Source organism: Clostridium hydrogeniformans DSM 21757 (genome assembly GCF_000686705.1).
Classification (GTDB): domain Bacteria; phylum Bacillota; class Clostridia; order Clostridiales; family Clostridiaceae; genus Clostridium_Z; species Clostridium_Z hydrogeniformans.
On sequence record NZ_JMLJ01000020.1, the window covers coordinates 1 to 51077 of the forward strand.

Sequence of the window (51077 nt, forward strand, 5' to 3'; positions counted from 1 at the left end):
CACTCTCTTTTTATCTTTATATTAGTCTTTTTTATAATTCCATTTATGAATATTCTCTCTATAAAAATAATTAATGAAGTTATAAATTGTAATACTGCTATAAAACAAACTATGTAATAAGATATATTAGAATGAATTATATCCTTCAAAATCATTCCATATATTCCTTTAGATCCTCTAAATGAGAAATACATATATATAATGTAAATATCAATCGTCCAAAACGATACTAAAAGTGCTCTAGTATCATAATCTGAATTAGAACTATTTTTTTTCTCTTCAAATTCCATCAGTTCTGAAAACTTTTCCTCTATCATATATTATCTTTACCTTTCTTCTTTTATATCTTATAAAAACTGTCTTCCCAATTCTAAATAACTGTATCTATAACAACTATATTCTCTATATACTCTATTTTATTTCACCTAATCCTTCTCTAAACTAATCCTAATTCTATAAAAAATTTAGCCATAAAATATATGGCTAAATTTTTTATTAAAAATTATTTTTATTTATCCCCCCTAGGCATGACTTACATATAAGCTTTGTTTTAAAATTGACTATGTCCCTAACTTCACCACAAAATATACAAGATGGCTCATATTTACGTAGCATTATGGTGTTTCCCTCTACATATATTTCTAATCCATCCTTCTCATTTATATCCATTACTCTTCGTAATTCTATTGGAATTACTACCCTTCCTAGTTCATCTACTTTTCTAACCATTCCTGTTGACTTCATAAATATTCCTCGCTTTCTCATCTTAAATTTTATTTTTAATTTATGTATAAACTTAAAAGCCTTCTATTAAAGATAACTCTATATTTTCTTCTGAGATATTATCAAGATTTAACTCTCTCTTAGTGAGTTTCAAAATCTCTTTAATATTATTCTCTTCTATAACTTTGTTATTTAACTCTATAGGAACCTTAATAAGAACAAGGCCCTTTATAGAAGTTTCATTTGAACTTTCTTTCATAACTATCCTCCACTATAATTTTACTTTATTTTCAATTTTTTACCTCGAGTACATGTTATCACATATTTTACTTTCGTGCAACTATTTTTTACTTTTGTAAAATCATCTCCATATATTTCTCCTAAAAACATCTATTAATGCATCTTTATCTTTCTTTCTTGTGCATATTATATCTATAAATTCAGCTATTTTTTTATCACTTCTACTACTAGTTGAATCATATTCATTAATAAGCTTTCCCCTTCTCTTAAAATTATTGCTAACATTTAAACTCATACTTTCAACATCTTTAGTTCGCGCCTTCTCAGCAGCCATAATTACTCCATTAGATAACTTTACATTAGCTTGGATCTGACTAGCATTTAATGATCCATTGAAATATCTAAACTCTACAGTATTAGGTCTATTTTCACTTGTTATATTAGTAAGATTAATTCCATAGTATCTATCATTTCTACTAACACTAGCTGCTAAATTCCTTACATCATCTTCTGTGTCCATTCTAATTGGAGTTGTTGCTCCAAACGCTGCTCTCCCCTCGAATGTACGAGCATAATTACTATGCCCACTTCTTATACGACCTTCTCCTCCTCCTGATGCTCTATAAATACATTCTTCATATCCAGATAATACCTTAAAAAATCTTCTCCATCTCTGTCTAGCAGTATCCAATGGCTCCATACCTATGTGAACATGAGCTCCACACCTGGAGTCAATTGTAGCTCCATGTCTTTTAGCAACTTCACATATCTTTTCTATATTCCTCCAAGTTTCAGGTGTATCCCTGAGAATAGGAGATACTATTTCCCCCCCTCCATATCCACTAGATACAGTTCCATCTCTTTCTAACTTCCACTTTCCTTCTACACTTGGAGCATGATATCTTACTCTTTCATCATAAGCACATATTCCTAATTCATATAATTCCTTAGCTATAGCATTTGCATTTCCTCCTACAAACTCAAGTTCAATCCCAAATGTTATGTTACTTCCATTTAAGACATTATTATATTCATACTCTATATTTTCTCTTTCATTTAATCTCCTTTGAAACTCGTCATAGTTATCAAGATAAAAAAAGTTATCATCCTCCTGTTCTGCGAACATATTTTGTCTATTTAATTCCTCAATTTCATCCATTCTACTTCTTTCAGCTATAGATCCATCAATACTAAAATTACTATTTATATTTTCATCAACTGCTTGTCCAAGCGCTATATTTGTTGCTTCTATATGTCTACACCTTTGCTGTCGCATCCTATAATGTAGACAATCGCAGGTCCCATTTTCATAATTTACTGTATAGTTTATTCCACTCGCTGAACTGACTTCTGCTTCTCCTGGAGAATCCAAAAATCTTACTCCTAAGTTCTCCATTTGACCTCTTGTTCTAGACTCTACTTGAACCTGGACAGTTCCAAAACTTCTTAGCCTATCATTTATTCTTTCGGCGGTTTCTTGTATATCTTCTCTTGCTCCATTATTAGATCTTGTTGCTAAAGTTTGTGTACGTGTTTTTGGCATATACCCGCCCCCTAATCATTGATATTTTCATATATCTCATTAAAATACTTTATATTTTTCTCCAGTAATATATCTTTAGGAGTAATTATGTCTCTAACTCTCATATTGGAATACATTCCTCTTTGACTTTGTATATATGCAGATTGATTAAGAACGTGAATACTTATATTATCATTTATGAAATATTTTATATCTAAAACACGACTTAAAGATGATGCTCCAATTATAATTATTTGCTTTATATTTTTTAAGTTTTTACAAAGATAACTGAATCCTGATAAATAGTTCTTCCAGTTATTAGATGCTTTTAATCTTACATCAACAACTTGAAAAGAAAACGCTATAGTATTGCAACTGCTATTATTTATGAGATTTATCCAAAAATCTAAATCATTAATGTTATACCATGATATATCTGGAATAGCATCAAATCCTTCTTCAATAAGCTCATTATAAATAGTTAAGCTTCTCTGTATGTTATATAGATGATCAAACCTTGGACAATCTTCATAAACACTAAAATTAGGAGCTATTATAGCCTTAAATTTTTGTTCCTTCAGCTCCTTGTATATATTGTTTCTATTGTCCCAGATACCTTCCAATGTTCTGTCTTTAACATAAAACTGTAATATACCATCCCCTTCTATATTTAATGCCTCTTTAAATCCTTTCTCTCTATACAGTCTCCTTATTTTTTCCCCATTACTTGAAAAAATATTTCCTCCATGAATTCCAACTAAAGGTGATATTTTTTTATCTAATATCCTGGATAATTTATCTGGTATAATAGGTATATGATATGGTAACTTAAGGATTTTATTATCTTTTAATTTATCATTATACTTATAAATTTTATTTAAATATATTATAGATGCTCCCCTTCGTGGACATAATATACCACATTTAAAACATACATTATTACAAATAGCTGCCTCACATAAAGAACATCCTCCACATCTTTTTATATGTGTACATTTATTACAATCTCTTTTGCATAAACTATTCATTTTCTCCCTTTCTTCTACTCAAACAAAAATACTTGATTTTAAAAAAATAAATATTAAACTAAAATAAGGAGGTATTATATGATAACTGAAAAATATTTCATTGACGACATAAAAAACCTATCTATTGATAGTAATACTTATAAAAAGTTATTAGAAGTTTATACCTTATATGAATGTATTCAACTCGGCGGTGAAGTAGATCCTGGGTGTTTAATAGATGATCTCCTTAAAACTTTGTTTGCTGGAGCATTTAATGACTTTAATATACCTGTAAGCTTTCTGAATACCCCTGTTGGTTATGTTCTATTTACTGTTAAATATGGTTGTAAAACTAATAACTCATTCACAGCAATTGAAGTAGCTCACTTAGTAAATAAAACAAAATCCCTTATATCTTATGATGTAAAAAATGATAAAATAATATATTCACGTCATGGAAAAGGTAAAAGTATTTTGATAAATGAAACTAATCTAATTAAATACATGGAAGATAAAGGCTTTTCTCAAGATGAAGCTATTGAAAGAATAAATTTATTTTTAAAACTTAGAAATCAAGAAAAATTAAGCCTAGATGAAATTTCTAAAATTATTAACCAGGAAACCTAGTAACCTAGAGTTTCTTGGTTTCTTATTCATAATATTCAGCTATCTCTCCATAAACAAGATCAATTGAATTACTTATTATATCTTTATATTCTTCTGGGATATCATTATTCTTTAAAAGTCCTAACTGTCTTATGAAAGTCCTAGATAGCTTTAAAAATTCCTGTATATCTGGTAAATCGATATCTTTGTTTTTTTTACTCACTTTTACATTCCACCTTTCTTAAGTAAAAATAATATTTCTATAACTAATATAATATAACAAACTATTTTCTCTCCCATTCCGCCTGTCTCAACAGTTAATGGAAACTTTATCCTTTTCCTATATGGCCATAGTAGTTCAACCCCTTGTGGATTAAACATATCTAATAATATATGTGAGATATATCCGACAAAAAAAGGGTCTCGTAAATCTAAATTATATTTTAATTTGATAAAATTTATTAATACCATAGATGCTAAAATTCCTAAAATACTGTGAGTTATACTTCTATGCCTTGAAAAAGCTATCCCTATTAGAAATGGAATCGTATAATATATTGTTTTTATGTCTAAAGCTTTACTACCATAAATATATAAAATAGCTGCCAACATTAAGTAAGTTAAGACCTTACATATCCAGTTATTCACTAAAAGTATTCTCTGATTTATAGATCCCCTAGGATGATCTACATCAGGAAATAATGATCCTATGAATGATGCTATTATATATATTAGAGTTATATTTTTATTTAGAATGGTAGCAACTATAGTACTTAATGTTATTCCAACAACCACATGTGTTTTCTTCATCATGACTAAAATCCCCCTAACACTTTTTAAATTTAGTTACATTTCCATCCCAAATTATTTTTGCTCTAAATGTACCTTTACTGCCGTTAAATATTAATGAATCCGTTTCTCCATTATTCACAAGTTTAATGACTTGATCCCTATCTATGTTTGCTCCTAAAATCAAATTTGAAATGTAAAATCTACACCCTATTAATTTTAAATTAGTACAGCCAAACCCCTTATCTGCAGCTTTTACTATATTTCCTGTTTTACATAAAGGACATTTACAAACTATTTTTTTCTCTTCTTTTATATCAAATTCTTTTTTAACACCTTGTACATGTTCATATATAAAACTAATTGTTTTTTTAATAAGTTCATCCTTGCCTAGTTTTCCATCTTCTATAAGCTGCAGCTGCTCTTCAATTTCGGCGGTAAAAAAAGGCTCTGTGAGCTTCTCTGTTTTTAAACATCTAATTAGCTCCTGCCCATCAACACTTGGTAATATATATTTACCTTCTCTAATTATATATTCATTTTTTATTAGGTCTCTTAGTATAAGAGCTCTAGTTGCATTTGTGCCTATACCATTATCTTTCAATATATTTTTCAACTTCTTATCTTCTACAAATCTTCCTGGATTCTCAAGTAACTCAAAAAGCGTATTATCTGTATATCTCTGTGGAGCCTTAGATATCTTCTTATCAATAATTACCTTCCTGCATATAACATTATCCCCTTCACTTATTTCTATATAATCGTTAGTTGCATTATAATTCCAGCCATTTTCTATTACTCTACGCCCTTTAGTTATAAACTTATATCCTTTTACCTCCGTTTCTACTAATATGCTTTCATACTTATAATCTTCTATAAAATTATCTATAAAATTATTCACTATAAGATTATATATATTTCTCTCTGATTCATTTAAACTATTATAAATAGCTGTAATATTATCATTAGGTAATGGTATTATTGCAGTATGTTCTACCACTTTACTATCATCTACACATCTGCTAATAAATATCTCTAATCCCTTTATATCACAAATCTTATCTCTAAAATTCCCAAATTTGATGCAATTTAGTGTCATTTTTATATCATCAATATTACTATTCTTTACTTTTCTACAATCTGTTCTTGCATAGCTTATTATTTTATGCTTTTCATAAAGGTCCTGAGAAACATAATAAGTATAGTCTGATGCATACCCAAATCGGCGGTTTGCTTCTCTTATTAAATCATTTAAATTAAATAAGTTATCTGGCTCCAAAATCTTAAGATCCTTAGTTACTTTTTTTACTATACCTGGATGCCCTTCTATAGAGTTCAATATTTTATCTGCTTCATTTTTATTGTATATAGTGCTACTTAATACCCCTGAATAGTTACAGTTAAGTGATGTAAACATGCCATGAATACTATAATAAACCTTCTGCTCATGTGCATTTATTTCTTCTTCTTTTTTACAAATTATACTTAGTATAACTGTCTTACATCTTCCTATATAATATTTTTTTCTATTAACAAGGGAATATAATCTGCTTAAGTTACATCCAATTAACCAATCTATTTCATCTCGAGCTTGTGCTGCTAAGGATAACCCTTCAAAATCATTAGCTAATTTGATATTTTTAAAGCCTTCTAAAATATCTTTTCTATTTAATGCATTAATCATAACTCTATATACAGGCTTCTTATTTTCTATTGCCATTAATATATAGTCTCCAATAAGATTTCCTTCCCTAGCTGAGTCTGTTGCTATACATACTCTATCTACATCTTCCCTATAAACTAACTTTTTAATTAAGTCTAATTTATTCTTTTTACCATGCCTGGTCTTAATCCAAAATCCATTAGGTATTATAGGTAAGTCTTCTAATTCCCACTTTTTAAATTTTTTATTATAGTCTTCTGGATCATATAATGTACATAAGTGCCCATCAGACCATACTATAAAATACTTTTGTCCTTCAAAAAATCCATCTCTTTTCTCACATTTAAGTACGGATGCATACTCTTCAGCTGCACTATATTTTTCAGCTATCACTACCATCTTACTGTTTAATTTGTTTTTAATTTTATTAAATATACCCATATTTCCCCTCCACTATATTTATAAATAATACCTACCTAACACTTCATCCTATAATATCAAATTATTAAAAATTAAAAGAGTATTAGTATAAACTAATACTCTTTTAATTAAATATGCTTGTTGTCCCTCCAATGGACTTTAGATATCCATAACTTTCTCCTAACGGATCCTTTTCAAAAACTTCAAATGTACTAAACAAAATTTCTAAATTAGTTTTTTGTATATTCTTTACTGCTTCTGCCATATATAAAGCTCTACTCTTTGTTGTAGTAAGAAATATTATCCTGGGATACACATCAAAATATTTCTCCCATTCCCTACTTGACATAAAACTCTCATATTTAGGTATTTTGCTAATAACAACAGAAGTTCTATTTCTAGGTCCTGTAATAGTCATTGTACCCATGTCTATTTCAAAAAAATACTGATATATCTTATTCCCATCATTATAAGTTAAAAATAAATCTGGCCTTAAAATATACTTATCTTCACCATTTATAAATTCATAATACAGGTGTCTATCACAAAGACATGTATTAATTTTATGGCCACTTTTATGAGCTGCTTTTTCTAAAGCAGTTCTTACATCTGATATCTTCATCGAATGTGCCAATTTCTCGAACTTAATTAAATTATCTCTTATATCCCAATTTAACTTTTTAACACTAATTCCATAAGCCCCAGCTATAAATAAAGCTCCACCCCTATCTAGCATCCAATAAGCTTCTTTACTTCCCTGTCCTACCCCCTCAGTATTAAATGATCTATATAGAAATCCATTCTTATATAAATCTAAAAGTTGATTTCTTACATATTTTATACTTCTATCTAATATATCTGATATTTGAGAAGTACTTAGTATCCTCATCTCATATATAAGCTTTATTGCTTCTTCTTGAACTGTTGTAAACTTAAAATCTAATATAAATCTATCTGTTATTTCCTTTGAATCTACCCTTTTTTGATTCCTTTTTCCTTTTATCTTCTCTTCCATTCTATCAACTCCAATATCCTTTATCTAGGGTATTATTATCTTCATTTATATTATTAGACTCTATAGCATTATTATCCTCCTTTATGTTATCAGGCTCTATATTATTGCCTTCATTCTCATCAAGACTGAATGAAAATATTTGTGGATGTTCATCATATACTTCATCTTCATCCTTGAATCGTTCTGCAATCATTGCATCTATTTCATCAATATGCATTTTTCCTTCTTTATTATACTCTAAAATCTCTTCTAATGATCTGGAAGCTTCCTCGGCGGTAACAGTCGGCCTATCTAAAGATCTAATATTAAATGTATCTGAAGTTTTACCATTAACTAATAATTTGCAATACCCATATCTTGAGGGAAGGTTTTTCAAGTCATCTTCGTCAACCTTAGGACCATATTTTTTCGCAAAAAAAGGAGCATCCATATCACCTGTAGTAAATGTAATGCTTGTTCCAACATTATTATATATTGCATTTATAAGTCCATCAACTTCCTTCATCTGTTCTATTTCTTGATGGAAAAGGAATAATCCTATACCATATTTTCTAAGTTCATATAACACATCCTTTATACTCTCATTGATGAAGTTTTGAGCTTCATCTATAAAAACTAAAAATGGATCTTCCCACATTTTTTTATCTCTAGCAAAAGCAGCTACTATTAATAACTTCATTGCTATACCACCCAAAAATGATATTTTATCCTTAGCTATCTTGTCCTTAGAAAATTTAAAAATAATAATTTTATTTTCATCTAGTATTTCCTTAAAATCTATACAATCATTCTGCCCTAACGCTCTTCTAAGCTCAGTTGATCTTATAAATTTATCTAGTTTATACTCAACTGACTGTGCTGTACTAAGTACTGCAGCATCAATCTGACCTTTATTGTTCTCAGCGAATTTTGTTTCCCAAAATCTCTTAACTTTTGGATCTTTTATAAAAGGAATTATCGATTTTCTAAATTTTTTATCAGAAAAAAGCCTAGGTAATTCTACCATTGAGTACTCAGCATCTATTATTGTTCTTATAGCATTTTCAATATAATACTCATTTTTTTCTGACCAAACATCAGAGAATGTTCTCTTAAATATTTCTATTGACTCATCAATAGTCTTTTGCTTTAATTGATCTTTTGTAAAATCTTCTGCTTCCCTCTCTGGTACCTTACAAAAGTTAAACGGCCAGGGATGCTCACTAAATATATCAAATACAATAGTATCTTTTCTTCTATATTCAGGAACTAACTCCAATAATTCATCTCCTAGCTTTCCATGTGGTTCAAGGACCATAGCTCCTCTTCCTTTTCTTATAAGTTTTCCATTTTCATCATATTTATTAGATATTTGATCTAAGAAAGGTGTTTTTGCAAATTCTGATTTACCAGTACCAGTCTTACCCTGCACAACCACATGCCTAACAATATCTTTATCTTTAAATTCTAATATTCTCCTTACTGCCCTATAACTATTTTCTGCAAAAATTATTCCTTTTCCTGAACCTTCAGATCCACTAGGAATATTAAACTCTTTTATTGCCAGCTTTTCTACTTCATCATATTTTTCTATTAATTCTTTTCCTGGTAATCTTAAAAAAATACTAGCTAATTCAGGTGGTGTTAATATATTATTTTTACCAATAAGATCTGGCTTTCTATTCTTAAATAGTTCTAATGTATACTTATTACTAAGTACCACATCTCTCTTAAACTTATTCTCTGCAGATAGCTCTGCAAATGCTGCAACTAATGATTTAACTCTAGTTGTATTTCCCTTTCTATATTTACCTAAAGCAATTATTCTTATAATTGTCTCAAATCCTGAATCCGATACTTTTTCTGAAGCTACAACTATTTCTTTCCTATCTAACTTAGTCTTTCTCTGTATATTACCGCCGTTTATCCCTCCAATATCCAAATTAATTCCCTGGCTTCTTAGACCATCACTTAAATCAGATAAAATCGAACCTTTGGCAGCATCAACTTTATCTTTAAAATTACCTTTTTGACCTGGTCGTATTCCACTTCTCTCAAATTTCTCTAAATCTCTTCTTCCTTGAATTTGCCACCTATTATCTATTGGCCTTACTAAAACCTGAACTGCAACAAAATCCTTTTTATCTAAATCTCTCATTGCTGCTAAAATTGACCCTAAATTATCATGTTTAGTTTTAATCTTAAGAGTATGATGAAATGCTAACTTTAAGTCTGCACTGTTACATGGAAGTTTTTTATTGTTAGGAATGTACTCATCTACATCTTCAATGGCCACATTAGAATATGTATCATAAATCCTATCAACAATCCTATCTTTCATATCTCCTGGAACCCATATATAAAAATTTATTCTCCCCTGTTCTGCGGCTATTTCATAACTCATATATGGCCTACCATATTTTATAGATCTAAACTTAGTATTCAATAACATTGCATGTAAATTCCTAATAAGGCTCTCAACTTCTTTTATATCCGCATTTTGTTTTGGCAATACCTTTAAACACACTGCTCCTTTTCTTAATCTTAAATCATGGTAATAATAAAAAGATAATTTTATCACTTGAAATAATAAAACTATTAATATAATAGATACAGCAATAATAAGTAATCTTCTTAGTAACTGTTCATTAGTAAGTCCCATAAAAATTTCTCTCAATTTGTTTATCAAATTAAATACACTCCTTTATTAAAATCTTAAAGTAACGTAATAAAAAAAGAAGTATTACACAAGTTATACTTCTTCTTAAATCCTAAATTAGACACACCATCATAATATTCTTATTATACTAGGTTAATTTGTTCACGCAACTCCTGTTTTTAAGTACTCTAATATATCATCCAAGTTATCAAATTCATTTAATTTAGTTATATGTTGTTCCCTTTCAATTAAATACTCAATACAACATCCTATAAGAAACCCCCTATTTTTAAAACAATCCTCAATACTTAAAGTTTATATATATTCTTTACTTCTATACCAGTCCCAAAAATAACTTGGCATTATAACACCTCCTTTAATTGTTCAAATGACATCTTTATGCCTATTAAATACCCATATACCCTATTAGGAATAACATCACCAGCTTTGAATATCCATTCAGAACAATCAGGATCATAATCAGTTAATTCATCATAAACTTGGCTTATTTCATATTCCCACCCACTTTTATTAATACACGATTTACTTTCCTTAATTAACATATTAATAACACTTATATATGAATTTATATGATTATTTTTTTCTGTTTCTTCTTGTACACCATCTTCATCAATATCTCTATTTTCATTAGCCTCCTCTATTTCTTCTTTAAGCCTTTCAATAGCCTCATCACTATCGAAAGAATACTTTCCTCCACAAAATGCCGTCATTTTACTATGGAAATAATGAATATTATAATCTTTTATTGTATTAATATCAGTCTTTTCAGTTAGACAGAATACAGCTTCTCCCATATCTCCACTCACATACAACTTAGATCCATCAAATATATATCTTACATAGTAGAATGATGAATTAGGAGCTCTCCATGTTAGTGTGCTAACTCTATCATTTAGCCTTTCAAATTGTGCAACATGATTTTTAAACCACCTCTCTTTAATTTCCTGCTCAATTTTACATCTGTTCAATTCTTATTCCCCCTTAAAAGTTGATTCAAAATATTACATAAAGACTAAAAAATACTTATTGTTTTAAATAACTTATCATCTCAATTTTTAACCTTCTTAATGTTGCTTTGAAATAAAGTTTGAGCAAAAGGACCTGGTTCTCCTGCTAGATATGACTATTTTTTATTCTATTTAGATATGAAACCTTTCTAAATAGATAATTTTTATTTTAATTTTGAATAAAGTTTGATAAAAATTTAGATAAGTATATTGTGGTTCTCCTAGGTAGTGCCCCGTGAGCCTTCACCTAGGATATTTTAGTTTTTGATCAAACTTTATTCAAAACATACACACACCTCACTTCTGTATTCTCCTAATTAACCTTCCCCTTAATTAGAATCCTAGAGACAACTCAATAGATAATTAAAACGATCTAGACCAATCATTATCATCATCTATACTCAAGATAATAGTAATTACTATACAGGAATAATATATAATTAAAAATAATAATTATAAAGTTACAAGTTTAAAACTCATCATCTCTAATAATCATGACACATATCCCCACCGAACCAACATGACAACATATAATAAAAATCTAAGACCATTAAAACTTGTTTTTAGGTATTTAAAAGTTTAGACTTGTTTTTACGTATATAAAAAGTAAAATGCCCTTGTATCCTAATAAAAATAAACAACCTAAGAATATCAATGCCTACGCCTAAAGATACTATAGGTATTCCGTATATAAAATAACAATATAAAATACTACGGAATAATAGATAGAACACTAAAGGAAACACATACTATATGAAAGCTATAAACTCTCCCCTTGCAATAGAGAATATAAAGATAATTATTATTTATAATAAATTTTTTGCATCCCAAGAACCCCCTAAAGTACAAGGTTTTAAGCTGTATTTTAAAATTATATGAGTGGAAAAACCATGTAATATTAGATTTTAAAAATTATCCTGGTGGACCAGGATCACTTACAAACACTTTATTTTTTTGTTTAGTATAACTTATGTTTTTATTATTTGAATAAATATTATTATTTATTTTTAATTGCTGTCCAACAACAACTTTATCAACTATATTTTCTGCTACGTCCTTATCATCCTTTTCAGGAGCAATATTAATAACTTTATATGTTTCATAATAAAGAGTATACATACTCTTAGAATGGTCTTTTAATAATCCTATATCCTTTAACTTCTTAATCATTTTATATAATGAAGATACATCTTTGTATCCTAGTTCATCCATAAGTGTTTTTTTAGACAATCTTAATACAATATACTTACTTGTAGCTTTATAGCCCTTTATAAGCATTCTTAAGTAGTGTTTAATATAATCCCCTAATTCTTCTACTGATTGATCCATAAAGCTTTTCGGCAGCTTATAAAGTTTATTAGATGCTTTATACTTAACTATAATTTCTTTATCATCTTTACATCTTTCTAATGAACAAAGCTTGCAAAGCTCTCTTAATGTTCTATCATTTATTCCTTCAGCTGAAGGAATAAATGATCTATTTAAAAGTCCTCTATCAACTAAATCTAAATATAATAAATAATGCCTTGTACTTGCCTTATTAGTCCAAAGCTGATTTATTATTCTACTATCGATGTTCATTGCATCTTTTATACCATTATTTTTATTCTTATATGGACATTTATCACACATATTTTCTATACCGAGATCTTCAAATACACTTTGCGCATACTTACAGCTAAAATTATAATTATTTCTAAATATAGTATTAACCTTAGATGATATAGATCTTTTACCTTCATCGTGATTCCAAGATTCTGCTAATTGTATTAAGTTATCTTTTACTTCTATTTTTGAGTATCCTAACTTCTTTAAATGTATTCCCACACTAACTAGACCATAGTTTCTATGGCCTTTTTCAATCATATTCTGAAGTAAATAAGTAACACATTTACATCCAAAATCAGTATTTTCATAGTTTCTCTCTTTACTCTTAAATTCATTTTTAGATTTTTTTATTGCATTACTATAAAGCCTAGATGCCTTAAGTGAAATTTCTCCTGGTATTTTTTTATCTAGACTTCTTTTAGACGCTGTTAACTCTTCCTTAGTAACTACTCCAGTTAACAACTTCATTAATTCTTCTATTGTAATCCAAGTGAAATATCCACCCTTATAATATGTATTAGGGGTCTTCATTAGCTTATAACTAGAAGCAACTATTGATTCATCAACATACTTTAACTTAAGTTCATCCTTAATAGACTTGTACATTTCAAAGTATATTTTATGCAAATCTTTGTTTGGCTTCGCACAATAAACCTTTGGATTAACATACACATATAAAGACTTAGAATTATTAATCATTATTAAAATGTCTTCTCTATTTATATGTAACTCATTTATTAAGTAATTTACATATACAGCCACTTCATAAACTACATCAAAATATTTATCCTTTTTATTTGACTCGAATTCAAGAATAAATGGGTAATATTTCTGTTCATTCTCCTCCCTTGAGCTTCTATCCTTTAACCATGTACAATATGTCTGTATACTCATATGGCTAAGAACATCATTTTTATATGTGTAGTTAATTGCCTTTTCAATATGTGTTTCATATTTTTTTTCATTTCTATTCTGGCTAAGATCTTCTCCTTTTATTACCTCTAAAACACCAAAATAATTTTTATCTTTATATGTATAAGTCCAAAAATCTCTAATTAAATTACCCATTTCTCTAAATTCACCTCCATATCATCTTTTTTTTGTTTAAATTGGTGTAAAATGTATTTAAATTATTTTCTTTATCCTCTTTATTTTTTTGGGTTAATTGGTTATAATATAAATATGCCTATTCCCTAATTTTAGGGAATAGCAAAGCTAGCCTTAAAATCATATTTTTTTGAATTTAAAGGCTCTAGAATTTTATAAAGTTTTCATGATAACTCTTTTTAAAATTCGAGTTATACAAACTAAGTTACCAGCTAAGTTTGTATAAAAAATTTTTTTATGAATTAAATACCATTTGCGATACAGTTACCAGCTGTATCTTTTAGTTCGACTTCAATTTTATTACAAGATGCAGTTACCAGCTGCATCTTTTTTATTATGTTGTAATTTGATTTTACTAAAGTTTGAAACATTATTCAATATCTCTGTTTTCTTTATCATTTGTCGTTTTATGGACTCTTACAAAATGTAATACACTTTAAACCTTTTTAACTTAAGCTCTTGTAATAATATCATTTCAAAAGTGTATTACATTTTATGAAGATAAATTATAAAAATCTAAAAATGTAATACACTTTTTTCTAATATAACCTATAAACCCATTATCTAAAGTGCATTTCAACTGTAATACACTTTAAATATTTTTATATCAATTTTGTATTACACTTTTTAGCTATTTCTTATTAACTCACTCTATTTATCTGACCTTTAATTGTATTACACTTTTATACCACTAATATTTTCCAAACGTAATACATTATATATGTTTTTTTCTGAAAACCCTCATTTTCTCTAAGTAAAAACTGTATTACACTTTTTATTTATAATATTTTGTCGAATCTTTTTTATTTTCTTCTAACTGTTTTAAAAGCTCTAGCTAGCCCATTAGACTTTTCTTCCTCCGCTTTCGATCCTGAAGAAAATATCTCATCCTCTACTGATTCTATTTCATAAAAAACCTCAGAATCAGCAGAAACAATATTAAGACTATCCTCTGAAGAAAATATTTTCTCTTCCTCAGATTCTAATATATCTTTTGAAAAAACTTCGTCATTGTATAACTCTTCAGACTCTGGCTCATTAATCTTTGGTTCACTATATTTTTTCATTTGTTTTATTGGTTTACTTATTGGCTCCTCAGTATTATTAAAGAAATTTCGTATTATATCATCATCTCTTTGTTCAAGAATCTTAGACTTGTACTCTTTATATTTACAGTACAACTCCAATGCTACTATTATTTCTTTATTTAATTCGTTTGAAGTATTAATTAAATCTAATACATTATCATCAAACTTCATTCTTTTAAGCAGTCTGAAGGTTACTATATCTCCTCGTGTATATACTTTTTTTTTCTTTTCACCTTCATTCATTTCCATACTCCTTATCCTAGTACCTCATCTGCTGCCACTTCCTGCTCATTCCCTTTTGCTATTATGCTTAGGAGAGCTCCTAAAGCATTTGCAAACCTCGCATCCTCTACTAAATTTACATTCGCTAGTCCAATTTCTTTTTTGAAGCTATCAAATGTTGTAATAGCTCCTCCTCCTCCCAAATTTACCTTAGTAATTAAAGAAGGATTTATTCCCTGTTCTGATAGTTTTTTGTTTATATTATTTACTAATTGTCTTGTAAAATAATTAAATCTACTATCTTTTACTCTAGTTAGCTTATCTGTCAAGTCATGGGCTTGTCCATTAACATTAACTTTAAGCTCTTTTCCAGTTCTAATTATATGATCTAGTTGATGTCTATTCATATTTATGCCTAGATCAGTTATTATCTTATCTAATGGATCTGATGTACCTAGATCTATTCCAAAAAATCCTCTTGAATTAAATTCTCCATCTTCATAAACGGATACTTCTGTTGTTATACTGCCTATGAAGATTCCTAAATGAACTTCATTTTTAACTTTCATTCCTTTTTTTAGAGAACCATCTGAATTATAAATTGAAGCAAGATGACCTGCTACTGATTCAGGTTGTATTTCTTGTTCAACTACGTTGAGCGTAATTTCTGCATTATTAAATCTAGGTGAATTAAATTTAACTGTATAGCTTCTCTTAAGCTTACTTCCATAGACTTCTACTAAATCTTCATCATCGTACCAGTACTCTTCAGTTGGAAGCAATGTGCCCAGAGCAATCTGCTCTGTCTTTATTGGATTAGAAGGATCATATAAACTATATGCTAATCCTGTTACTAATAAAATTATAGTATCTATGTTCTTTGCTTTTATATCTCTTTTAGTTTTCTCTAATAAATCATTTCTATTTTCCTTGAAAGCAAGTCCGCCTACAAAGAATCTTCCAAGCTTTTCTCCATCCGCCTCTATATTTACATCTAGGAGATTTGACAAGTGACCTGTTTCACTTCCTATAATTCGTCTCTTATATCCTGGTGCAACTAGATTCATTACCTCAAGTTTATTTCGTCCTTCAAAGTTTGCCTTATCCATATATATTTTTAATGCATCATTTCCTACATCCGCACCGATTTTTACTATTTGTTTCATTATCTATTCCCCCTTTCTATTTCTAGTTTTAAAAAATTCCGTCCATTTTGGGTTAATACATAGGATAAGTTTTGTCCATCTATATCCTTTTCTATAAATCCACATACTAAAAACGCTGTAATTATCTTGTCTGTTACAAATTTACTTAAATTAGCTTCTGTAAAAATTTGACCATGCTTTATACCCTTGTTTTCTTCTAAAACAGTCAAAATTGAGGCAGCTCTGCTATTTACCAGAGCCAAGTTTTTTGCTATATTTTGTAATTGCTCTGTAGTATACTCTGTCATATTTTCACTACCTTTACTATAATATTGTCGAATTCAATTAAATTAAATCCGATTTAATTTAATTGTATCTTTGTTTACTGGTCATGTCAATATATTTTCCAAATTATATTCCAACTTTTACTTTAATATCTTATAAAAATATTAAAGTAAAATAATATCCTATAACCAATAATGGACAATATGGAATAACTATATAAACCGTTCTTTTTTTAATTGCTACAAATATTCCTAGTATACCTGTAACTGACATAGTAATCATTCCACCTACAACTCCTAATGTTAAAAAAATTATAAAAATTACCTCTACATCACCATACCACTCCCCAGTTACTTTAGCAGCTACTAAAAGTATAACTACTAAAATAATAATGAACTTTATCTCTCTTAAATCTCTAGACCCAATAGCTATCACAAATGCATATATAATCCCTATAATAGCTGTATAGAAGTAAACATACATCGTATGATAATCTACTATGGCTATTAACACTAACAACGTTCCTATAGCACTATAAACTAAAATTCCTGATATATTGAATTTTATAAAAATAGCTATGGTTGTAATAACCATAGCTATTTCTATATATAATTTATTTACTTTAAACTCTCTTATTTTTTCATTATCCCTATTTATTATATATTTGCTTACCCTATATACTATATTCCCTTGAATTACTCCCAATATACAAAGAATTAATAACATTCCCATAGCTTACTCCTGATCATATCCTGTCCCTCTAATTCTAATTTTTACTCCTGTAGTTATACTATCTTGGACATCCAACTTAAGCCAAGCATTAACTTTATCTCCATACTCATTCTGAGCTTCTATATATACTTTATATTCTTCCTTTACTCTTTTTCCTTCATCTAATGTAACTTTTGAATCATATGGTAGTCTCATCCTAAATAGCTCAGTATGAGTTGCCTCTACTTCTACATTCTTTTCTAAGATTAACGGATCTTCTTGTGTAGCTAGACTTACTAACTCTTCTGGAAACTTAACCTTTAGCTTAGTAGCATAACCAGTAGTCTTAATATTTACAGATAACAATTTCCCTCTTGGTGCTGGGTTAGGTACTATTACTCCTTCTATAGTTAACTCTTCTCTTTTTATTATTTTATCAAATATAATACCTACATTGCCGACATTATCTTTTGAAAAAACTTTTATCATATAATCACCATATACATCTTTATTATTGCTGTTATAGAAGTCAATTTTTAATCTATAATTATTTCGTGATAAAGATATATATGCTTTCGATGTTTCTTTTACTCCTGAAGGTTTACCATTAACTAACGGCTGATACTCAACATATAGGTTATTTAGGTCCAACCCACTTCCTACTTTATTTTGGCCACTATAATCTCTTAAATTAAAAATATCCAGGTATAATTCTCTGCTAGTTTGTTTAGAAATCTCTACTTTATCTGCAACAGGAGCTGTACCATCTATCTTTAACCATCTTAAACTATTTACATAGCCACCTAAATATTTATCATATGATCCATTAGAAAATAATTTATATTCTGCTCCATCTATCTTAGCCTTAAGAGTATGTATACCGACTAATATATTACTAGAATTCTCTTGTATCCTTTTTGCATAGATTCCTTTATTAACTTGGGTAAAATTTGATTCATAACTCTCTCCTGATTTATACCTTCCTTCAGTATCACATGAATCTATTGAAGTTTCATCATTATTTACAAATGAAACATAATTTCTAGTTGGGAAAACATTGAACTCACGTGGAAAAAAGCTCTTAGATGTTATTTCAAATTCTTCATTTGGTCTAACCCAATATATATTATTGTCCTTATAAGAATATTTAGTAACATCTAATTGTGAATTAGGATTGGTATTAAGCATATAAGTTTCTTCTCTTAAAATTCTTTCATTACCACAATTATCTATTGCTTTAACTTTCACTTTAGCACTTATACTATTTCCCAATATCTTTGTAATATTTCTCCCCCCTGTGAAAGTATAGCTTTTCCCAATATCTTTGTTTACTATAGCTATATCTTTTAAGTCTATCTTTCCATCATAATTTAAATCATATTTACTATCATAAGACTTATCTCCAAACAAAGAGTTGTTATATATTGATATTAATCTTACATCCTTATCATCTACTATTCCATCTTCATTAAGATCAGAATTAGTTAATACCTGATCTTTAATTCCATTCTCTAATACCTCTATATATGATTTACTTGGATTGTTACTATTACTATATTCAGCTGTTATCTTATTAATTCCAGATTCCCTTTCTACTATATCTTTAACACTTACTCCTAAATCAAAATTGTTTTTATCAAAAGAAAAAGAAACAGTTCCTTTCGGAGCTGTTCTATCTATTTTTACATCTATTAATTTTTCTGAAACATTACCTGCTTTATCTCTTGCAATAATCCTAAAAATATTAACGCCTTCAGATCTAACAATATAATTTATAATATTAGATCCTGTAGCAACTATTTCATTTTTAGAGTTATATAACTCCATAGATGCCATTCCACTTAAGCTATCCTTTCCGTATAGATATACACTTACGTTATCTTTAGTCCATCCATAACTAGTATTCCCATTAATACTAGGCTTAGTTTTATCTAATCTTATAGTAAATGTTTCCTCTACTACATTACCTACATTATCTCTTGCTATTACTTTATAACTATGAATTCCTTCATCTTGAACGTTATATATTATTGATCCTTCTTTTTTATTACTAAACTTATTACTTACTAATTTTTTTGTACCTTCATATAATTCTATTTCTTTAATCCCACTATCCTTATCTTTGAAAACCAACTCAAATGTCACATTATCTTTATTCCAACTTTCTGTAGGTAAACTTCCTACTAAAACTGGAGCATGTCCATCTACAGCTAGTATATCTATTGACTTAAAAATATTAGAATAAAACCATTCACTAGAATTAGTTCCCCCTTGGGTATATATAGGAAAGTTTAATCCACTGGTACTTTTATCAGCAATTAATTTATGATCTGCTTCTAAAGTTTTTGATCCTGGGATCTCCTTTGCTATATAGTCCTGATACTTAAATTTACTTACTCCTTCACTTCCCTTAGATGTAACACCATTTTTAGTTGCTACTAATTTAGTTCCATCATAGGGTTCATTATCACTTCCATTCCCACCTATAAGCAGTGATGTAATAGTAGGATATCTATCATACTCATCATAACTACATATAGATGTGGTTATAATAAATTGATCTTTAGTATTTACCCACTTTTTATTTGTACCTGGCTCTAAGTATTTATAATCTTTTATACTTATACTGGGTTTAATAGGTTTTATATTAACTACTCTTCCTGAATATAGCCCCTTCCATTTTCTAGTATCCTTTGTTGTGTATTCTCCTGTATATTGTCCTTTATAATAATGGTTTGCTGTATGGTACTGTGAACCATGAGTAACATTTCCATTTCCAATCCAACGCTCTTCTGATATTGAATATTCATCATAAGAGCTTTTACCTCTCTTTTCATACTGTGGTGCTGCATATTTGGTAATATGCTCATGATATTTGGATGAATCTAAATAAGTTTCAAAGCTATATCCATCTTTATTAACAGTTTTAGAATATGCTAACCATCCAGTTTGATACTTAAAATTCATAAAACCACTATACCTATTCCACTGAGAGTAATCGCTTACTATAAAATCCACATCTTCACTGTAATATTTAGTTTCTGGCGCTTTTCCACTAGACACCCTTTTTTCCTTTAAATATAAAGTTCCCTGAAAACCATGTTCGTTGTAATATATTTTTTCTGGTAAATCCTCTTGACTGCTATATTCCTCATTGCCTAACGATTCTATTACTTTAAATCCCTCTTCCGCTTCAGCAATACTAGGCTTAATTGTTAATATTATAAAGAATATTACGATAACAAAAGCTTTCATATACTTTTTTATTTTCAATATTATAACACCTCATTTTCTCATTTTGAGATAAGGCTTATTTAGTTTATTTAGACAATGCAAATTGACATCCCATTGAAGTAATAGTTACTGAATTATCTTTATTCCTATATGCATATACCGCCCCGAATTGACCTAAGTTAAAACTATAATTCATACTAATATCTTCTGCAGTTGCATTGCCTGAAACATTGAACTTACTGCACCTTATATCAAATGGAGTTATTTTACGAGATTCACCTGGTAAATAAGGATCTATTTTTTGTGCATTTTCCTCCCAAGACATACCAGATACCTTATTAACCGCTTGATCTTTTGATATGTTACCTAAAGCTACTTGTTTAGCAAGGTCTTTAAGTGTTTCTTTTTTAATACCTTTATAAGTCTCTGTGTTAGAAACAACTAAGGTATTTAATTTATTTGTTAGATTCCAGTCAATTCCTACTTTAACTGAAGGTTGTGGCTGAGGCTTAGGTTTGTTTTCTGATCCGTTTCCACTATTACTATTTCCACTTCCATTGTTACTATTTCCGCTTCCATTGTTACTGCTTCCATTATTTCCACTGTTACTACTTCCATTATTACTTGGCTTATTATTCTCTGAGTTACTATTAGTTCCATTCACATTATTACTTGATTTCTCTTTTTCCTTAGAATCTTCTTGCTTTTTACTATATACCTTTTCCTTTATCTCCTTGGCCTTATCATTAGATATTTTTCCATCCTCAACGAGTTTTTTAACTTCATCTTCAGTTAAATTACCATCTTCTATTTTTTTTTCTATTTCTGTTTCTACATTTTCATTCTCTATCTGAACTTTATCATCTTCAACTACAACTACTTCTTTCTTCTCTTCCTCTTTCTGAACTTCTACTTTCTTATTTGTATGGTTATTATATATTACCCCAGCAGTGCCACCTACAACCAGTGTTCCTGCTATAACGGCGGTTGCTATTTTGGTTCCCAGTGTCATAGCTCCATATTTTGTACCACAACTCTCTACAATTTTTAAAATTAAACTTTTAATTTTCATAATTAAACCTCCACAAACTTAATTTAATTCAATTCAATTAATTTAAGTTTATCCGCATTTTACCAATTTGTCAATGGTTTTCAAAAATTTATTTTTGTGGCATTATTAATCTTAAGCTTTGATTGTTTTGATTAGCTGATTTATCTAATATAGTAACATCTTTTCTATTTTCTAATTCTAAAATAAAAACACTAGCCACTCCTGAATCTGACTCGGTTACTATTGTATTATCTTCTCTATATGCTGCTTTAACTTTTATTTCTTTTGGATTCCCTTGTTGATCTTTTAGTACATAGTCACTTATTGCATTACCATTCTCACCTACAGTCCCACTTATTAGAATCATATCTCCTGATCTTATAGTACCTGCTACAGCAGAATGTGGATCAACTTTTAATGAATACAGTAACTTTTCTACATTTTCATTTTCATTTTTATCTCTTAATCTCTCTTTTATTATAGTTTCTCCTTTATAAATAACTTCTTTTGCAATAGAACTATCCTTTAGATCATTCTCAGTAATATAATTTATATTCTTATCATAATTTTCCTTAACAATTTCGTACATTTCAGGTTTTATTTTATCCCCTTCTTTTATATTAACCTTTGCTTTAACAATATCCACTTGTGGCTTGGAAATAGATTTTTCCTGTATTCTAGTTAATAATGCTAATGCTGAAGCTGAAAGTATAGTGCATATCCCAATTATTACCATCTTTTTTCTTAATATGTTTCTAAACTTTATAAATATATCTTTCTTCACTTAACTTCACCTCAATTATTATTTTCGTATTTCACTATGTCTGTATCTAATTTTATCTCTTTATCTTTAAAAGTAGATAAAATAACATCAACATCAAATGATAATGTTGTATGAATAGTTGTATTCTCAACTTTTGTGCCTATTGGAGTCTTAGTATTATTTATAGATTCAGTTTTTTTGTTAAAATATCCATTAGAAGACATAGTGTAAATATCAACCTGTGACCCTCTAACATTATAAATAATAAAATCTTTTATTATTATTTTATCTTTTATAAAAACCCCATCTTTTCGTGTAAAATCTGTACTTAATGATAAGTTTTTAATTAATTTTTCTTTAAAAACATTTAATGCCTTATCGGGACTCTTAATAGATATATAACCTTCATCATTTCCTAATTCAATCTTATCTACTTGAGAATATGCTGCAAGTTGTGCATACTGCAGTCCATACTGGATATTGGTCCCTTCTAGATAATATACTGCTCTCCAAATCCCAATTACTGCGACTTGGAAAAGAAGCAAACCAATTACTACTTTTATCGTTACACTTCCTTTATGTTTCCTAACTTTCTTTATCATGATAAAGCTATTGACTCCTTGTCCATTTTCACTCTCTTATATCCATTATGTTCCTGTTGTGTGCTTACTAACATATCATACTCAATTACTAGGTTAATATCTTCTCCCCACCTAACTTTCTTATCAGTTGCTTTTATATTAATATTTTTAAACCCCTTTTCCTTCAATTCATTTGTAAGTTTAATTTTATTACTACTTGTTAGGTATCCATCCTTTATCATAGTCATAAAATATTTTCTATAAATCTCCTCTGAATTTAATTTGCCGAATGTTACAGGAAATGCTGTCCAAATTACTGCTATAATTCCTATTGCTATAGGAATAGTAGCTATGAATAAAAGTAGCTGAGATCCTTTATGCTTTTTATTCATAATAACCTCCTTTGATAAATAATAAGTACCTGGAATAATCCAGATACTTATTTAATAATTATCTATATTTATTTGTCATCTATTCAAAGTGATTCTACTTAATAACCCCTTTAACATTTGTTTCAACCCATGTCCAAAGATCAGCTATCAGCTTATCCCCTTTACCTGATAAAATTAGGTACATTGATGCACCTATAGCTATTACAAATAAAAATTGTAATAGCTCTCCACCTTTATGTTTTCTTAAATTCACCTTATTAACATATAGGCTTGTTATTACTTTATTTTTTAAACTTTCTATTCTTTTTATCATTTTAACTCCTCCTAAAATATATACTAAATAAGATACCTGGATTAAATCCAGGTATCTTATTTAGTAACTCCTTTAACCATTGTTTCAACCCATGTCCAAAGATCAGCTATAAGTTTATCCCCCTTACCAGACAAAACTAGATACATTGATGCACCTATAGCTATTACAAATAAAAATTGTAATAGTTCTCCACCTTTATGTTTTCTTAAATTCACCTTATTAAAATATTGATTTCTTATTACCTCATTTTTTAAGTTTTCTATCATTTTTATCATTTTACTTTCTCCCTTCTAATGTATAATTTTATATGTTATATCTGTCATAGTAGCAGACATTATAAGCAATAATAATATTCCAGCACCTAGGAAATAAAAGTACTGATATCTTTCACCAGTACTTTTTATCTTTGCTATTTCCAACTTATGATAAGCTTCATTTCGTTTTTCTAATTGTCCTAAATGCCCTTCTATAGACTTTTCTAATATACCCGTTTTTAGATATGTTTTTATTGCTTTAACAAAAGCTCTAACTTCTGGATAATCAAAATTTGCCTTTAACTTTTCTAGAGCTTGTTCATTCCTACCTGAAATTTTCATTTGCAATGCTGCTATCTTTAATTCATTTTTAAATCTAGAACACCTAGTTGCTACCTCCGCTGAAGATGAAATTGCATCTGGAATCTTATTATTTCTTTTCTCTTTAAACTTAAGTGTTCTATATACATCTTCAAGATCTAAACTAATCTCCTCTCTTTCCTTTCTCTTATTAGATTTTAATAGTACATCTATAATTAAAAATCCTGGTATGGATAATATAGTTCCAAATAAAATACCATCTGCCTTTAGTCCTATGAAAAACGATAATACTAAAAGACTTATTTTATAAACTACATAAGTTACAGGATTAAGTCTCAATCTATTTCCAGTTCTATTTAATTGATTTTGTGTTTTAGCAAATGGAAGCTTTAGTATTACCTTTTTTATCTCTTCCTTAAATTCTTTTTGTTCATTTATGCTATCTATACTATTTAACTCTTTAATTAACTTTCTCTGAATTTTATTTGGACCAGATAGAACTAAATAAGCTGTAACAAAAATACATGTGTATATAATTAGTATTAGAATATTTGTCATAACCTGCCTCCTAATATTTAAATTTCTCTGAGTCAATATAAAATTTAAGATTACTAATAAAAACACCTCCAAAGTAAGCTACTACCAACTTACCTGGAAGTGTTTCTAATACAATATACTTAGCATTTGGAAAAGCAGCCATACAAGGTATCATAGTCGCCACCATAGCTCCAATTAATACCATAACTGCTTTATTAGCTTTTTTAACCTCTACAATTCCTTCTTGTTTTAACTTAAAATAACTTGAGAATGCTTTTTCTGCATCTGAAAACACTTGCACATAGTCTCCATTTTCTTCTCTAGCTTGTGATAAATTATAAAGTAACTCCTTAAATCTGATACTACTGGTTTTATTCATAGCATTTGTAAAAGACCTATCTACGCTTATTCCTCCCTCTAATTCATTCGTTAATCCTCGTATTACTTTCTTTATGGGCCCCTCCTCCATATCCTCATAAGTATTTTTTAATATATATATTAAATTATTATTAGTTTTTGCTTGAGCGAGTCCAGTAGTTATTAGTACTTCCATATTATCATCTATTTTTTGTTCATTTATATTTGATAATTTACATAAGATTAAAAATGGAGTCATGCCACCTAAAACAATTCCCTCAATTTGTATAAATATATTATTTATAAAACTTCTAAGTAATATAAATATGATTAATCCACATAAAAATGAAGCAATTATAAAAGTAAAGTAATTTAATATACATATATCATTATTTACCTTTGCTCCTTTTATTAGCTCTTCTATTTTGACTACTAATCTATTTCTTTTTCTTTTTATATAGTCTGATTTTATACCTTTTTTAAAATAATTCTTATGCTTATATTCTATAAAGTTTAATATATCATCATTTATAACCTTATATTTTTCGTTACTTAATATAAGATAGGCTATAATGAAGATACATGCAGATACTATCCCCTTTAAAATAAGCTGCATTACTCCTCCTCCTATCCATTATTTTTCATATTGTAATACTTTTTCTTTCTTTTTACTGTTTCACAGCTTTCTCCAGTTCTAATAAACTTTTCTTCATCTACGTTATATTCAAAGATAGGATAATAAACTACATCACCTTTTTCATGATCATATTCAATCTCAACTGTTTCTAGACATTTATAGTCGTTCATATAAATTACACATGTCATGGTGCTAAATATTTGCTTATATGTTTCTTCGCTCAAGTTTGCCTTTGCATATTGAGCATACTGTGTTGCTTTAGTTATCATTTTTTTAGGATCATCTATATGCATAGATGTAATCACCTGGTGTCCTGATAATCCTGCATTTAAGAAATAAAATGTTTCTTCTCCTTCTAATTCTCCTATTACAAAAGTTTTAATTCTTTGTTTCATTGCTGCTCTTGTTAAATCAACCAAACTACCTCCACTCATTTCATCATGTATATCTTCAAAATAAATATTATTTTTCTCTGAATGTAATTCAGGATCACGTTGTATTATAAGAGTATCAATATCCTCTTGTATTTCTTCTATTAAAGCGTTAATATGATTAGTTTTTCCAGCTCCACCTCTTCCAATAAACATCATATTTATTCCTGAATGTAAATTTTCTATATAATATTTTTTCATTTCTTTATTTAGCATACATAATGAAATGAGTTTATCATATGTCTTTTTTCTTCTTGGGGTTTTAGCAAACAAAACATTAGCATTTCCTTTTCCATCAATTTCTTTATTAGTTATTGTAATTCTTAATATTGAATCCTTACATCTAAACTTATCAGTAACCTGTACCTGTGCTGTAGCTTGATTTAACTCTCTTCCATTCCGTGAAGCTATATATTCTACAAAGGCATTATAAGATTCTCTATTTTCAAATTTCTCACTTGAATCAAAATAATGCTTTACCTTGCCTTTACTATTAATATAAACTATCTTTGTCAAATTCCTACTTATAAGCCTAACTTCTTGTACATCAGAACTATCTAACAAATCTTGATAAACATAATATGAGTATAAATAATTATTTATATTTTTAATAAGATCTTCCCTAGTATATCCCACCAAACTTATTTCTTCTTTATCTATATAATCAATTATTTCACTTTCTAATGCGCTCTCTAATAGCTTACCACTTTGTATATCCTGTGCTAATGCTCCTCTTTCTCTTGTTAGATAAACGATAATTTCATCAACAAGTGATGCCAGAGTCTCTGTTCTATTTAATTTTTTCTTTTCTCTAACACTATTTAAATTTAAAAACTTTATATCTCCCATTTAACCTTTCCTCCTAAATAGTGTAAGTCTTTGTTTTTGACTTTTTAAAATATATCCTAATCCTTCTAAAACTTTTCTTATTTCATTCTTATTATCATTACTACTGGCTTTCAGATACCCTTTCTGTTCATTAATTACTTTATTAATATTCTCATCCCATGTGAGATATCCTAATACCTTATAGTCTTTAAGCAATTGATTTAATATTTCTTTACTTAAGGAATATGATGATATATTATTAATAACTAAACTTACCTTACTTATATCTATAAATGATCTTAGTGATGAAAATATATGCTTTAAATTCCTAATAGATATAAAGTTCGCATCAACTGAAGTAACTACTCTACTTGCCTTCTTTAAGGATATAAAGGTTGCTGTATTTTTTATATATGGATTAACATTAATTATTACAACATCATAAATTTCCTTGGCCATATCAATTATTTTTTCATAATAATCACTTGGAATTCCTTCTTCTTTTATAAGATCAAATAAACCAGTCATAATATGATAGTTTTTATCTCTTATAATAAGCTCCTTAAATATCTCATAATCTAATGCCCCCCTATCTAAGGCTGATATTATTGCTTCTAGACTAGTTTGTTTCCCCGAATCATATTTACTTTCTATTTTAATTTCTTTTGTTACAGCTGATAATAGATCTAACGATGGAGTTATTGTATCAAAATCTATAACTAATGTTTTTAGATCTGTTTCATTAGCAATGGTCTCTGCCATCATTATTGAAAATTGAGCTGAAGACAATGAGTTATCTGAATAACATGCTATTACTTCTTGCTTTACTATAGTAGATTTAATTACTTGTTCTTTAATAACTTCTGTTTCCTTTACAATTTTAACTTCTGGCGTAGATATTAAATTATAATCAAAGCTTTCAGGATAATTCTTAACATAACTTTCTATCTCATTAACTATTTCATCTTTACCAATGTTATTTAAGCTAACAAACGCATTTACATCTTGTGCCACCAAGGCACTAACTAACTTTTTTTCTTCAAGTACCTCACTTGTTATTATAATAACCTTTATATTCTTTCTTTGAGCAATCCTTGATATATCTATCAATGATTCTGCTTTTTCATTATCTAATAACCTATTAATTATTAAATACTCTGTGTCTATGTATTTAAGTAAATCCTTTAATACATTCAAATCACTTTCCTCATCAACAATTTCTATATCAAGTTCTTTAAACTTATCTTCTAATTCTTTGTTACCTAATGCTAGGAATACTTTACTCAATATAAACACCTCTTTATTATTATTAAAAAAATAAATAGATCAGTAATAACTGATCTATTTATCATATTTGTATAATCCGTACATCTCAATCGTTGAGATAATAAGTTGAGGGTATCCTGGATCTGTCGCATATCCTCCAGCTCTTAAAGCATGTGCAGCATCTCTATAGTTTGTTGCACTTCTAACACCTGCAAAATTGCTTTGCATAAGTACTTTAGAATGATCCTCTATACTTTCTTCCCAAGAATTATAAGCTCTGAATCTAGCTGTAATATAGTATTTAGATCCATCTCCTTTATATTCTGCAGTTAACATTTCTACAAAAGCCCCTTTCCATCCAAAGGCTTTTATACCAAACAAATTATTAGCTTTTGCTGTAAGTCCTGATTTTCCCCATCCTGATTCTAAAATAGCTTGTGCTATAGTTATCGATGGTATTACATTATATTTTTTATACGACTCTACAGCTCCAACTGATACTTTTTCCACAAACTCTGATTGTCCTCCAGTAAATTCTTCTGGGGTTACCAAGCCTCCACTTCCCCCCCCTGTAAATATCATATCTTCTTTAACATCATCATTTAAATAACTAGCAGCTGAAGCTAAAATAACCTCTGCTGCTTTTTCTACATCTTCATCCTTGTGTCTTTTAGATATTATAGCTTTTAATCCGTCCCAATCCTTGTCTATTTGCTCCATAGACTTAATTACTGGCTTAGTTACAGTGATTTTTTCGTTTTCCTTTTCTAATGTTTCAGTACTATTTTCATAAGATATTTGAAAAGATGATTTAATTCCCTGGGCATTAGTCAAAAAGAATGCTTCTTCTTCTTTATGCTCTACTTTAGTTTCTTCATATTCATTACATACATATATCTTTTTCTCATCTTGAACAAATATTTTATCTCCTTTTTTATATGTGTTTGCATTAGGTTTAGTACTAATAATCTCTATGTTATCCAGTACATCTATCTCTTCACACTCTTCCTCAAAATCAAATCTATTAACTTTAACTTTATATTCTCTTATCGTTATTATTTTATCTGTCTTATAAGATAACCTCGGCCATAATTCTTTAGTTGCTATATCTATTTGTTTCTGTAACCCTTCATATGAATAATCTTGCTCATTTCCAATTGAATCTTGCAATGCATTTATATATTTAACATATGAAAGAATGAATTGATACTCTAATTTAAATCTCCTATCTGTTCCATAATAGTCCTTCATATTATTAGAAAGATCTTCTATATTAGATTTTGCCTTTTCTATTAATTCATTATTCTCTGTATCAGTTAATTTGTCAGATAGTGATCCACTAGAAAAATACATACTAATCGATGCCATAAAAACAATAAGCATTGTCATTATAAGTGTTATTGGTAGTGTTCCAATTAAAAGCTTTATAATAGCCTTTCTAAAGCTATTATTTTTATATGTCCGGGTCTTCATTACGTTCCTCATACTTAAAATCAAGTGTTTGTCCGTTAGAAATCTTATTTTTTTCTAATTCTTTTTTATCATAATATTTCTTTTCTTTATTTGTAATACTTTTTTCTTTTTGTAACTTTAATGACCTTTCTATATTAATATCTGGATCTTTTATTGTATTTTCTGTACTACCAACTTCAATCTCCATTCCATTCATTTCACTAAAAACTTCATTGTTATCTTCCTGGTTATTATATATTTCTTCATTATTACTATACCTTAAGGAATAGTCTTTATTAGATGCATTATTAATTGGATTATTAACATATCCGGACTCTTGAGTATTATCTTTATTGTTCTTAAGAGATTTTGTTAAATATCCTGCTGGATTTTTTATAGTATTGTTACCATTGATTCTCTCCATATCTGTAAGCACTTTTTTAACATTTTGTTGACCATACTCTTTAATTAAATTATCCATAAATCCACTGTTATAATTCTTACCATACTTAAGGTTAAATCCATCAACTAAGGACTTACTCATATCAGTTTCATTTATATCTTTAAATTTTGGAAGTTCTAAATTTCTTGGCTTTTCTTCTGATAATGTCCTTAACTTAGTAGGTCTAGTTAAATTATTAGTAGCTAAAGCATCTCTGGATATTAACTCTTCTAAATTTCCGCCTTTAGACTCTATATCCCTAATTTGATTAGCTACTGCTAACTTTTCACGCTCTTCAAACTTAGGCAGATTCATTTTCTCCCTATTCATAACTCTCTTTACCCATGAAGAATACTCAACATCAGTACCCATTCTCTTTGCTTTCTCTTCAGAATTATTCATTGATTTTTCATACCTTTGCTCTAATATTCCTTCAGCTACTTTTAATAATCTTCTTAGATTATTATTTATATCCTTTGTATTGTTTTCACTAGCTTGTTCATGTCCATTATTATATTCCATCACTTCCGTTTCTTGTTGAGTATTATAATCTCCATTATTAGTGTTCTTATTTTTATTTACTCCAGTTTGATTATTTGTTCCATTTGACTTACTTGAATTCTTGTTGCTTGATTTACTATTACTTGACTTACTACTACTCTGATCATCATCTTCATTTCTTCTTTTCCTCCAATTTTGAAATCCATTTTCTATACTCATATCCCTTCTTAATTGCCTATTTATCCTTTCTGGATTAGGCTGTCTAGCAGCATTTGTAAATTTAAAATATCCCTCTAATATCTCACTTCTCTTATACCACACCATTCCTAAACATGTTACTTGGACTAATGCTACAATTAAAAGGCCATATTTATCAGATAACTGGTAAGTTGCTAGCATGAAGGAGAAGACTACCGCAATAACTAAAGACATAACTGCCTTCATGCTTCCATACCCTATAACTTTTTCTACCCAATTCTTTAAGGTATTAAATCCAAACCGTGGTATAAGAGCCATTAAAAAGACTATTGGTGCAAACATAGCAAATAATATCATTAAAAATTGATATCCTATCATTAATAAACATAATAATATAATTGCTATTGCAACGATAAGGAATATTAAAAAATATATAATGCTTAAACCTAATCTTGAAAGCCCTAAACTAGGTTGAAAATGAATATCATCTTTTGCTATATCATCGATTACTTTCTGTCTATCTTCACTCTCTGGAGCTAAATTCAATACTTTATCTTCATTTTTTTCTGCAAATTCAGTATTACCAAACTCAAAAATTTGCCAAGGCTTATGGACAAACATAAGCCATAAGTTGGTTGATATAGCTTCTGTAGCACTTGAGGATTCTTTTCCGTTATTAGTTGCTTTAAATGTACCTTCAAGGGCAGCATGACCTATTCCTTTAGATATATCATCTACCCCTTTTAACATTTTGTCTGGGATTCTAAAAAATGAAAATGCAAATACTAATACAAATATTGTCTGAAATATAGCCATTATAACTTGAGTTCTTTGACTCCTGAACATCTTTATGATATAAAATATACCTATTAACCCTATACATAGTAAAGATAACTCCTCAAATATTCCTTGCTGTAGGTTTGAGACTATGCTATTTATTGAAGAACCAAATATATCAAAAAAACTTATTTCAAAGCAATAATAAATTATTGCTATAACTATCTGGGCTAAAATAACCTGTAATCCAAATATTAGATTGGCAAGCATATTAAATATTTTTCCGCCCCAAGCCTTAAACATTCCTGTTTCCTTAATATCTAAGTAATAATTATCTTTAAATTTTGTAAAATATTTATTATCTTTATAATTATATAGGTTACTTATAGATGGTAGCATGGCTTCTTTGGGATTGGATCTTTCTTCTGATAAAGCACTCTTAGGAAGAGAAAAGAATGTAAGTATAAATACAATTACTAAAATTAACTTACATTTCTTCATATTCATCATTCTCTACTTTATCTGGATTAGTATTAAATGCTTTATATATTAAGTGTTCAAATACTGCATCAAACTTTAGTATCCCTACTCTTCCATCAAGGTCCTGGAATAGACAGTGTCCATTTTCAAGACTCCTAACAATATCTATATTTTCCTCAGTTTCTTCAAGATCTAGGAATTCAAGTACGCTTCTAATCTCATTTATTTCTGTGGCTTTAAAACAGAATTTATATGATATATTAGTTTTAACCCCTTCTGCTCTCATATCTTTAGTAGATTGTGATATAAAGAAACATCCTGAGTTCAAAGCTCTCCCTTCTCTTATTAGAGCGTTCATCATTTGTTTTCCAGTAGATGTAGAATCAAGTGCCCATGCCTCATCAAATAAAACTATTTTGAAAATTCTTCTATCCTGATGTATAAACTTCCTAGCAAAAGATGCTATGGGTAGCATTAAAACAGTAGATAAAACTTCCTCCTGAGTATATTCATCTTTAGGTTTATTAGGGTCTGGCATATTTAAATTTTGAATCTGTAACACATTAATTTTCTTTTTAAAATCTAATCCTTGTTCCGTACCATCACCAAATAATAAACCAGCCATAGCCATGTTTTTTAACATAGATATTTTTCTTCCTAACTTACGTGCTATATCTTTAATTTCTATATCTTCTATACTCATTAATCTATCTGCTAATTTTAACATTGATGGATTTTCCTGTTTCTTAACCCACTCTATAGCTTCAAGAGCTGCTATATACTCATCATCTTTAGGTGTTATATTAAATAGCTCTGATAATATTGATATAGCTAAATAAGCAGCTTCCTCTAAATTATCCCTATAAATTAAAAAAGGATCTAACTTCCCCTTATCTTCAACGGCTGATGAAAGGGTAATTATATTAATCTGATCCTTAAATTCTGGTAGATCATCTATCCAATTGCTTCTTTCCCCCTTAGGATCCAGAACCAATCCATTTGCTCCATATAATACACTTAAATAGAATAGTAAGTTGGCTGCAAAAGACTTTCCTCCTCCTAATGTCCCATAAAAACCACCTGATGCAGATCTATTCAACTTTGTGGCCCTAGAAACATCTAAATACACATTTTTTTGTAGTACCCCTGTTGTACCTATATATGGTCCTATGTTATCTCCGAGTAATCTTGTTGCACCTATAATCCCACCAGCTAAAGTCCTCGGCGGTAATCTCTGTATATAGTCCCTAACATATCTTTCTGTTCCTGGTATACTTTCCATAAACAACTTCATTTGGTCAGTTAAAGGTCTTTCCAAAATGAAATTATTATCTGTGTAAATTTCCTTTATAAAGTCTACCTTTTCTTCTAATTTTTCTCTTGAATCTGCAGATAAACAGAAAGTTATACTTGTATCTGATACCGGGGATCTACTTGCCTTTAATTCAGATTCTAGTTCATTTGCATATATTCTAGAATCTGCAAGATCCTCTGGTAAATCATCATCACTGTCAATTATGTGTTCAATCTGGTCCTTAATCTCTTTCTTCTTACCTTCAATTTTCCTAATACTCTGTTTATGATCTATAGTAGATATCCTTATTATAACTTCTGTTTGCAATGGATAGTCTTGTAGAGCTAACAACCATTCATTACCTGGGAATAAGATTCCATCAGGTATGTGTGATAGTGCTAAAAATGTTTGATATGATGTCCCTTCATCTTGATGTATTTTAATAAATCTATTTTCTGTTAAGTCTATTAGTCCTTCAGTAAGAGTAAGTATCTCTCTTCCTGAAGCTCTAATAACTTTTTCGCCATTCTTGATAACTTTTTCAGAATATGGAGTCCAGTAACTTTTAGACTCTGTGATATTTTCTAATTCATCTTTTTTACCTATAGCTATATTTTTCTCATAATTATTTACCGAACTTAACCCTTTTAATGTGAAATTATCAAGTCCTCTAAAGAATGGTCTCCTTATAAGCCACTCAACATCATTATCATTACACTTCTTTAAGGCTACTCTTCTATCTTGTTTCCTTAAAAACTCATTAGACATCTTAAGAAACATTTGTATATCTTTTTCATATATGTCTTTATATCCTGTTCCAAAGAGTTCATCTATAGCTTGACTAGGTTCTTTAATAAAGTACTTTAAAGTATCCTTGATATCATTAATTAAGCTATCACCCATCTTTAGCTTTGTTACTACATAAACTTTATAATCATTGGAATTTCCCTTCTTTTTAATACCTTCTTCCAAATATGATTCTGTCTGAATGGCATGTGCCTTTGCTGCCTTATAAAGTAAATCTTTTTTATCTAAACTACCTATTAAATTACCATAATGCTTTTTTACATCTTGACTTACAGGAACTATATATATTGCCGCTTCCTTACCTATATTACTAATAAACCTAGCCATTGAATTGAGTATGTTTTTTTTACCCTTTATAGACTTAAAATCATAATTATATCCAATTAGCTTAAAACAAGCCCAACATTCATTTCTCTGCTCATTAAAAATAAAATTATCTTCAAAATATCTTATTGGAAACTCGTACAACTACTTACACCTCCTTCTTTATTACTTCATCTGTCTTATTAACAACGCTATATCTTCTAAAAAGTACTGGACTAGTAAATCTAATTTTTTTATATTGTTCTACAGGTTGAAACCTACAGTAATATTTAGGCGTTATTATATACACACAATAATCCCACATAAATTTATGTGGCAACTTCCCATCCAGCTTTATGCTAGTAAAAAATTTCATCAAGATAAATGGAACTGCCAAAAATTTAATTACGAAATGTAAATTATTAAAAAATGGAAGAAACTTTACTAATATAAATGTAACCACTATGCTTAATGCAAAATATGCTAACTCATTAATTGCTATTGGCACTAATAACTTTAGTCCATCTATGCTATAAATCTTTCTCTCTATATTCCATACGCTACCATAGGTTCTTAATACTATTTCTTCATTTTCATTCATAAAAAATTGGATAGATAGAAATATACTACCTATCCTTTCTCCCCCCTATCCAAAAATTACATGAGTTAAATATTCTCCTATAGTCTTTAATAGTGTAGGGTTGTACACTATTGATATTATAATTGCAGATATAGCTATAGCTACTGCCATTTGTGTAAATTTCTTTTTTAGTATGAATGTCCCTATGATTACTGCAGCTGCTGCCATAACTAGAGCTTGAGCTCCACTTAGCACCCAATCCGAAGCATTCTTAGCATATTTATTTTCAGCAGCCAAAACTGTTGTACTATTAACTAAAATTAGAATAGTAACTGACGTATAAATCACTTTTAATCTTTCCCTCATTTTGGTAAATAAACTTATATGTTTCATTAATTATCCTCCCCTAAATTAACGGTCCTTGTATTTAAGTCCTTTATATAGTACCTACTATCTTTATTGGTTATAGTTATGTGTATCTTTTGCTTTACTTCCTGTTTAGTTTCTAAGTCTTCTAAATTAAAAGATACTAAAGCTAGATAATCCTTATCTTTACTGTAAACTCTTAATTCACTTATATTTCTGAATCTAAAGTTTCCGTTTAAGCCTTCCAAAGACTTTTGAGTATCAAATAAATAGTACTTAATTTCTCCTTCTGTACCTTCACAATATGTCTTTAGAAAGTTATTAAGCATGTCTTCTATAGATCTAGCTACACTTGTATCTACAGTATTATCATTATATTGATTTATTTCTATATTTGCAGAATTAGGTCTAGCAATTAAAAATGGTATATCTTCAACTAAATATAATCCTTCATTTTCTCTAATCGGTACCCTTATAAATAAATCTTTTTCTATATTTTTTTCTACATATTTTACTTTAACTCTCACATCTACATTAAATCCATTCTTGGAATAACTTTTAACATTAATTGCTGTTGAATCTAAAGCTTGTACCTCTCCATTTATAGACGTATTTAAAGAAGAAACTGCTATTTCACTCATATATTGAGCTACTCTTTTTCTATAGTCCTCTCCTTTGTTTTGTTTATACGTAAAGAATTCTTTTGCAAAAATTTCAGCAAAGGCAGAAGCCCCCCTTCTTTTGTCTATACTTATATTGTTATTAGTCAAACTAGTGTTTACATCATTTAATATCTTTTTTGATTGATTAGGTCTTATGATGCTTACAACACCTCTTATAAATAAAAATATAAGTATGGTCCATAATAATACTCTTAATACTTTTTTAGGTACCATAGATTTTATCTTTTTTACCTTAACTATCTGTTTCATATTATCACCTCCTTTCAAGGGCAAAAATAAAACACTACTTAAAAAGTAGTGTTAACCTTTTATAATATCTACATCTTTTCTTTTGCACTTTATTATTGCTAAATTAGACTTCTTATTATTAACCTTTACAGTTTTCTTTATTACAATTTCTCCTGACCTAACATCAAAATATTCTTTTATTCTCTCGTCTGTTCCAATCATATAACTGTACTCTGGGACAAGTTCAACTATATCTCCCTTTCTTATATCTTCACATAAATCATCCCTAATCACCCTGGCCTTCAAAATTACACCTCCTTATCTATAAACATTAATATTTAATTGTAAACTAAAACTTTTAGGCAAATCTGCAGGTCTAGCACCAACTTTTTCATCATATACAAGTTTATTACCTTTAACATTAAATGCATTAATACTTGAAAAAACTGCTCCTTGAGTTGAAAGAGTTCTTCCCCTACTTAGTTGTTTTATATCCATATCATGTTGTACTCTTAAATCTTCTGAACTTATGTCATAGAAATCTTTATTTTTCCTCTTTTCTACTATGTTATTAACCTTCTTTTTTCGTCTATTTTCTAAACTTTCATTTTTTCGTCTTTCCTTTTCCTCTTTGAACTCTGTCTTATATTTGCAATTTAGTACCTTCGATATGTATTGCTTAGACACCCCTAAAAGCTCTGAGATTTCTACAGTATTTTTCTTAAGAGTAAAATATAAGTCCCCAATAATCTCTACTTTATCCATGATTCCCCTCCCACTTTATAATTACCTATATAAAAAAGCCACTAGTATAACTAGTGACTTTAGTTGACTTTTTGGGTAACAAATTTTGGACATAGTTTCTCCTATATACATACCATTTTAACAATAAATCTTGCTTAATAATTGCAAATTTGTTTCATTTATGTTTCATAAATGCTTTTAGTCCAATTATTACCTTAATACTAGTATATGTTTTTATTACTAACATGTCAATAGTTTGTGTTAGATTTCCAAACATATATATCTCTAATATATTCCAATTGTTTATAATTAAACTTATTGGGACTTAACGGAGGGAAAAAAGTGGACAATAATATTAAGACTAGCATTGGTGAAAGAATAAAATTTTTAAGACACGAAAAAGGATTAACTCAAAAAGAATTATCAAATATATGTCATGTTGATCGTTCTACAATAACTCAATACGAATCTAATCTTATATATCCTTCTCAAGATGTACAAAATATTCTTTCTAATTTTTTCAATGTATCATTGGATTTTTTAAATGGAACTAGCATTTTAAGATCTAAAAAGGTTTATAAACTTAACAATGATAGTTATATAGATGTGCCTCTATATAATATAAATAGTAATGAAATTATTAATAATATTTTACTCCCATCTGATAAAGTCGCTCTATCTAACTTTATGTTTGTATATTCTCCATGCGACTTAATAGATTGTAGGATTAATGTTGGTGATTTATTATTAATAGAAAAAGCCTCTACTTACTCTGATGGGGATATATTATTATTAAAATATAATAATGCTTTTATATTAGCAAAGGTATTAAACTCGCCTCCTAATATAATTCTTTATAATAATAATTTATTTAATAATGGATTCTTAACTATAAAAAATAGTCTAATCAATATCATTGGATCTGTAACAGAAGTAACCTTTAAAATTAAAAAGTAAGGATGTTAATAATAACTCTTAACATCCTTACTTTTTAATTTTAAAAATAAATTTTTTATACAACAGTCTTATTAAGTATAAAGTTAATAGGACGAGTATTATATCTGTAATTATATCAATTTCGTTACTTACAAGTTTTATCTGTCCTATTAAGAACAGAAGCAGTCCAAATATAACCCCTTTCATTGATAGATCAATATATGATGATATAGATTTTTTAAGTTTTATTCTTAATTTACTAATCATAATTTAGCACCTACTTTTATATTCATATCTATATAATACATCATTATGGTAAATAATTGAATATTGTTATATATAATTTTATTAAAAGAAGTAGAGACTCCTAATTAACCATTAGGAGTCTCTATTGATAATCCTTAACTTATATACTTATTAGAATTATACTTGTTCACAACTATAAATATAGTCCTCAAGTTTTTCTATAATTTTATTAACCCTCCTTGAGATAGTTGATTTACTCATATTAACAATGTCAACCATAGCTTGGTATTGTTTATTTTTTTTGTACCTTAATTCTATTATTTGTTTTTCTGTATCATCTAAAAAAAAATTAAGTATAAACTCAATATTGGAATTCTCCTCTGATATATCATTAACTTTAAGTTGCTTATCTAGTATCTTCTCATTATTTTCTTCTATTCTAGCAACAATAAAATCTTTTCTAGAGTTCATTACTCTTATATATTCTTCTAAGTTACTATTATTCTTTTTTAGAATATCTATTTCATATTTTAGTTTGTCTTGTATCTTTTTTTTATCATAATAATCTTTTATAATTTGTTCAACATCGTTCATGGTTACACTCCTAATAATTCCTAATCTAATAGTTCTTAATTATTAGTTCTCCATAACTCTTTCTTGCAGCTTTATCCCTCGAAACTGAATAAGTAACATCTACTTCCTCTATACTAAATTCCCTATATAAATCTCTTACAAATTCATTATCATTTAATGTAATAAGAAATTTTCCCTTTATACTTTTTAGACTTTCATAAAGTCTAATATGCTCCTCTGTCCCAAATTTATCCTTATATCCCTCGGTCTCGATATATGGCGGATCACAAAAGAAAAATGTTGTACTTCTATCATACTTTTCTATAATTTTAAAGCAATCTAAATTTTCTATATATGTATTAGACAATCTCTTTTTTATTTCTATAAGACAGTTTGTCTTAAAGAGTTTTGGTGATGGCTTACCAAGAGCACTATATCCAAAAGAAATACCCCTACTTGCGAAACTTTGAGCACTAAGATACATGAATCTAACTGCCCTCTGAACTTCTGTTAACTTAGAAAAATCTTGATCTCTATAATCATAAAAGTTGTCTCTTGACACAACTTCATATGATAATAACCTCTCAACTTCTTCTCCGTGATATTTTAACATCTTAAAAAGATTAATTAGTTCTTGATCTGTATCATTAATGACTTCCACTTTTGACGGCTCCTTACCAAAATAAACCCATCCTGCTCCAAGAAAAACTTCTACATAACAAATATGATCGCCAGGTATCATCTTTATTATATTTTTTCTTAATTTACTTTTTCCACCCATACGTGAAATTGGTGGATTCATCATATTATCATCTCCTACCCATTTGTTATTATGAGAGATTAATGATGAAAGATGATAAATTATATAGATTAAAGTTAAGTTCTCCCTCCTTTATTTAATACTTACGACATTTACCTTTATGCTACATTCTAAGTTCAGAGAACCTTTTCTTAAGTTCTACCATTTTTAATCCTATCACTTATGTTTTTGAGCACATAACAAAGTCTTTATCCTTCTCTCTGCCCATATAAAATCTGATAAATTTATATAGTCAGTCTTATTTACATACTTAAAAAAAGATTTCTTTAACCTGTCGTTATCTTCAAAATATACTATACTTTTATTTTCAGCTTTTCTTATATCTTTAATTTCTAATCCAATTGCAACCAAATATACTATTAAGTCCTTATCAGTAATACCTTTTAACTTCAAATTAACCCCCTATGAAGTAAATATTCTTAATTATGTTATATCACAACTTATATTACAATGATTCCCTACTTAGGTTCACTTATCATATGTTCAAGCACTTTTATGTATCAATTATGAATCAAAGCTGTATCATATGCTTAATCGGCGGTTAATTAATAAAATACTATTTATATAAATATAGTATTTCTTAAAGCTATTGAAAAATAAATCATTTAATTGTAAAATATTTACATGTAACTACCTTAATAATATTTATTAACCTCATAAATTAAGTCTAAAAAAATTTTTAGATTCATAAAAAATATTGATTAACTAAAAATCTTAAATATAGATGCTTTTATAATAGTTATGGCCAAGTTATAAGTAAAAAGATTTAAAATAAGAAGGGAGCTATATATAGATGGAAAGTAAAATTTTTTCTATAGGTGAAGTATGTAATTTATTAGACTTAAAATCCCATAATCTTAGATACTTAGAAAAAGCTCTGAACCTTAGTCCTGAAAGAGATAAATCATTTAACAGAGTCTATACTGAAACTGATGTTAAAGAACTCAAAAGAGTTATAAACTTAAAAAAATCTGGCCTTAACTATGATGCTATAAAAAAGATACTTAACGATGAAAAAGATATTGATATAAAAAGTGTGGAATGTGCCTGTACTATTACTGAAGAAAATATCCAAGAAAATTACGACCTTATTCCATTTGATAAGGTAGAAGTTTTAAAAAAGTTAATGAAAACTGTTATTAATGAAAGCTTAACTGAAAATTTAAATCCTAAACTTGAAGAATTATCAAACGACAACAAAGTTCTTAAAGATATTATAGAAAGGCAACAAAAAACTTACCTTAAGACCCAAGAAATGCACTTTAAAGATATTGATAATAAGTTCATTAAATGGAGAGAAGATAATTTTAAATCTGAAAAAAAATCTTTTTTTAAAACCTTATTTAAAAAAAGATAAAAAGATAAAAAGATTACATATCTAATGAAATAGACGATGGATCTCCACCCATCGTCTATTTTATTAGATACCTTTCGCAATACTTTTTATAAGTTCTAAACAGTAAATATAATCCCCTAAAGAACTGTGATCTTGAATCTTATCTACTCATTCATATGCTAGGGAATCACACAAACCCACCTTATTCCTCCTAACTTATACTTATAAAGTTTATTCTAATCTTGTAGATGTACTATTCCATAACATATTCTTATTGCCTTCAGTCTTATTTCTCTGGTTTATAAGTTTATAAAAAGTACTCTTTTTTAAGTTTAAAATTTTCATAGCTTCTACAGCTTTTATTTTTCCAGCTCTCCACTCCTGGTAAACTTCATTAAAATTTCCTGGCACCTCAATTTGAGGTCTCCCAAACCTTTTTCCCTTTAACTTAGCTATATCTATCCCTTCTCTTTGTCTTTGCTTTATCTTTTTACGTTCTACTTCTGCAACATAAGCTAATAAACTTAGAAACTGATCCTCCATTAACTTTCCTAGATCACCCATTTCTTTGAATTTTCTTGAATCAAATAAACTCTCATTTTCTAAAATTATTATATCTGCATCCAATTCTCTAGTTATGTACTTCCACTCTCTTATAATCCCATCATAAGTTCTTCCTAATCTATCTAATGAGTCCATGTATATTAAATCTCCTGACCTTATAAATTCCTTCATAAGTTGATATTTGGGTCTATCAAAATTTGCACCAATAGCTTTATCTAGAAAAATATATCTTTCTTCTATTCCTATATTTTTAAATTTTTCTATTTGTCTATCTTCGTTTTGATCTTTAGATGATACCCTCGCATATCCTAATATCATTTGCATCCTCCTATATACCTATTTTTTACATAACGTTCTAAAATATATATATTAATATTAAAACGTTTATAAAGTATTTTCAATATATTTTTGGACACTTTAAGAGCTAATTTAAAAATAGTCTAAAAAGTATACTTTTATGGAATAATTAATATAATAAAAAGGGCTAGTATTTTAAACTAGCCCTTTTTATTAAACTATAGTGTAATTATCTGATTTCTATGTAGTAAATTTCCCTTAATATTAAGAAAATAATATTCGACTTTTTTATTATCTTCTAATTTTTTCTCCCATTTTCTTTTACCACTAATCCAAAATTTAGAATATAGTAAAATCTCTTTTCCTACTAAGTGCTCAACAAGACTATCAAGTCTCCTATTTTCTACTTTTATCTGTATAGAAGGAATTTGATATTCGCTCCCTACTTTTTTAGCTCTTGGTGATTCTAATTCTATAGTGTAAAACTTATATTTTTCATTTGGCTCTATTATCTTTTTTACTATTCCAAATATTGCAATAGGATGATATGGTCTTTTTCTTTCTATATACCCATATAAATTAATGAATGAATCTATATCGTAATAAAAATTATTCCAACTTATATTGCTAACATTTCCCTTTCTATCACGAAATTTTAATATCACCTTAGAACTCATATCACTATTGCTCTCAAGAACACTTCTTAGCTGAAGCAATCTTTTCATTGTTGAGAAATAAGATTCTAACTTTTCTCCACTCTTTATAAACTCTTTTTCTTTATAATTTCCATTGCTTGTACTATCATCTTTATTATCTGAAGAACTATTCTGAAGTCTATCTATGCTATCTGATATTAAGTGAAGTCTAAGTTCAAATTTTCCTTCTTCTATATCACTTAATACATCATCACTCGATTCCTTAGCTACTACTTTTAATTGACCAACAGTATCATATTTGCAATTCTGATGATCATTTTCCTTACTTTTAAGTCTGAAGTATGGCTTAACATAACACTTTTTATCATTAATTTCTTTGTAATATCCATTTACATATGTTAACTTAACACCACAATATACGCATTTTAAGTCTTCTTTCATACTCTCATTAGCTTCTTCTATTTTTATTTTCGCTCCATTGTGTAGAGCTTCTTGTAACTTTATACCCATAAATTTATCATTCCTTTTATGCTTTTTCTATATATTACATAAGTAGTTAAATTTATATTCCATATATAAAAATATTTTTTATATATTGTATAAAAATATGTCTATGTTATAATAATATTAATAGAGGACAGCCGAGTGTAGGACTTGGCATTAAAAACTAAATGTGAATCTAACTATGAGAATCTATTGTGGGTGCAACCACTTAGATTCTTTTATCTTTTTGTGAATCCAAAGTAATGCATACTTCATTATCACCATCTATATCACTTTTCTTCTTATAACCAAATTTAAATTTATCAGGCCTATAACAAAAAAAGGCGAATATAGTAAAAATAAAGCTTAAGAATATACAAATTATAATTAAAACTTGCACAAACTCACTCATAGCCTCCCTCCTCCCACTGCCATTCTCAAACCCTACACTCGACATATTAAAGAAGGAGGTATATTCACATTTTAATCCTCTATTGGTAATATTATAACATAATATATGCTTTATATCTTATATTATAATAAAACACTGAATTAATAATACTTCTTCATATAAAATTAAGAGTTCAATAAAAACAAAATAAATGTATTTAATATAATTAAAGTTACAGCTAATTCTCTACACTCTTTTCTTATTCTTACTCTTTTCCACATAAAAGTTTCTATAAAAGTAAATAAAGATACTATAGACCCTGTTATAACAAACATAAAAATTGTTATTCTAAATAAATTAGAATTAATTGAAAATCCAAGATCCTTTAATGTCTTTGCATTGGATGTATTGTAGTATCTATAAGGTAAAAATGTCATAACTGTCATAAGTATAACACTTGCAATGAAAAACATTATTAATTCCTCTCTTTTGTTTTTCATTTCCTCAATATTATCTATTTCTATTAATTTATTCTTCACCCCTATCCCTCCATTAATTATGCTATATTAATATTTTCGTAATTTTATAGTTAAGTCTTGCCTCTATACTAGACTAAAAACTCACATATTGACTCCACTATACGAGTTACTAAGTTAAAAATTCCCTTAGGATATATTGCAAACATGATTATTACTGTCATACCCAATATACCTATTATCATCATAGTATATCTATTATGTTTATAACAATGCTTAATAGCTCTTATATACTCAAGAAATGCTACAAATAAAAATAAATAATATACCCCTATTGCAAGTAATTTAAATAAATTTTGATTTTGTGAAAATTCTAAGACTAAAATAGGTATAGCTAACGCAAGTAAAACACTCGCTATAATATAATGAATATCCTTACCCATATTGATATTTCTCCAATTTCTTCGCTTTTTTATTATTCTATAATAAATCCTTATTAACTAAATATACCATGTTTATATTTATACAATCCACTTTTTGTAGGATTAACTTTTTTAACTTTACATACTTTTATATATTCAAATAAAATCTTAACACTCATTTATTTTACCTCCTATATATACAAGGCTAGACAGAACCGTTATACTTAATATGTGTGTATTAGGTGATAGCTCTGGCTGTTGCCTTTTTATTTTATAATAATATACTTATCATTAATATTTATAGCATTTCTAAAATAACTTCTTTATATATACTTTTAATTTCAAACTTATCTACCTCCTCTTTAAAATATTTTGTTAATCGTCAGAACTCTTATTAAATCTTATAATTTAATTATACAACTTTAAAGTTGTTTTGTAAACACTTTTACAACTTTAAAATTGTTTTTATAAACCTAAAAATTTATAAAAAATAGACTAGTATAATTCTCCTAGTCTAATTTTTATAAGCTTATGCCGAGTTCAAATTTTGCACTCAGCTATTCTTCATCACAATAAATAACTTCTTAAGTTATACTCCATTTACCTTCCATACATATACTCCCATATAAAATTATACACTACCTATTACTTTTTGCCACTTCCCTATCTCTTTAAAAATATTACTAATACAATTTTTAAGTTGTTTTACTTAACTTTATAATTTATAATAGGATTGAGGAGTGGTATTATGGATATAACTAAAAAGATTAATGTAATGTTGGCTGAAACAGGAAAGAAACAAACCGATCTTGCAAAGAAAATAGGAACTAGTCAACAAAACTTGAATGCTAAATTTAAACGAAATAACTTTACAGTCGCAGATATGCAGCTGTATGCTGATACTTTAGGGTATGAGCTCATAATTGAATTTAGAAAAAAAGATTAATTTAATAGATCATAACTCGGCGGTTATATTTATAGAAGACTGGATCAGGATATTATTATCCTGCCCCAGTCTTTTACTTCTTGTAATATATTTTTTATTAGGTTAGTTTCCCTCATGAGAAATAATACAGTTCCTGCTGATACTATTTCTGCTAGAGTAAGTGGTGGTACTATGGATGTAGCTAAAAAAGTTACTATTCTATTAGCCTATACATGAAATAACTTAAATAATCTTGCAAGAAAAATAGAAACTAGTCAGTAAAACTTATATAATAAATTTAAAAGAAATAAGTATCGACTTCATGATTCGGCGGTATATGCAATAACAAAAAGGTTAAGCCAGGATAATTAGTTATCCTGGCTTAACCTTTTTGCTATTGCATATATAACTGTTACAGTGACAGAGTTTCCAGCTTGTTTATATAATTGACTATCCGAGTTAACTTCCTTTGCCCTATAAAAGTATTCATCAGGAAATCCTTGTAACCTGAAACATTCAATAGGCATAAGTTTTCTTATTCTTTTTCTTGTAATAGTAGCTTGATTACATGTGCATGTTAATGTTTTAGCTATATTTTTCCCAACTCGTCCCCTTCTTGTTGCAGATCCTAAATATGCTAAAGAAATACTATCTCCATTTTTAGCCTCAGCATATCCCTTCTTCGTTGCTTCCTTTATTAATACTCCATGTTTATCCTGTGATGTGAGAGTATACATAGGTTCATCATTTCCCCTAAATCTTCTACCATTTTGTCTCTTATTTACTCTATCTGGTGTTAATACTGGATGAACCATAACTTGAATAGGTCCTTTGTAATCCCTAGCCATAACAGTTGGTGCTAACCCTTTCTCATCATAAACTCTAGCCCTATTATGACCAGATTTACTTGTATTTCCAACTACATATAATCCTGTTTTAGCCCCTTGACCTCCTCCATTTGCCTTCAATGTTCTTGATAATCCTATGGCATCATAAACTCTTTGTGCATCTGATCCTGGTATTACTTGTTTAAGAGTAGTTGGGCTGTTTTCTCTTCTGATAGGAAATACTTTTCTGGTACGTCTACCTCTAAGATGTCCAATAATGAACACCCTCTCCCTACTTTGTGCGACTCCGTAATCTTTTGAGTTAAGCACTTGCCATTCTGCATCATACCCAGCTTCGTCCAAGCTAAAGAGAATACTGGCAAAATCCCATCCGCTATTGATTGATAACAAGTTTTTAACGTTCTCAATGAGCAATATTGAGGGCTTATTTTCTTCTTTTTGGCTTTTGATGAGTTTAATAACCCTGTAAAATAATCCAGATCTTGTTCCTTTAAGTCCTTTTCGTTTCCCTGCCACTGATATGTCCTGGCATGGGAACCCCATACACCATACGTCTGATCTTGGTATTTCTTCTGGCAAAACTTCTGTAATGTCTTCTGCATTCCATTCCTCCTTCTTTGGGTTATGCATTACTTCATAACTTCTATTCGCAAATTTATTATTCTCACAATGGCCCAAACACTTATGTCCTGCCATTTCCATACCTAATCTAAATCCTCCGATTCCAGAAAATATATCTATGAAAGTTAGTGCCATATTCCCTCCTCATATAAAAATTTGTTCATTTTAACTATATAAATTCCTTGATTAATTACTTTATATCACATTTATTAAGGCGCTAATTCCCTATGTTCGCTCAATAAAAATCAATTTACTAGTCTTTTATAACCGATAAGACTCGGCGGTATTTTCATCCCAAAAAATAAAAAGACCCAGCTAAAGTTATCATTAATTTAGCTGGGTCTTTTTATTGCATAACCCCATAAGACTACAATATAGGTTTAGGAAACTTACTTAAATCATTTGAGTATTCAACTTTTATAGTGCTTATAAGACTAAAAATATATAATATATAATCTTAAAATTAGTACTTCTAATGTTGTTATCTCGTATCATCTTAGGATCATGAACTAACCACTTGAACTTTTGGTCTAAATATTGTTGCATTTCCGTTATCAAAAGTAACATGACCTGTAAAATCTACATTTGTGATAATATGCTCTCCCTCAAATTTCCACTCTCTTGAGTAAGAACCACTGCCACCTTTTAAAATAATTACTGTATCACCTATCTTTGTTCCTATTTCTTCAACAACCTTTTCTAATTTTTGTCTATGATAATATTCTTCATCAATCTGTGAACTTAACAACTTTATTTTTCTTCCATCTTTAGTTGTTGCAACATATAAATCATCACTATCGCCAGTATGTTTTACATCATAATAAAAACAACCGCCTTTTAAAGTTTCACCATAAAACTCGTTCTCTTTATCTATAACCTTAATATCAAACATATTTGCTCCTCCTTACTTCGCAATCTCTACATATGATGTATTAACCACCACATATATTAATTAACCAATCATTTTTATTAACTTCTTATAGGTTTCTATATTATTGTTCCTTAATAGCATCGTTAATTTTAAAGTTGTAGAGAAATATACATTACTTCTTTTTGAAATTTTAATTATCTCTAACAATGTAAAATTTAATGGGTTATCATCATCCTTATCTTTAAAAAAATCATTATTTACTACGGCAAAAAATATTTTTAATGTATCCTTTTTTCCAAGTGGTTTAATTTCTTTCCCTTTGCAGTTATTATCTGTATAACACCCGTTATGATCATTCCATTGTAAAAATTCTAAAATTATTTTTCTTTCTTCATTATTTATTTTCATATTCTTAGCAGCTATTACAAGCTTATGATCTCTAACATTTTAAACCTTCTCATACCCTCTTTAATCCTCCTTAAATTTAGGTTTTATTTATTACTTTTATTAGCTTGTACTTCATGATATTTACCATCTTCACGTTCATTTAAGTTTGAATTAGTTCCTGAAGCACAATATCCATTCATGTCTAAGATCTTTGATTTATATATGCCACACACATTATTAAGCCTATGATTGCATTCTTCACACAAAACTTTATTATCACTTTTAAAATAAAAACTATCATCTCTCTCTAAAATTTTTATTACACCTAACTCTATAAGAGATAAAAGAAATTTTTTCTCATCATTAATATAAATCTTTAATATATTGTCAACTTCATTATCAACTTCATAATCACTATCACTAATATCTGCAGCATAATTGTTCTTTATTATGCCAAACTCTTCATCATACACAACAGCATCGATTCCATATGCTAATGCCTTCATACATTCTGATCTTGCAAGCTTAACTCTTAAATGCCAATCATCATTCTCATCTTCAGCATCACTATACTCCTTTATAAGTATATTTAATAGTCCTCTTATAGAATCACTCTCACCTACCATGCCATCGAACCCTATTAATAGCGGTAACTTTGCTATCTTAACTTCTCCTTGTCTTAGATTTGGATCAAATAACAACCTATGTATACTCACTATACCATCTCCCTTATACTATAATCTCGAATATATCGAGTCACTAATTTCATTTCCATATACTAACTCTATTCCATCTTTAGTCAAAAAAAAGTAGCAAGAGTTATCGGAATATAAGTCAATTTTCTTTATAGCTAATCCTTTATTAACTAAATCATTCCAAGCTTCATTATCTTTCTCACAAAAAAACCTGTTCTTATAAGGCTTCTTACTATAATTAAGTCCAACCGCTCTCCTCATTTCATTTAGTTGCTTGTCACTAACAAGCCATAATTTTTTCCATAATTTTTTAAATTCTATTAATCTTTCATTCGTTGTAATAACATCATATCTTTTACTTAAATAATCGATTCCTACCTTATCAATTTCCTTAGGAGGAGCTGACCATAAGCTCTTATATATGTTTCCATCTATACTCAAAAAAACATTATATCCCCTATCAACTTTTTCATACCATAGTTTCATTTTCTCCCCCCTATCCCCATTTAAATACCTCTTCTAATTTTAAAGTTATTTATATCAATAACTTTTCCTTCACTTAAGAATTGATTTATATCAACAATCTCCTGTATAATCCACAGTCTACCTGACATAACATTTTCTATTGTTCTCTGTATAACTTTTTTCTCATAACCTTCTTTACTTAAATATTCAGTCACTAATTGTTGGATCTTACTCTGATTTTCTTTACTTAATTCACAAATAAAAATATTAGAATTCATAATATATTTATTCTTACGAATTTAAAATGCCTTTCATTTTATTCTTGAGCCTAGCTAATAATAATGTATTTTCATTTGTATCTAAAATATCTAAAAATTCAATATTGCTTGTGAATACCTTTCCTTTATTCCTACCATTAATCACTTTTACTACTACTGCTTTTACTATTGGATATCCCTCTAATTCAATATTATTAGGTTCACTTTCTATTAATAACTTTTCATCATTAACCTCAAGTTGTCTTTTGTATTCTCCTCTTACTTGTGCTACTTTTCCTTTTATATTTTCCATCTTAAATACCCCTTTATAAAAAATACTTCCTATATCTAAATCTATATATATCTTCATTATTATTTTATATTATTGGATATAATATATTTAACTTATGTGTAATTACTCCAAAACTGAATCCTAGTATAAGCATAATTTTTATTAACCATTTAGAACTTATATATATAATTGGATTACTCATCATCAATTCTTTTTCAAACTTACAATAAACTAAATCTCCAAATTTCTCAGAACTACTTTTAATTCTTATAGATAGACATTTCTTAAGAATCATAATATTTGTCATTGGAATCAATAAATATACTATATAAATAAATTCTCCAAACTTATTAGCAAATGGTACTACTCCTCCAAGGATTATAAAAATATATATTCCATATAAATATAGTTGACAAATAAATGCTAATACCCTCATTACAGTAAAACCTATAATAATTCCTCCATTAAACTTAAGTTGATTTTTATATTTATCTTTTACCATTGCTACTTTTCTTTTTATATACTCCATCTTAAAACCCCCAAGATTATATTAATTATTCATCATTTATTCCTTATTGTTTCAATAAATTACTTTTAAACTTTTTGATAAATGAACAATTATAAGTAAAAATAAAAAGTAATTCAATTTTTTTATAACTTTTACCCTATATGGGTATATTGTTCTTTTATATTCTATTAACTTTTATAAACTTATAAAGGTTGATAGAGATATAGATATAAAATAATTATACTTAATGCAATTGATATTATAGAAAACAATATACACTCTCTTTTTATCTTTATATTAGTCTTTTTTATAATTCCATTTATGAATATTCTCTCTATAAAAATAATTAATGAAGTTATAAATTGTAATAC

General features: G+C 28.3%; 56 protein-coding genes. 4 read left to right on the top strand and 52 right to left on the bottom strand.

All coding sequences use genetic code 11. The features are described from left to right. From BR69_RS20480 to BR69_RS0112005, 5 genes are all read right to left on the bottom strand, one after another. A partial coding sequence (locus BR69_RS20480; RefSeq protein ID WP_034849844.1) for a hypothetical protein occupies positions 1 to 317 on the bottom strand: 317 nt, incomplete at its 3' end. Between the two features lie 178 nt (positions 318 to 495). Beyond that, positions 496 to 744, bottom strand: a complete 249-nt coding sequence (locus BR69_RS0111990) for an AbrB/MazE/SpoVT family DNA-binding domain-containing protein (RefSeq protein ID WP_027633408.1) — start codon at positions 742 to 744, stop codon at positions 496 to 498. A gap of 52 nt (positions 745 to 796) precedes the next feature. After that, on the bottom strand, positions 797 to 982 hold the full coding sequence (locus tag BR69_RS0111995; RefSeq protein WP_027633409.1) for a hypothetical protein: 186 nt from the start codon (positions 980 to 982) through the stop codon (positions 797 to 799). 102 nt (positions 983 to 1084) lie between these two features. After that, positions 1085 to 2506: an amidoligase family protein gene (locus BR69_RS0112000; protein ID WP_027633410.1), complete on the bottom strand. Its 1422-nt coding sequence runs from the start codon at positions 2504 to 2506 to the stop codon at positions 1085 to 1087. A gap of 11 nt (positions 2507 to 2517) precedes the next feature. Further along, positions 2518 to 3513: a DUF4417 domain-containing protein gene (locus BR69_RS0112005; RefSeq protein WP_027633411.1), complete on the bottom strand. Its 996-nt coding sequence runs from the start codon at positions 3511 to 3513 to the stop codon at positions 2518 to 2520. Positions 3514 to 3591: 78 nt separating this feature from the next. Here BR69_RS0112005 and BR69_RS0112010 point away from each other — a divergent pair, with 78 nt between their 5' ends. Beyond that, positions 3592 to 4119 carry a hypothetical protein gene (locus tag BR69_RS0112010; RefSeq protein ID WP_027633412.1) on the top strand — a complete coding sequence of 176 codons (528 nt, stop codon included), beginning with the start codon at positions 3592 to 3594 and terminating at the stop codon, positions 4117 to 4119. 22 nt (positions 4120 to 4141) lie between these two features. On the opposite strand, the gene BR69_RS0112015 is transcribed toward BR69_RS0112010, so the two are convergent. The 30 genes from BR69_RS0112015 to BR69_RS0112165 all read right to left on the bottom strand — a co-directional run bounded on the left by BR69_RS0112015 (position 4142) and on the right by BR69_RS0112165 (position 37658). Further along, positions 4142 to 4321, bottom strand: coding sequence for a hypothetical protein (locus BR69_RS0112015; RefSeq protein ID WP_027633413.1), 180 nt, complete (start codon positions 4319 to 4321; stop codon positions 4142 to 4144). Positions 4322 to 4323: 2 nt separating this feature from the next. Further along, positions 4324 to 4911 carry a metal-dependent hydrolase gene (locus BR69_RS0112020; protein ID WP_027633414.1) on the bottom strand — a complete coding sequence of 196 codons (588 nt, stop codon included), beginning with the start codon at positions 4909 to 4911 and terminating at the stop codon, positions 4324 to 4326. 13 nt (positions 4912 to 4924) lie between these two features. Beyond that, the gene (locus tag BR69_RS0112025; RefSeq protein ID WP_027633415.1) at positions 4925 to 6991 is read right to left on the bottom strand and encodes a type IA DNA topoisomerase; all 2067 of its coding nucleotides are present in this window, start codon (positions 6989 to 6991) and stop codon (positions 4925 to 4927) included. A gap of 103 nt (positions 6992 to 7094) precedes the next feature. Then, on the bottom strand, positions 7095 to 7985 hold the full coding sequence (locus BR69_RS0112030) for a replication-relaxation family protein (RefSeq protein ID WP_027633416.1): 891 nt from the start codon (positions 7983 to 7985) through the stop codon (positions 7095 to 7097). A gap of 4 nt (positions 7986 to 7989) precedes the next feature. Further along, entirely contained in the window at positions 7990 to 10653 is a 2664-nt protein-coding gene (locus BR69_RS0112035) for a type IV secretory system conjugative DNA transfer family protein (RefSeq protein WP_150112272.1), read from the bottom strand. Between the two features lie 332 nt (positions 10654 to 10985). Next, entirely contained in the window at positions 10986 to 11612 is a 627-nt protein-coding gene (locus BR69_RS0112040) for a hypothetical protein (RefSeq protein WP_027633418.1), read from the bottom strand. A gap of 951 nt (positions 11613 to 12563) precedes the next feature. Further along, on the bottom strand, positions 12564 to 14327 hold the full coding sequence (locus BR69_RS0112050; RefSeq protein WP_027633419.1) for a hypothetical protein: 1764 nt from the start codon (positions 14325 to 14327) through the stop codon (positions 12564 to 12566). Between the two features lie 842 nt (positions 14328 to 15169). Continuing rightward, positions 15170 to 15697 carry a hypothetical protein gene (locus BR69_RS0112055; RefSeq protein ID WP_027633420.1) on the bottom strand — a complete coding sequence of 176 codons (528 nt, stop codon included), beginning with the start codon at positions 15695 to 15697 and terminating at the stop codon, positions 15170 to 15172. 11 nt (positions 15698 to 15708) lie between these two features. Then, entirely contained in the window at positions 15709 to 16842 is a 1134-nt protein-coding gene (locus tag BR69_RS0112060) for a ParM/StbA family protein (RefSeq protein ID WP_027633421.1), read from the bottom strand. Then, positions 16842 to 17129 carry a winged helix-turn-helix domain-containing protein gene (locus BR69_RS0112065; protein ID WP_027633422.1) on the bottom strand — a complete coding sequence of 96 codons (288 nt, stop codon included), beginning with the start codon at positions 17127 to 17129 and terminating at the stop codon, positions 16842 to 16844. The genes BR69_RS0112060 and BR69_RS0112065 overlap by 1 nt, the downstream gene beginning before the upstream one ends. A 130-nt stretch (positions 17130 to 17259) precedes the next feature. Next, positions 17260 to 17838 (bottom strand): hypothetical protein, encoded by a 579-nt coding sequence (locus BR69_RS0112070; RefSeq protein WP_027633423.1) that lies wholly within the window; start codon positions 17836 to 17838, stop codon positions 17260 to 17262. Positions 17839 to 17841: 3 nt separating this feature from the next. Next, the gene (locus BR69_RS0112075; RefSeq protein WP_027633424.1) at positions 17842 to 21090 is read right to left on the bottom strand and encodes a hypothetical protein; all 3249 of its coding nucleotides are present in this window, start codon (positions 21088 to 21090) and stop codon (positions 17842 to 17844) included. 46 nt (positions 21091 to 21136) lie between these two features. Then, complete coding sequence (locus tag BR69_RS20485) at positions 21137 to 22123, bottom strand: hypothetical protein (protein ID WP_034849845.1); 987 nt, start codon at positions 22121 to 22123, stop codon at positions 21137 to 21139. Positions 22124 to 22211: 88 nt separating this feature from the next. Continuing rightward, entirely contained in the window at positions 22212 to 22886 is a 675-nt protein-coding gene (locus tag BR69_RS0112085) for a CpaB family protein (RefSeq protein WP_027633425.1), read from the bottom strand. A gap of 11 nt (positions 22887 to 22897) precedes the next feature. After that, positions 22898 to 23467: a hypothetical protein gene (locus tag BR69_RS0112090; RefSeq protein ID WP_027633426.1), complete on the bottom strand. Its 570-nt coding sequence runs from the start codon at positions 23465 to 23467 to the stop codon at positions 22898 to 22900. After that, positions 23464 to 23838: a hypothetical protein gene (locus BR69_RS0112095; protein ID WP_027633427.1), complete on the bottom strand. Its 375-nt coding sequence runs from the start codon at positions 23836 to 23838 to the stop codon at positions 23464 to 23466. Before BR69_RS0112095 ends, BR69_RS0112090 begins: the two co-directional genes overlap by 4 nt. A 94-nt stretch (positions 23839 to 23932) precedes the next feature. Then, positions 23933 to 24151: a hypothetical protein gene (locus tag BR69_RS0112100; protein ID WP_027633428.1), complete on the bottom strand. Its 219-nt coding sequence runs from the start codon at positions 24149 to 24151 to the stop codon at positions 23933 to 23935. Between the two features lie 56 nt (positions 24152 to 24207). Beyond that, positions 24208 to 24426: a hypothetical protein gene (locus BR69_RS0112105; protein WP_027633429.1), complete on the bottom strand. Its 219-nt coding sequence runs from the start codon at positions 24424 to 24426 to the stop codon at positions 24208 to 24210. A 15-nt stretch (positions 24427 to 24441) separates the two neighbouring features. Further along, entirely contained in the window at positions 24442 to 25284 is an 843-nt protein-coding gene (locus BR69_RS0112110; protein WP_027633430.1) for a type II secretion system F family protein, read from the bottom strand. Positions 25285 to 25294: 10 nt separating this feature from the next. Then, on the bottom strand, positions 25295 to 26236 hold the full coding sequence (locus tag BR69_RS0112115; RefSeq protein ID WP_027633431.1) for a type II secretion system F family protein: 942 nt from the start codon (positions 26234 to 26236) through the stop codon (positions 25295 to 25297). Between the two features lie 11 nt (positions 26237 to 26247). Continuing rightward, positions 26248 to 27537 (bottom strand): ATPase, T2SS/T4P/T4SS family, encoded by a 1290-nt coding sequence (locus tag BR69_RS0112120; protein WP_027633432.1) that lies wholly within the window; start codon positions 27535 to 27537, stop codon positions 26248 to 26250. Beyond that, complete coding sequence (locus BR69_RS0112125) at positions 27538 to 28803, bottom strand: CpaE/TadZ family protein (protein ID WP_027633433.1); 1266 nt, start codon at positions 28801 to 28803, stop codon at positions 27538 to 27540. 54 nt (positions 28804 to 28857) lie between these two features. Continuing rightward, a complete protein-coding gene (locus tag BR69_RS21210; protein WP_051623599.1) occupies positions 28858 to 30255 on the bottom strand; it encodes a glycoside hydrolase family 73 protein in 1398 nt (465 codons plus the stop codon). After that, on the bottom strand, positions 30236 to 32653 hold the full coding sequence (locus BR69_RS0112135) for a CD3337/EF1877 family mobilome membrane protein (protein ID WP_027633434.1): 2418 nt from the start codon (positions 32651 to 32653) through the stop codon (positions 30236 to 30238). The genes BR69_RS21210 and BR69_RS0112135 overlap by 20 nt, the downstream gene beginning before the upstream one ends. After that, positions 32640 to 35201: an ATP-binding protein gene (locus tag BR69_RS0112140; RefSeq protein WP_027633435.1), complete on the bottom strand. Its 2562-nt coding sequence runs from the start codon at positions 35199 to 35201 to the stop codon at positions 32640 to 32642. Before BR69_RS0112140 ends, BR69_RS0112135 begins: the two co-directional genes overlap by 14 nt. A gap of 4 nt (positions 35202 to 35205) precedes the next feature. Further along, positions 35206 to 35637 (bottom strand): TcpE family conjugal transfer membrane protein, encoded by a 432-nt coding sequence (locus BR69_RS20495; RefSeq protein ID WP_051623600.1) that lies wholly within the window; start codon positions 35635 to 35637, stop codon positions 35206 to 35208. A 45-nt stretch (positions 35638 to 35682) separates the two neighbouring features. Then, positions 35683 to 36009, bottom strand: coding sequence for a TcpD family membrane protein (locus tag BR69_RS0112150; protein WP_027633436.1), 327 nt, complete (start codon positions 36007 to 36009; stop codon positions 35683 to 35685). Further along, entirely contained in the window at positions 36009 to 36914 is a 906-nt protein-coding gene (locus BR69_RS0112155) for a conjugal transfer protein (RefSeq protein ID WP_027633437.1), read from the bottom strand. The genes BR69_RS0112150 and BR69_RS0112155 overlap by 1 nt, the downstream gene beginning before the upstream one ends. A gap of 51 nt (positions 36915 to 36965) precedes the next feature. After that, positions 36966 to 37199 (bottom strand): hypothetical protein, encoded by a 234-nt coding sequence (locus tag BR69_RS0112160; protein ID WP_027633438.1) that lies wholly within the window; start codon positions 37197 to 37199, stop codon positions 36966 to 36968. A 12-nt stretch (positions 37200 to 37211) separates the two neighbouring features. Beyond that, entirely contained in the window at positions 37212 to 37658 is a 447-nt protein-coding gene (locus BR69_RS0112165; protein ID WP_027633439.1) for a hypothetical protein, read from the bottom strand. Positions 37659 to 37979: 321 nt separating this feature from the next. On the opposite strand from BR69_RS0112165, the gene BR69_RS21215 reads away from it, so the two are divergent. After that, the gene (locus tag BR69_RS21215) at positions 37980 to 38594 is read left to right on the top strand and encodes a helix-turn-helix domain-containing protein (RefSeq protein ID WP_051623601.1); all 615 of its coding nucleotides are present in this window, start codon (positions 37980 to 37982) and stop codon (positions 38592 to 38594) included. 27 nt (positions 38595 to 38621) lie between these two features. Here BR69_RS21215 and BR69_RS0112175 read toward each other — a convergent pair whose 3' ends face one another. From BR69_RS0112175 to BR69_RS0112190, 4 genes are all read right to left on the bottom strand, one after another. After that, positions 38622 to 38840: a hypothetical protein gene (locus BR69_RS0112175; RefSeq protein ID WP_027633440.1), complete on the bottom strand. Its 219-nt coding sequence runs from the start codon at positions 38838 to 38840 to the stop codon at positions 38622 to 38624. Between the two features lie 156 nt (positions 38841 to 38996). Then, positions 38997 to 39413 (bottom strand): sigma-70 RNA polymerase sigma factor region 4 domain-containing protein, encoded by a 417-nt coding sequence (locus tag BR69_RS0112180; protein WP_027633441.1) that lies wholly within the window; start codon positions 39411 to 39413, stop codon positions 38997 to 38999. Positions 39414 to 39438: 25 nt separating this feature from the next. Continuing rightward, positions 39439 to 40197, bottom strand: coding sequence for a DNA adenine methylase (locus BR69_RS0112185; protein ID WP_027633442.1), 759 nt, complete (start codon positions 40195 to 40197; stop codon positions 39439 to 39441). Positions 40198 to 40368: 171 nt separating this feature from the next. Then, a complete protein-coding gene (locus tag BR69_RS0112190; RefSeq protein ID WP_027633443.1) occupies positions 40369 to 40605 on the bottom strand; it encodes a DUF5659 domain-containing protein in 237 nt (78 codons plus the stop codon). A gap of 400 nt (positions 40606 to 41005) precedes the next feature. On the opposite strand from BR69_RS0112190, the gene BR69_RS21220 reads away from it, so the two are divergent. Then, positions 41006 to 41569 (top strand): helix-turn-helix domain-containing protein, encoded by a 564-nt coding sequence (locus BR69_RS21220; RefSeq protein ID WP_051623602.1) that lies wholly within the window; start codon positions 41006 to 41008, stop codon positions 41567 to 41569. Positions 41570 to 41779: 210 nt separating this feature from the next. On the opposite strand, the gene BR69_RS20510 is transcribed toward BR69_RS21220, so the two are convergent. From BR69_RS20510 to BR69_RS0112220, 5 genes are all read right to left on the bottom strand, one after another. Continuing rightward, positions 41780 to 42430, bottom strand: coding sequence for a recombinase family protein (locus tag BR69_RS20510; protein ID WP_051623603.1), 651 nt, complete (start codon positions 42428 to 42430; stop codon positions 41780 to 41782). 197 nt (positions 42431 to 42627) lie between these two features. Then, positions 42628 to 43575, bottom strand: coding sequence for a hypothetical protein (locus tag BR69_RS0112205; RefSeq protein WP_027633444.1), 948 nt, complete (start codon positions 43573 to 43575; stop codon positions 42628 to 42630). 202 nt (positions 43576 to 43777) lie between these two features. Then, complete coding sequence (locus BR69_RS0112210; RefSeq protein WP_027633445.1) at positions 43778 to 43960, bottom strand: hypothetical protein; 183 nt, start codon at positions 43958 to 43960, stop codon at positions 43778 to 43780. A 164-nt stretch (positions 43961 to 44124) separates the two neighbouring features. Then, positions 44125 to 44478, bottom strand: coding sequence for a hypothetical protein (locus BR69_RS0112215; RefSeq protein WP_027633446.1), 354 nt, complete (start codon positions 44476 to 44478; stop codon positions 44125 to 44127). 68 nt (positions 44479 to 44546) lie between these two features. Further along, positions 44547 to 44858, bottom strand: coding sequence for a hypothetical protein (locus BR69_RS0112220; RefSeq protein ID WP_027633447.1), 312 nt, complete (start codon positions 44856 to 44858; stop codon positions 44547 to 44549). A 727-nt stretch (positions 44859 to 45585) separates the two neighbouring features. On the opposite strand from BR69_RS0112220, the gene BR69_RS0112230 reads away from it, so the two are divergent. Continuing rightward, entirely contained in the window at positions 45586 to 45783 is a 198-nt protein-coding gene (locus tag BR69_RS0112230; protein WP_027633448.1) for a helix-turn-helix domain-containing protein, read from the top strand. 347 nt (positions 45784 to 46130) lie between these two features. Here the strand turns inward: BR69_RS0112230 and BR69_RS0112240 are convergent, their stop codons facing one another. The 8 genes from BR69_RS0112240 to BR69_RS0112275 form a co-directional block, all read right to left on the bottom strand. Next, the gene (locus BR69_RS0112240) at positions 46131 to 47366 is read right to left on the bottom strand and encodes a DNA cytosine methyltransferase (RefSeq protein WP_027633449.1); all 1236 of its coding nucleotides are present in this window, start codon (positions 47364 to 47366) and stop codon (positions 46131 to 46133) included. A 367-nt stretch (positions 47367 to 47733) separates the two neighbouring features. Continuing rightward, on the bottom strand, positions 47734 to 48123 hold the full coding sequence (locus BR69_RS0112245) for a hypothetical protein (RefSeq protein WP_027633450.1): 390 nt from the start codon (positions 48121 to 48123) through the stop codon (positions 47734 to 47736). Between the two features lie 60 nt (positions 48124 to 48183). Continuing rightward, on the bottom strand, positions 48184 to 48510 hold the full coding sequence (locus tag BR69_RS0112250) for a hypothetical protein (protein ID WP_034849848.1): 327 nt from the start codon (positions 48508 to 48510) through the stop codon (positions 48184 to 48186). Positions 48511 to 48593: 83 nt separating this feature from the next. Then, positions 48594 to 49205 (bottom strand): hypothetical protein, encoded by a 612-nt coding sequence (locus BR69_RS0112255; RefSeq protein WP_027633452.1) that lies wholly within the window; start codon positions 49203 to 49205, stop codon positions 48594 to 48596. A gap of 18 nt (positions 49206 to 49223) precedes the next feature. Then, positions 49224 to 49670, bottom strand: a complete 447-nt coding sequence (locus BR69_RS0112260) for a hypothetical protein (protein WP_027633453.1) — start codon at positions 49668 to 49670, stop codon at positions 49224 to 49226. A gap of 20 nt (positions 49671 to 49690) precedes the next feature. Continuing rightward, complete coding sequence (locus BR69_RS0112265) at positions 49691 to 49927, bottom strand: hypothetical protein (RefSeq protein ID WP_027633454.1); 237 nt, start codon at positions 49925 to 49927, stop codon at positions 49691 to 49693. A gap of 13 nt (positions 49928 to 49940) precedes the next feature. Further along, positions 49941 to 50219, bottom strand: a complete 279-nt coding sequence (locus BR69_RS0112270; protein WP_027633455.1) for a hypothetical protein — start codon at positions 50217 to 50219, stop codon at positions 49941 to 49943. Positions 50220 to 50283: 64 nt separating this feature from the next. Then, positions 50284 to 50727 carry a hypothetical protein gene (locus BR69_RS0112275; RefSeq protein WP_027633456.1) on the bottom strand — a complete coding sequence of 148 codons (444 nt, stop codon included), beginning with the start codon at positions 50725 to 50727 and terminating at the stop codon, positions 50284 to 50286. Positions 50728 to 51077: the final 350 nt, after the last annotated feature.

Bases quoted from the DNA above. Each gene is read 5' to 3' on its own strand.
- BR69_RS0112205 (WP_027633444.1), bottom strand. From the start codon at position 43,575: ATGGGTATAAAGTTACAAGAAGCTCTACACAATGGAGCGAAAATAAAA.
- BR69_RS0112230 (WP_027633448.1), top strand. From the start codon at position 45,586: ATGGATATAACTAAAAAGATTAATGTAATGTTGGCTGAAACAGGAAAG.
- BR69_RS21220 (WP_051623602.1), top strand. From the start codon at position 41,006: ATGGAAAGTAAAATTTTTTCTATAGGTGAAGTATGTAATTTATTAGAC.
- BR69_RS0112065 (WP_027633422.1), bottom strand. From the start codon at position 17,129: ATGACAGAGTATACTACAGAGCAATTACAAAATATAGCAAAAAACTTG.
- BR69_RS0112245 (WP_027633450.1), bottom strand. From the start codon at position 48,123: ATGTTTGATATTAAGGTTATAGATAAAGAGAACGAGTTTTATGGTGAA.
- BR69_RS20495 (WP_051623600.1), bottom strand. From the start codon at position 35,637: ATGAATGAAAATGAAGAAATAGTATTAAGAACCTATGGTAGCGTATGG.
- BR69_RS0112155 (WP_027633437.1), bottom strand. From the start codon at position 36,914: ATGAAACAGATAGTTAAGGTAAAAAAGATAAAATCTATGGTACCTAAA.
- BR69_RS0112030 (WP_027633416.1), bottom strand. From the start codon at position 7,985: ATGGAAGAGAAGATAAAAGGAAAAAGGAATCAAAAAAGGGTAGATTCA.
- BR69_RS0112220 (WP_027633447.1), bottom strand. From the start codon at position 44,858: ATGGGTAAGGATATTCATTATATTATAGCGAGTGTTTTACTTGCGTTA.
- BR69_RS0112060 (WP_027633421.1), bottom strand. From the start codon at position 16,842: ATGAAACAAATAGTAAAAATCGGTGCGGATGTAGGAAATGATGCATTA.
- BR69_RS0112105 (WP_027633429.1), bottom strand. From the start codon at position 24,426: ATGATAAAAATGATAGAAAACTTAAAAAATGAGGTAATAAGAAATCAA.
- BR69_RS0111990 (WP_027633408.1), bottom strand. From the start codon at position 744: ATGAAGTCAACAGGAATGGTTAGAAAAGTAGATGAACTAGGAAGGGTA.
- BR69_RS0112000 (WP_027633410.1), bottom strand. From the start codon at position 2,506: ATGCCAAAAACACGTACACAAACTTTAGCAACAAGATCTAATAATGGA.
- BR69_RS0112270 (WP_027633455.1), bottom strand. From the start codon at position 50,219: ATGGAAAATATAAAAGGAAAAGTAGCACAAGTAAGAGGAGAATACAAA.
- BR69_RS0112070 (WP_027633423.1), bottom strand. From the start codon at position 17,838: ATGGGAATGTTATTAATTCTTTGTATATTGGGAGTAATTCAAGGGAAT.
- BR69_RS0112025 (WP_027633415.1), bottom strand. From the start codon at position 6,991: ATGGGTATATTTAATAAAATTAAAAACAAATTAAACAGTAAGATGGTA.
- BR69_RS0112250 (WP_034849848.1), bottom strand. From the start codon at position 48,510: ATGAAAATAAATAATGAAGAAAGAAAAATAATTTTAGAATTTTTACAA.
- BR69_RS0112260 (WP_027633453.1), bottom strand. From the start codon at position 49,670: ATGAAACTATGGTATGAAAAAGTTGATAGGGGATATAATGTTTTTTTG.
- BR69_RS0112010 (WP_027633412.1), top strand. From the start codon at position 3,592: ATGATAACTGAAAAATATTTCATTGACGACATAAAAAACCTATCTATT.
- BR69_RS0112240 (WP_027633449.1), bottom strand. From the start codon at position 47,366: ATGGCACTAACTTTCATAGATATATTTTCTGGAATCGGAGGATTTAGA.
- BR69_RS0112150 (WP_027633436.1), bottom strand. From the start codon at position 36,009: ATGAAACATATAAGTTTATTTACCAAAATGAGGGAAAGATTAAAAGTG.
- BR69_RS0112265 (WP_027633454.1), bottom strand. From the start codon at position 49,927: ATGAATTCTAATATTTTTATTTGTGAATTAAGTAAAGAAAATCAGAGT.
- BR69_RS0112120 (WP_027633432.1), bottom strand. From the start codon at position 27,537: ATGGGAGATATAAAGTTTTTAAATTTAAATAGTGTTAGAGAAAAGAAA.
- BR69_RS0112275 (WP_027633456.1), bottom strand. From the start codon at position 50,727: ATGGAGTATATAAAAAGAAAAGTAGCAATGGTAAAAGATAAATATAAA.
- BR69_RS21210 (WP_051623599.1), bottom strand. From the start codon at position 30,255: ATGAAGACCCGGACATATAAAAATAATAGCTTTAGAAAGGCTATTATA.
- BR69_RS20510 (WP_051623603.1), bottom strand. From the start codon at position 42,430: ATGATATTAGGATATGCGAGGGTATCATCTAAAGATCAAAACGAAGAT.
- BR69_RS0112110 (WP_027633430.1), bottom strand. From the start codon at position 25,284: ATGACAAATATTCTAATACTAATTATATACACATGTATTTTTGTTACA.
- BR69_RS0112050 (WP_027633419.1), bottom strand. From the start codon at position 14,327: ATGGGTAATTTAATTAGAGATTTTTGGACTTATACATATAAAGATAAA.
- BR69_RS0112100 (WP_027633428.1), bottom strand. From the start codon at position 24,151: ATGATAAAAAGAATAGAAAGTTTAAAAAATAAAGTAATAACAAGCCTA.
- BR69_RS0112210 (WP_027633445.1), bottom strand. From the start codon at position 43,960: ATGAGTGAGTTTGTGCAAGTTTTAATTATAATTTGTATATTCTTAAGC.
- BR69_RS0112115 (WP_027633431.1), bottom strand. From the start codon at position 26,236: ATGCAGCTTATTTTAAAGGGGATAGTATCTGCATGTATCTTCATTATA.
- BR69_RS0111995 (WP_027633409.1), bottom strand. From the start codon at position 982: ATGAAAGAAAGTTCAAATGAAACTTCTATAAAGGGCCTTGTTCTTATT.
- BR69_RS0112090 (WP_027633426.1), bottom strand. From the start codon at position 23,467: ATGATAAAGAAAGTTAGGAAACATAAAGGAAGTGTAACGATAAAAGTA.
- BR69_RS0112095 (WP_027633427.1), bottom strand. From the start codon at position 23,838: ATGAATAAAAAGCATAAAGGATCTCAGCTACTTTTATTCATAGCTACT.
- BR69_RS0112165 (WP_027633439.1), bottom strand. From the start codon at position 37,658: ATGGATAAAGTAGAGATTATTGGGGACTTATATTTTACTCTTAAGAAA.
- BR69_RS0112135 (WP_027633434.1), bottom strand. From the start codon at position 32,653: ATGAAGAAATGTAAGTTAATTTTAGTAATTGTATTTATACTTACATTC.
- BR69_RS0112185 (WP_027633442.1), bottom strand. From the start codon at position 40,197: ATGATGAATCCACCAATTTCACGTATGGGTGGAAAAAGTAAATTAAGA.
- BR69_RS20485 (WP_034849845.1), bottom strand. From the start codon at position 22,123: ATGAAAATTAAAAGTTTAATTTTAAAAATTGTAGAGAGTTGTGGTACA.
- BR69_RS0112180 (WP_027633441.1), bottom strand. From the start codon at position 39,413: ATGAACGATGTTGAACAAATTATAAAAGATTATTATGATAAAAAAAAG.
- BR69_RS0112020 (WP_027633414.1), bottom strand. From the start codon at position 4,911: ATGATGAAGAAAACACATGTGGTTGTTGGAATAACATTAAGTACTATA.
- BR69_RS0112005 (WP_027633411.1), bottom strand. From the start codon at position 3,513: ATGAATAGTTTATGCAAAAGAGATTGTAATAAATGTACACATATAAAA.
- BR69_RS0112055 (WP_027633420.1), bottom strand. From the start codon at position 15,697: ATGAATGAAGGTGAAAAGAAAAAAAAAGTATATACACGAGGAGATATA.
- BR69_RS0112175 (WP_027633440.1), bottom strand. From the start codon at position 38,840: ATGATTAGTAAATTAAGAATAAAACTTAAAAAATCTATATCATCATAT.